50 protein-coding genes and 2 tRNA genes (2 of these 52 only partly in view) are annotated in these 55,852 nt (G+C 67.1%); 21 read left to right on the forward strand and 31 right to left on the reverse strand.

Going from position 1 to position 55,852, the window contains the following annotated elements; translation table 11 throughout:
* From LZD57_RS06015 to tkt, 11 genes are all read right to left on the reverse strand, one after another.
* Positions 1–132, reverse strand: the 5' end (the start) of a protein-coding gene (locus LZD57_RS06015) for a (2Fe-2S)-binding protein (protein ID WP_233718492.1). The gene continues 381 nt to the left of window position 1, outside the view; the window shows 132 of its 513 coding nt (coding positions 1–132); it begins with the start codon at positions 130–132; its stop codon lies off the left edge, out of view.
* The gene (locus tag LZD57_RS06020; RefSeq protein WP_233718493.1) at positions 120–950 is read right to left on the reverse strand and encodes an FAD binding domain-containing protein; all 831 of its coding nucleotides are present in this window, start codon (positions 948–950) and stop codon (positions 120–122) included. The genes LZD57_RS06015 and LZD57_RS06020 overlap by 13 nt, the downstream gene beginning before the upstream one ends.
* Positions 947–3,928: a xanthine dehydrogenase family protein molybdopterin-binding subunit gene (locus LZD57_RS06025; RefSeq protein WP_233718494.1), complete on the reverse strand. Its 2,982-nt coding sequence runs from the start codon at positions 3,926–3,928 to the stop codon at positions 947–949. The genes LZD57_RS06020 and LZD57_RS06025 overlap by 4 nt, the downstream gene beginning before the upstream one ends.
* A 100-nt stretch (positions 3,929–4,028) precedes the next feature.
* A complete protein-coding gene (locus tag LZD57_RS06030) occupies positions 4,029–4,880 on the reverse strand; it encodes a helix-turn-helix transcriptional regulator (RefSeq protein ID WP_233718496.1) in 852 nt (283 codons plus the stop codon).
* Between the two features lie 215 nt (positions 4,881–5,095).
* Positions 5,096–5,171: transfer RNA gene (locus LZD57_RS06035), tRNA-Glu, on the reverse strand.
* 237 nt (positions 5,172–5,408) lie between these two features.
* On the reverse strand, positions 5,409–8,672 hold the full coding sequence (locus LZD57_RS06040) for an efflux RND transporter permease subunit (RefSeq protein WP_233718498.1): 3,264 nt from the start codon (positions 8,670–8,672) through the stop codon (positions 5,409–5,411).
* The gene (locus tag LZD57_RS06045) at positions 8,669–10,426 is read right to left on the reverse strand and encodes an efflux RND transporter periplasmic adaptor subunit (RefSeq protein ID WP_233718499.1); all 1,758 of its coding nucleotides are present in this window, start codon (positions 10,424–10,426) and stop codon (positions 8,669–8,671) included. The genes LZD57_RS06040 and LZD57_RS06045 overlap by 4 nt, the downstream gene beginning before the upstream one ends.
* A 310-nt stretch (positions 10,427–10,736) precedes the next feature.
* A complete protein-coding gene (locus tag LZD57_RS06050; RefSeq protein ID WP_233718501.1) occupies positions 10,737–11,138 on the reverse strand; it encodes an Rrf2 family transcriptional regulator in 402 nt (133 codons plus the stop codon).
* A 170-nt stretch (positions 11,139–11,308) separates the two neighbouring features.
* The gene (locus LZD57_RS06055; protein WP_233718503.1) at positions 11,309–13,162 is read right to left on the reverse strand and encodes an autotransporter domain-containing protein; all 1,854 of its coding nucleotides are present in this window, start codon (positions 13,160–13,162) and stop codon (positions 11,309–11,311) included.
* 277 nt (positions 13,163–13,439) lie between these two features.
* Positions 13,440–14,456, reverse strand: coding sequence for a type I glyceraldehyde-3-phosphate dehydrogenase (gene gap / locus LZD57_RS06060; protein ID WP_233718505.1), 1,017 nt, complete (start codon positions 14,454–14,456; stop codon positions 13,440–13,442).
* Between the two features lie 156 nt (positions 14,457–14,612).
* Entirely contained in the window at positions 14,613–16,619 is a 2,007-nt protein-coding gene (gene tkt / locus LZD57_RS06065; protein WP_233718506.1) for a transketolase, read from the reverse strand.
* Between the two features lie 277 nt (positions 16,620–16,896).
* On the opposite strand from tkt, the gene LZD57_RS06070 reads away from it, so the two are divergent.
* From LZD57_RS06070 to LZD57_RS06080, 3 genes are all read left to right on the forward strand, one after another.
* The gene (locus LZD57_RS06070; protein ID WP_233718508.1) at positions 16,897–17,175 is read left to right on the forward strand and encodes a DUF4164 domain-containing protein; all 279 of its coding nucleotides are present in this window, start codon (positions 16,897–16,899) and stop codon (positions 17,173–17,175) included.
* A 101-nt stretch (positions 17,176–17,276) separates the two neighbouring features.
* Positions 17,277–17,639, forward strand: a complete 363-nt coding sequence (locus tag LZD57_RS06075; RefSeq protein WP_233718510.1) for a cell division protein ZapA — start codon at positions 17,277–17,279, stop codon at positions 17,637–17,639.
* Positions 17,640–17,701: 62 nt separating this feature from the next.
* Positions 17,702–18,595, forward strand: a complete 894-nt coding sequence (locus LZD57_RS06080) for an alpha/beta hydrolase (protein ID WP_233718512.1) — start codon at positions 17,702–17,704, stop codon at positions 18,593–18,595.
* 50 nt (positions 18,596–18,645) lie between these two features.
* Here the strand turns inward: LZD57_RS06080 and LZD57_RS06085 are convergent, their stop codons facing one another.
* On the reverse strand, positions 18,646–19,692 hold the full coding sequence (locus tag LZD57_RS06085; protein WP_233718514.1) for an alcohol dehydrogenase catalytic domain-containing protein: 1,047 nt from the start codon (positions 19,690–19,692) through the stop codon (positions 18,646–18,648).
* A 411-nt stretch (positions 19,693–20,103) separates the two neighbouring features.
* Here LZD57_RS06085 and LZD57_RS06090 point away from each other — a divergent pair, with 411 nt between their 5' ends.
* The gene (locus tag LZD57_RS06090; RefSeq protein ID WP_233718515.1) at positions 20,104–20,445 is read left to right on the forward strand and encodes a hypothetical protein; all 342 of its coding nucleotides are present in this window, start codon (positions 20,104–20,106) and stop codon (positions 20,443–20,445) included.
* A gap of 354 nt (positions 20,446–20,799) precedes the next feature.
* On the opposite strand, the gene LZD57_RS06095 is transcribed toward LZD57_RS06090, so the two are convergent.
* From LZD57_RS06095 to LZD57_RS06110, 4 genes are all read right to left on the reverse strand, one after another.
* Complete coding sequence (locus LZD57_RS06095) at positions 20,800–21,144, reverse strand: DUF6481 family protein (protein ID WP_233718517.1); 345 nt, start codon at positions 21,142–21,144, stop codon at positions 20,800–20,802.
* Between the two features lie 177 nt (positions 21,145–21,321).
* Entirely contained in the window at positions 21,322–22,752 is a 1,431-nt protein-coding gene (locus LZD57_RS06100; protein WP_233718519.1) for an SNF2-related protein, read from the reverse strand.
* A 117-nt stretch (positions 22,753–22,869) separates the two neighbouring features.
* Positions 22,870–23,283: a type II toxin-antitoxin system VapC family toxin gene (locus tag LZD57_RS06105; protein ID WP_233718520.1), complete on the reverse strand. Its 414-nt coding sequence runs from the start codon at positions 23,281–23,283 to the stop codon at positions 22,870–22,872.
* 8 nt (positions 23,284–23,291) lie between these two features.
* Complete coding sequence (locus tag LZD57_RS06110) at positions 23,292–23,555, reverse strand: type II toxin-antitoxin system Phd/YefM family antitoxin (protein ID WP_233718521.1); 264 nt, start codon at positions 23,553–23,555, stop codon at positions 23,292–23,294.
* An 89-nt stretch (positions 23,556–23,644) separates the two neighbouring features.
* Between LZD57_RS06110 and LZD57_RS06115 the strand changes: the two genes are divergently transcribed.
* The gene (locus LZD57_RS06115) at positions 23,645–25,120 is read left to right on the forward strand and encodes a UdgX family uracil-DNA binding protein (RefSeq protein ID WP_233718523.1); all 1,476 of its coding nucleotides are present in this window, start codon (positions 23,645–23,647) and stop codon (positions 25,118–25,120) included.
* A gap of 25 nt (positions 25,121–25,145) precedes the next feature.
* Here LZD57_RS06115 and LZD57_RS06120 read toward each other — a convergent pair whose 3' ends face one another.
* Both LZD57_RS06120 and LZD57_RS06125 read right to left on the reverse strand, forming a co-directional pair.
* Entirely contained in the window at positions 25,146–25,565 is a 420-nt protein-coding gene (locus LZD57_RS06120; RefSeq protein ID WP_233718524.1) for a type II toxin-antitoxin system VapC family toxin, read from the reverse strand.
* Positions 25,566–25,916: a FitA-like ribbon-helix-helix domain-containing protein gene (locus tag LZD57_RS06125; protein ID WP_233718526.1), complete on the reverse strand. Its 351-nt coding sequence runs from the start codon at positions 25,914–25,916 to the stop codon at positions 25,566–25,568. It lies immediately after the preceding gene.
* Positions 25,917–26,130: 214 nt separating this feature from the next.
* Between LZD57_RS06125 and hisS the strand changes: the two genes are divergently transcribed.
* From hisS to LZD57_RS06145, 4 genes are all read left to right on the forward strand, one after another.
* The gene (gene hisS, locus LZD57_RS06130; protein ID WP_233718528.1) at positions 26,131–27,753 is read left to right on the forward strand and encodes a histidine--tRNA ligase; all 1,623 of its coding nucleotides are present in this window, start codon (positions 26,131–26,133) and stop codon (positions 27,751–27,753) included.
* A 6-nt stretch (positions 27,754–27,759) separates the two neighbouring features.
* Entirely contained in the window at positions 27,760–28,875 is a 1,116-nt protein-coding gene (locus LZD57_RS06135) for an ATP phosphoribosyltransferase regulatory subunit (protein ID WP_233718530.1), read from the forward strand.
* Positions 28,876–29,287: 412 nt separating this feature from the next.
* Positions 29,288–29,980, forward strand: coding sequence for an ATP phosphoribosyltransferase (hisG, locus tag LZD57_RS06140; RefSeq protein WP_233718531.1), 693 nt, complete (start codon positions 29,288–29,290; stop codon positions 29,978–29,980).
* Between the two features lie 143 nt (positions 29,981–30,123).
* Positions 30,124–30,591 carry a hypothetical protein gene (locus tag LZD57_RS06145; RefSeq protein ID WP_233718533.1) on the forward strand — a complete coding sequence of 156 codons (468 nt, stop codon included), beginning with the start codon at positions 30,124–30,126 and terminating at the stop codon, positions 30,589–30,591.
* A 247-nt stretch (positions 30,592–30,838) separates the two neighbouring features.
* Here LZD57_RS06145 and fumC read toward each other — a convergent pair whose 3' ends face one another.
* Complete coding sequence (fumC, locus tag LZD57_RS06150) at positions 30,839–32,227, reverse strand: class II fumarate hydratase (RefSeq protein WP_233718535.1); 1,389 nt, start codon at positions 32,225–32,227, stop codon at positions 30,839–30,841.
* A 210-nt stretch (positions 32,228–32,437) separates the two neighbouring features.
* Here fumC and LZD57_RS06155 point away from each other — a divergent pair, with 210 nt between their 5' ends.
* On the forward strand, positions 32,438–32,653 hold the full coding sequence (locus LZD57_RS06155) for a hypothetical protein (RefSeq protein WP_233718537.1): 216 nt from the start codon (positions 32,438–32,440) through the stop codon (positions 32,651–32,653).
* A gap of 68 nt (positions 32,654–32,721) precedes the next feature.
* Here the strand turns inward: LZD57_RS06155 and LZD57_RS06160 are convergent, their stop codons facing one another.
* The 5 genes from LZD57_RS06160 to LZD57_RS06180 all read right to left on the reverse strand — a co-directional run bounded on the left by LZD57_RS06160 (position 32,722) and on the right by LZD57_RS06180 (position 38,105).
* Entirely contained in the window at positions 32,722–33,555 is an 834-nt protein-coding gene (locus LZD57_RS06160) for a TorF family putative porin (RefSeq protein WP_233718538.1), read from the reverse strand.
* Between the two features lie 238 nt (positions 33,556–33,793).
* Entirely contained in the window at positions 33,794–34,456 is a 663-nt protein-coding gene (locus LZD57_RS06165; protein WP_233718540.1) for a YiaD family glycine zipper/OmpA-like lipoprotein, read from the reverse strand.
* A 241-nt stretch (positions 34,457–34,697) separates the two neighbouring features.
* The gene (locus LZD57_RS06170; RefSeq protein WP_233718542.1) at positions 34,698–35,915 is read right to left on the reverse strand and encodes a glycosyltransferase family 39 protein; all 1,218 of its coding nucleotides are present in this window, start codon (positions 35,913–35,915) and stop codon (positions 34,698–34,700) included.
* A gap of 145 nt (positions 35,916–36,060) precedes the next feature.
* Positions 36,061–36,963, reverse strand: coding sequence for an HNH endonuclease (locus LZD57_RS06175; protein ID WP_233718543.1), 903 nt, complete (start codon positions 36,961–36,963; stop codon positions 36,061–36,063).
* A gap of 110 nt (positions 36,964–37,073) precedes the next feature.
* Entirely contained in the window at positions 37,074–38,105 is a 1,032-nt protein-coding gene (locus tag LZD57_RS06180) for an aspartate-semialdehyde dehydrogenase (protein ID WP_233718545.1), read from the reverse strand.
* A gap of 327 nt (positions 38,106–38,432) precedes the next feature.
* Here LZD57_RS06180 and LZD57_RS06185 point away from each other — a divergent pair, with 327 nt between their 5' ends.
* Both LZD57_RS06185 and LZD57_RS06190 read left to right on the forward strand, forming a co-directional pair.
* The gene (locus LZD57_RS06185) at positions 38,433–39,074 is read left to right on the forward strand and encodes a thiamine diphosphokinase (RefSeq protein ID WP_233718546.1); all 642 of its coding nucleotides are present in this window, start codon (positions 38,433–38,435) and stop codon (positions 39,072–39,074) included.
* Positions 39,075–39,318: 244 nt separating this feature from the next.
* Positions 39,319–39,395 (forward strand) — tRNA-Arg (locus LZD57_RS06190).
* A gap of 55 nt (positions 39,396–39,450) precedes the next feature.
* Here the strand turns inward: LZD57_RS06190 and LZD57_RS06195 are convergent.
* Positions 39,451–40,578, reverse strand: a complete 1,128-nt coding sequence (locus tag LZD57_RS06195; RefSeq protein ID WP_420844749.1) for a PLP-dependent cysteine synthase family protein — start codon at positions 40,576–40,578, stop codon at positions 39,451–39,453.
* Between the two features lie 140 nt (positions 40,579–40,718).
* On the opposite strand from LZD57_RS06195, the gene LZD57_RS06200 reads away from it, so the two are divergent.
* Both LZD57_RS06200 and LZD57_RS06205 read left to right on the forward strand, forming a co-directional pair.
* A complete protein-coding gene (locus LZD57_RS06200; RefSeq protein ID WP_233718548.1) occupies positions 40,719–41,039 on the forward strand; it encodes a LysR family transcriptional regulator in 321 nt (106 codons plus the stop codon).
* Positions 41,040–41,288: 249 nt separating this feature from the next.
* The gene (locus LZD57_RS06205) at positions 41,289–42,536 is read left to right on the forward strand and encodes an adenylate/guanylate cyclase domain-containing protein (protein WP_233718550.1); all 1,248 of its coding nucleotides are present in this window, start codon (positions 41,289–41,291) and stop codon (positions 42,534–42,536) included.
* 73 nt (positions 42,537–42,609) lie between these two features.
* Here the strand turns inward: LZD57_RS06205 and LZD57_RS06210 are convergent, their stop codons facing one another.
* Positions 42,610–43,332, reverse strand: a complete 723-nt coding sequence (locus LZD57_RS06210) for a GntR family transcriptional regulator (RefSeq protein ID WP_233718552.1) — start codon at positions 43,330–43,332, stop codon at positions 42,610–42,612.
* 125 nt (positions 43,333–43,457) lie between these two features.
* Here LZD57_RS06210 and dctP point away from each other — a divergent pair, with 125 nt between their 5' ends.
* The 7 genes from dctP to LZD57_RS06245 all read left to right on the forward strand — a co-directional run bounded on the left by dctP (position 43,458) and on the right by LZD57_RS06245 (position 52,060).
* A complete protein-coding gene (dctP, locus tag LZD57_RS06215) occupies positions 43,458–44,480 on the forward strand; it encodes a TRAP transporter substrate-binding protein DctP (protein WP_233718553.1) in 1,023 nt (340 codons plus the stop codon).
* 115 nt (positions 44,481–44,595) lie between these two features.
* Positions 44,596–45,117: a TRAP transporter small permease subunit gene (locus tag LZD57_RS06220; RefSeq protein WP_233718555.1), complete on the forward strand. Its 522-nt coding sequence runs from the start codon at positions 44,596–44,598 to the stop codon at positions 45,115–45,117.
* The gene (locus LZD57_RS06225; protein ID WP_233718557.1) at positions 45,107–46,423 is read left to right on the forward strand and encodes a TRAP transporter large permease; all 1,317 of its coding nucleotides are present in this window, start codon (positions 45,107–45,109) and stop codon (positions 46,421–46,423) included. Before LZD57_RS06220 ends, LZD57_RS06225 begins: the two co-directional genes overlap by 11 nt.
* 71 nt (positions 46,424–46,494) lie before the next feature.
* Positions 46,495–46,656 (forward strand): hypothetical protein, encoded by a 162-nt coding sequence (locus LZD57_RS06230; RefSeq protein ID WP_233718559.1) that lies wholly within the window; start codon positions 46,495–46,497, stop codon positions 46,654–46,656.
* Positions 46,657–46,659: 3 nt separating this feature from the next.
* Complete coding sequence (araD, locus tag LZD57_RS06235; protein WP_233718561.1) at positions 46,660–48,393, forward strand: L-arabinonate dehydratase; 1,734 nt, start codon at positions 46,660–46,662, stop codon at positions 48,391–48,393.
* A gap of 54 nt (positions 48,394–48,447) precedes the next feature.
* Positions 48,448–49,158, forward strand: coding sequence for a ribonuclease activity regulator RraA (locus tag LZD57_RS06240; protein ID WP_233718563.1), 711 nt, complete (start codon positions 48,448–48,450; stop codon positions 49,156–49,158).
* A 295-nt stretch (positions 49,159–49,453) separates the two neighbouring features.
* The gene (locus tag LZD57_RS06245) at positions 49,454–52,060 is read left to right on the forward strand and encodes a tetratricopeptide repeat protein (protein WP_233718565.1); all 2,607 of its coding nucleotides are present in this window, start codon (positions 49,454–49,456) and stop codon (positions 52,058–52,060) included.
* Between the two features lie 33 nt (positions 52,061–52,093).
* On the opposite strand, the gene LZD57_RS06250 is transcribed toward LZD57_RS06245, so the two are convergent.
* From LZD57_RS06250 to LZD57_RS06270, 5 genes are all read right to left on the reverse strand, one after another.
* Positions 52,094–52,897 (reverse strand): UTRA domain-containing protein, encoded by an 804-nt coding sequence (locus LZD57_RS06250; RefSeq protein ID WP_233718566.1) that lies wholly within the window; start codon positions 52,895–52,897, stop codon positions 52,094–52,096.
* A gap of 6 nt (positions 52,898–52,903) precedes the next feature.
* Positions 52,904–53,695, reverse strand: coding sequence for an amino acid ABC transporter ATP-binding protein (locus LZD57_RS06255; protein WP_233718568.1), 792 nt, complete (start codon positions 53,693–53,695; stop codon positions 52,904–52,906).
* The gene (locus LZD57_RS06260; protein WP_233718570.1) at positions 53,695–54,360 is read right to left on the reverse strand and encodes an amino acid ABC transporter permease; all 666 of its coding nucleotides are present in this window, start codon (positions 54,358–54,360) and stop codon (positions 53,695–53,697) included. The genes LZD57_RS06255 and LZD57_RS06260 overlap by 1 nt, the downstream gene beginning before the upstream one ends.
* Positions 54,357–55,001, reverse strand: a complete 645-nt coding sequence (locus LZD57_RS06265) for an amino acid ABC transporter permease (RefSeq protein WP_233718572.1) — start codon at positions 54,999–55,001, stop codon at positions 54,357–54,359. The genes LZD57_RS06260 and LZD57_RS06265 overlap by 4 nt, the downstream gene beginning before the upstream one ends.
* A 115-nt stretch (positions 55,002–55,116) precedes the next feature.
* Positions 55,117–55,852 carry the 3' portion of a transporter substrate-binding domain-containing protein gene (locus LZD57_RS06270; protein WP_420844750.1) on the reverse strand. 107 nt of this gene lie beyond the right edge of the window, so 736 of the gene's 843 nt are visible here — the last part of the coding sequence; the start codon falls outside the window, past its right edge — the gene reads right to left on this strand; its stop codon occupies positions 55,117–55,119.

Here is a 55,852-nt window from a genome sequence, read left to right on the forward strand (position 1 = left end):
GGTGCCGGTCGCGCCGACGACATGGCGCAGGACGTCGGTCAGGAGCATCCGCCCCTCGGCCTCGGCCGTGACCTCGCGCCCGTTCAGGCGGAAGGTGATCGCATGCCGCCTCTCGCGGTTCAGCTTCGGCATTGTATGGCCTCCTCGACGGTCCGGCGCCCGAGCTTGCGGACGAGGTCGCGGCGATAGCGGGCGCTGGCGTGCAGGTCGTCGCGGGCGTTCAGCGCCCAGGCGAATTCGTTGAGTGCGTCGTCGAAACCGTCATCGGACGGGGAGGGGAGTTCGGTCACCTGGGGCGTATCGGCGACGCCGCCGATGGCGAGGCGGTTCCTGCCGTCCGGCCTAGCGATCGCGGCGCAGGCGACGATGGCGAAATCCCCATGCCGCCGCGCGACCTCGTGAAAGGCGGTGCCGGTTCCCATGGCGTGAACGGGAAAGGAGACGGCTTCGATCATCTCGCCGGGCGCGACCGCCGTTGCCATCATGCCCATGAAGAAATCGCTCGCCGGAAGAACCCGCGCCTTTCGGCGGCTCCTGAGATGCACTCGGCCTTGCAGCGCCAAAAGCGCCAGCGGCAGTTCGGCGCTCGGATCGGCATGGGCGAGCGAGCCGCAGATCGTGCCCCGCGCCCGGGTCTGGGCATGACCGACCCAGGGCATCATCGCATTCACAAGAGGCAGAAGCTTTGCCAGCGGCGCCCAGCGTTCGAGCTCGACCTGACGCACGCCGGCGCCGATGACGATCGATCCCTTGCGCTCCTCGATCCGCTTCAGCTCGGCGAGCCGGGTGATGTCGACCAGCACAGAAGGCCGCGCGAGGCGCATGTTGAGCATCGGCACGAGCGACTGGCCGCCGGCGATCACCCGGGCCTCGTCGCCCGCTTGAGAGAGCGCGTCGAGCGCCTCGTCCAGGGTTTCGGCGCGCACATAGTCGAACGGAGCCGGCTTCATCGGCCACCCCCGATCAGGTCCTTGATCCGTCCGAACCACCCAACTCCCGGCACTTTGCCCCCTCCGGCATGGTTGGCGAGCGCCTTGAAGAACTGGCCGATCACCACGCGTGCCGCCCCATCGAGCAGCCGCCCGCCGACCGAGGCGACCTTGCCGCCGATCGCGGCCTCGTAGGAATAGGCGATCCGGGTCCTGCCGCTTCCCAGATCCTCGAGCGTGATCCGCCCCGAGCCTTCGCCGAAGCCGAGCGCCCCGACCGTCCTGCCGGTGAGCGTGACGGCGTTCGGCTCGTCGAGATCGGAAAGCGCGATGTCTGCCTTGTAACGGCCCTTCACCGGGCCGACGCCCAGCGTCACGTCCGCCTTGAACTGGGTTTCCGACACCTTCTCGACGCCGTGGGAGCCCGGAATGATCGCATCGAGCGTCGCCGGGTCGAGCAGCATGCGCCACACGTCTTCCCGCGACGCCGCGACATCCGCCGCGCCTTCACCGGTCAGCTTGCGCTGGCCGCCGGGTGACAATTCCTCCGCAGGCTTCGGCGTCATCTTCGGCTGCGGTTCCTCGCTCTCATCGAGACGAGCGAGCAGGCCGGCGATGCTGCTCGGCGACAGCGGCAGGGTCAGATCGTCGGCGCCGATGGCGTCGGCGACGGCATTGGCGATGCAGACGGGCGTCGACATGCAATTGCCCTCGCCCACGCCCTTGGCGCCGAGCGGTGTGAAGGGCGACGGGCTCTCATGATGGAGGATCACCGGCTCCGGCACCTCCATCACGGTCGGGATCAGATAGTCGGCAAGCGTGCCCGACTGGAAGCTGCCATCGGCACCGTAGGCGTATTCCTCCAGCAGTGCGGCCCCCAGCGCATGGGCGAACCCGCCGCGCACCTGGCCCTCGACCATCGCCGGATGCAGGATCGTGCCGCAGTCGTGCATCGTCACGTAGCGGTCGATCCGGGTCTCGCCGGTCGCGGGGTCGATCTCCACCCCGCAGAAATCGAAGATGAAGCCGTGGCAGAGCGAAGAGTTCACCTCATCCTCGCGGGTCGGCGCCTGGAGTTCGTCCGGCGTCCAGAACACCGTCTCGCGGATCGTCTGGTCGACCGAGCCGGGCAGCGTGCCGGGCGCCCAATGGGCCGCCGCCGCCACGCGGGCAAAGGAGACGGAGTTGTCCGGATTGGTGCGCGACAAGGCACGGCCCTTGGCGAAGTCGACGTCGTCGGTCTTGACGTTCAACTGAGCGGCGGCGATCTCGGCGAGCTTCACGCGCAGCCGGTCGGCTGCAAGCTTCGCTGCTCCCGCAACGGCCGGTGCGAAGCGGCTCGAATAATTGCCCGACGCGATCGACCAGGCGTCGCGGGACGTATCTACATCGGCGAGGACGGAGATCGTCTTCGGATCGAGGCCGAGAGCGTCGGCGACGACCTGCGACAGCACCGTGCGATGGCCCTGGCCCTGGGGCACCGAGGCGACCTTGACCGAGACCGCGCCGAGCGGATCGATGGCGACGGTCGCGGTCGCCTGCGCGCCGTTCTTCGGACCGGCCTTTTCGCGCTGCTCGGGCGACAGGACCGTGGTGATGTAGCCCATATTGGAGACGGAGGGCTCGACCACGGCGGCCATGCCGATACCGTAGAGCCGGCCTTCGGCGCGCGCCGCATCCCGCCTCTGCTTCAACTCGTCGAGCCCGCCCTCTTCGACCGCCCGGTCGAGCGCCGTTTGGTAGTCCCCGGAGTCGAGCAGCGCGCCGCTTATGGTGCGATAGGGAAAGGCGTCGGCGGGGACGAGATTGCGCCGGATGACGGCGAGCGGATCGAGGCCGAGATCCCTGGCGACCCGCTGCATCAGCCGTTCGAGCGCGAAATAGATTTGCGGGCCGCCGAAGCCGCGATTGAGCCCGGTCGGCGTCTTGTTGGTGAGGACCACGCGGTTGCGGATCGACAGATTCTCGATCGCGTAGGCGCCGGTCATGTTGCCATGCATGCGATAGAGCGTCGCCGGCTCGGGCGCGCGCAGATGCGCGCCGCAATCCTCGATCTGGTCCCAGGCAAGCGCGGTGATCCGCCCATCCGGTTCGACGGCCGCTTCCAGCGTCGTCACCCGGTTCGTTGCCGAGACGGAGGCGGCGAGATGTTCGAGCCGATCCTCGATCCACTTGACCGGGCGACCGGCGATCCGCGCTGCCACCCCCATCAGGATCATGTAGGGAAAGACGCCCTGCTTGATGCCGTAGCTGCCGCCGGAAGACGGCGGCGTCTTCAGCCGCATCCGGTTGCCGGGCACGTTCAGTGCGCGGGCGACCACCGCATGGATCGAGAACGGACCCTGGAAATTGGCGAGGATGTCATAGGCGTCCTCGCCCGGATCATAGCTCGCGACGACGCCGTAGGTTTCGATCGGCGTGCAGGAATTGCGCGGATAGGTGACCTCGACTTTCACCCGCCGCGGGGCCGAGGCGAAGGCCGCATCCGGATCGCCGTAGGAGAAGGAGCGCTCGTTGATCAGGTTCGAGCCGAGCGACGGATGCAGAACCAGCGCGTCGCTCTTCAGCGCCGCAACCGGTTCCACAGCCGCCGGGAGAACTTCATAATCGACCGCGACCTTTTCGGCCGCGTCCTCGGCGAGATAGCGGTTCGCCGCGACGACGATCGCCACCGGCTCGCCGACATAGCGCACCCGGTCCGTCGCGACCGGCCAGCATTCGACGTCGGCCTTGACGCCGACGGTCATCGAGCGCGTCAGGCGCATGACGTCCTCGCCGGTGACGACGGCGGCAACGCCCTTGGCGTTCAGGGCCTCGGTCACGTCGATCGATCGGATCACCGCATGGCCATGGGGCGAGCGCACGATCGCGGCTTCGAGGGTGCCGGTCCGCGTCGCGAGATCGTCGATGAATTGTCCCCGGCCGGTCACCAGCGCGGCATCCTCGACACGCGCGAGCGAACGTCCGACCCAGCGGTCGGCGGTCGGATTGATCGTCATTGAGCCTCCCTGACGCCGCATTGGGCGCCGTTTGCGGGAGATTAGACGCGCACGCTCATGGCCGGCGATCCCGAGGAGTCGCGCGGCTTACCGAGGAGTCTCAAAATCGGTCGCGGGTGAGGGCGGAGACCGTCCGGAACGTGGTCGGCGACGAGCCGACGTGATCGTGGAAGAATCGCGAGAAATGCGCCGGCGCCGAGAATCCGAGGCCGTCGGAAACGGTGGCGAAGGATGCGGTCCCTTCCGCCACCGCCGCGACGGCCCGCTCCATACGCACGACGTTCAGATAGATGCGGGGGCTGACGTTCAGCGAGGCCTCGAACAGGCGAAAGAAATGCGCCCGCGACAGGCCGACGTCGCTGGCGAGCCTGTCGATGTCGGTGACTGCGCCGGGGTCGGCCCGCATCGTCTTCGTTGCCTTGCGGATACGATGATCGACGGCCGAAGCGGCTGCAAGCCGGAGCGAGGCCGGCGTATCGCGCCAGGCGGCGAAGCGTTCGATCACCGCGATCATCAACCCGGCCAGGAGCCGCTCGTGCTCAGCCTCGTTGCCCGGATCGCGGACCATCGCCTCGGCGAGTATCCGCGAAAGCGATCGAATCCGCGGGTTCGTCGCGCCGACGGGATCGGGAAAGAAATCCGGCGCGCCGCTCGCCTTCCAGTTCGGTCGGAACTCGCCGAGCCAGCTCGGCTCGATGTAAAGCGCCAGGATGACGGTCGCCGGCTGCCCTTCGAAATGGGCATAGGCGTGGGGCTCCCAGGCATTGATCAGAACGGCGCTCTCATCGGTCAGCGGCACGACGCGCTCGGCGACGGAAAACTGCGTGTCGGCCCCCTCGACCTTCAGGAGCACATGGCAATGGGGATGGGCGTGGCGCACGAGCGGGCGATCCATGTCGAGCAGCGCGACACGGCCGAAGCTTCCTCTCGCAAGTCGCAGCGCATTCGACATTCGCCATCGATATCACAGCCTTGGTGCGAAAGCATTATGGATGGTGGGCCGACGGAACACCGGAGCTTGGGAACGAGCCGAGACGAATCGTCCCGTCACGCCGCTTTCCGCCGCAGGGCCCGTCCCCACCATGGGCATCGCGCCTCGCGCGAAGCCTACCCCGCCAGCGGCAAGTGATCGATCGTCCGGGAAATCGGGAAGCATTGCCAGAAGAATGGTACGCCCAACGGGACTCGAACCCGTGTTTCCGCCGTGAAAGGGCGGCGTCCTAGACCGCTAGACGATGGGCGCGGCGAGGGGCTGTATACGGATGATTTCGGCGCTTCGCAAGCGACCCCGGCGGATTTTCCCCGGCCGGGGTCCGACCGCCCAACCGAGGCTCGGCTCGATCGCCATCCGGCCGGCGCGAGCGTCGGTTCCGGCCGAGGATTTGCCGGCGCTGCAGCGGGACGGCGAGATCGATCGGCGTCCGGGCGCGCCACCCTCGGGGCTGCCCGTCACCGGACGTTCTCCGCCCCGGCGCGCCGGCTATTTTGCCGGCGAGGGTGCGTCGTCCGTGGCATCGGGGGCTTCGTCGACGCCGGAGCCGTCCGCCGGGCCGCGACGCCGCTCGCGGTTCTGCCACGGGAAGGCGATGCCCGGCCTGTCGGCACGCGCGATCGGGCCCTCCTGCGAGCGTTCGGTCTCCCGGCCCCAGAGCTTGCCCCTGCGGCCCTCGGCGATGCGCTCGAAGAAGGCGAAGAGCGACGGGACGATGAGGATGCCGACGAAGGTCGCGGCCACCATTCCGCCGATCGCGGCCCAACCGATGGCATTGCGCGAGGCGGCGCCCGCCCCCGATGCGGTGACCAGCGGGATGAGGCCGAGGACGAAGGCCAGCGCCGTCATCATCACCGCCCGGTAGCGCTGTCGGCCGCCGAGGACCGCCGCCTCGGTGATCTCCATGCCGTCCCGTTCCCGCCGCTCCTTGGAGAACTCGACGATCAGGATGGCGTTCTTCGCGGCCAGCCCGATCAGCATCACCATGCCGATCTGCGAATAGACGTTGGACGACTGGCCGAAGACGAGAAGGGCGGTTGTCGCGCCGGCCGCCGCGACGCCGATCGACAGCATCACCGCAAGCGGCTGCAGCCAGCTCTCATATTGGGCGACGAGGAAGAGATAGGCGAAGACGAAGGCGAGGGCGAAGACGAGATAGGTCACCGATCCGGCCTGCCGCTCCTGATAGGACGTTCCGGAGAAGGCATAGGTGTAACCCTCCGGCAGCGTCTCGTCGGCGACCTCCTGCAGCGCCGTCAGCGCCGCGCCGGAGGAATAGCCCGCCGCCGCGTTGCCGGTGATCTCCGGCGCGGTGAAGAGATTGTAGCGCGGCAGCGTATAGGGTCCGAAGGTCGTCGAGACGTTCACCACGGTGCTCAGCGGCACCATCTCCCCGCGAGCGTTCTTGGCATGAAGATCGGCGATGTCGCCCGGCGCGGCCCTTGCCGGAGCGTCCGCCTGGATGCGCACCTGATAGACCCGGCCCTGATAGAGGAACTGGTTGACGTAGTTCTCGCCCATCGCCGAGCCGATGGTGTCGTAGATGTCGGAGACCGACAGGCCGAGCGTCTCGGCGCGGTCGCGGTCGATGGAGACGTAGAGCCGCGGCACGTCGGTGGAGAAGGTGGTTCGCGCGCCGGAGATTTCCGGCCGCTGGTTGGCGGCACTGACGAAGGAGCGCGCCACGGCGGCGACTTCGGCCGGATCCTGGCCTTTCTGCGCGAGGAGCTCGAAGGTGAAGCCGCCGACCGAGCCGAGACCGGGGATCGGCGGCGGCGGAAAGGCGGCGACCGTGACGCCGGGGATCTGCGAGAACTCGGCGTTCAACTGCCCGAGCGTCTCGAAAACGCTCTTGCGCTCGCCCCAGGGCTTCAACGTGATGATGCCGAGGCCGCCGGACGAGATCCGCGCCGAGTTGAGGATCGAGAAGCCGGGGACCAGCACATACGCATTGACGCCCTCGGTCCGCTTGATGATCTCGCCGACTTCCAGCATCGCTTCGGTGGTCCGCTGCAGCGATGCTCCCGAGGGCAGCGAGACGTCGAACAGGATCGCGCCCTGGTCCTCGTCGGGCAACAGCGTCGAGGACAGGCTGGTGAAGCTCAGGGCCGCGATGCCGATCGCGACCATCAGTCCGAGGAGCGCCAGCGCCACGCGACGGACGAGGAAGCCGACGACGCCGGCATAGCCGTTGCGCGCTTTGGTGAGGCCCCAGTTGAAGGCGCGCAGCGGCCCCCAGGCGCGCGTCGGCGGGCGCATCAGGATGGCGCAGAGCGCCGGCGTCAGGGTCAGCGCGACGAGGGAGGACAGGAGGATCGAGGCCGACAGGGCGATGCCGAACTGGCGGTAGAGCTGGCCGGTGAGGCCAGGCAGGAAGGTCGTCGGCACGAACACCGCGAGCAGCACCAGCGTCGTCGAGATGATCGGTCCGGTGATCTCCCCCATGGCGACATGCGTCGCCTCGACCCGGTCGATGCCGCGCTCGGTCATGTTGCGCTGGACGTTCTCGACCACCAGGATCGCGTCGTCGACGACGAGGCCGATCGCCAGGATCAACGCCAGCAGCGTGATGACGTTGATGGTGAAGCCGATGACGAGGAGGATCGCGAAGGTCCCGATCAGCGACACCGGGATCGCCAGAGCCGGGATCAGCGTCGATCGCCAGTCCTGCAGGAAGACGAAGACCACGACGACGATGATCAGCGCGGTGACTGCGAGGGTGAAGATGATCTCCTCGATCGTCGCCGAGACGAAGGTCGTGGAGTCGTAGATGACCTGGTACTGCAGGCCCTCCGGAAAGCCGGGCTTCAGCTGCTCCAGTTCGGCCTTCACCGCCGAGACGGTCTCGATGGCATTGGCGCCGGGCGACTGGTTCACCTGGATCGTCTGGCCGGGCTTGTCGCCGACGAAGGTATTGACCGCATAGCTCTGGGCCCCGAGCTCGACCCGCGCGACGTCGCGCACCCGCACGATGGCGCCGTTGTCGCCGGTCTTGACGACGATGTTGGCGAACTGCTCGGGCGAGGAGAGCTGGCCCTGGGACGTGATGGTGTAGACGGTCGCCTGGCCGTCCGGCGCGGGCGAAGCGCCGACCTGGCCGGTCGAGGCCGGCAGGTTCTCGGCCTGGATCGCAGCGGAGATGTCGCTCGCCGACACGTCGAGCGCCGCCATCTTCCGCGGGTCGGTCCAGATCCGCATCGCGTAGTCCGACGGGCCGAGGACCTGCGCGTCGCCGACCCCCCGAATGCGCTGGATCGCCGGCACCACGTTGGTCGACAGGTAGGCGCCGGATTGAATCGGATCGAGATCGGGATTGGTCGAATAGAAGGCGACCGCGAGGAGGAAGTTCGGCGAGCGGGTGCGCACGGTCACGCCCTGGCGGGTCACCGCTTCCGGAAGCTGCGAGGTCGCCAGCTGTACCCGGTTGGAAACGTTCACCTGGGCGATGTCGGGATCGGTGCCGATGTCGAAGGTGATCGACAGCGAATAGTTGCCGGAATCCGTCGAGGTCGAGGACATGTAGGTCATGTTCTCGACGCCGTTGATGGCGCGCTCGAGCGGCGCGCCGACGGCTTCGGCGAGGACGGTGGAGTCGGCGCCCGGATAGCTCGCCGAGACGCTGACGGTGGGCGGCGTGATGTTCGGATATTGCTGGATCGGCAGCGTGAAGATCGCCAGCAGTCCGGCAAGGACGATGACGACCGAGACCACGCCGGCAAGGCGCGGGCGGCGGATGAAGATGTCGGAGATCACTCTGTCGCACCTCCGCCGCCGCTGCCGCCTTCGGCCGCGCCACCCGAGTCCGCCGCCTCGCCCCCTGCCGCTTCACCGCTTCGTGGCGTGCCGCCGCCAGCCGGTGCCGCCTCCGGTTGGGCATTGCCGTTTCCGGCCTGCGCACTCGCCGGCCGCGGCGAAACCTTCTGGCCCTCCTTCAGCGTCGCCGCGCCCCGCACCACGACGTTCTCGCCGCCGCTCAGCCCCTCCGTCACCGCGACTTCGCCGGGATCGAGCGTGCCGTCCGAGCCATCGGCGGCGACGGTGATCATCCGACGTTCGATCGTGTCGTCGTCCTTGACGATCAGGACGGAGCGGCCCTCGCGGGAGAGTTGCACCGCCGTCTGCGGGATCACCGGCAGCCGCGGCGGGGCCTTCTGCGTCGTCACCAGCGTGACGTTCTCGTTCGGCAGGAGATAGCCTTCCGGATTGGGAAAGCGGATCCGCGTCTCGATCGTGCCCGTGGTGGCGCTGACCGTGTTGTCGACGAAGTCGAAGGCGCCGGTCGGCCGATAGTTCGAGCCGTTCGGCAGGACCAGCGACAGGACGAAGTCTTCCGCCTCCTGTGCGGAAGAGGCAACCTCCTCGCCTTCGCCGCCGACTTCCTCGGCCCCGGCCGGCGGGCCCGACGAACCGGCCGCGGCGGAGCCGTCGGCGGAGGGGGCCTCGGCGGTTTGCGGGTCGTCGGAGCCGGCATCGGCCGGCTCGGCCGTGTCGGCTGCGGTGGCTGCCGCCTGCCGGCCTTCCGGCCCGTTCTGCTCGGGATCGTCGCCGGTGGCATTGCCGCCGGAGTTCCCGCCGGCATTCGTCCGATCGCCCGACGCTTCGGCGTCGGCCCCTCCTGCGGGCTGCGCTTCGACCGGCGGCGGCTCGGAACTGCCGATGCCGAGTTTCTTCCAATTGATCAACTGGCCTTCGCCGATCGGGAAGACGCCCCAGATCGGATCCATCTGGATGAGATTGGCGAGGGCGCCGCTGCCGTTCGACACGTAATTGCCGGCGGTGATCAGCGGTGCGGAAATCGTCCCGTCGATCGGCGCGACGATCCGGGTGTAGCCGAGGTTCAGCTCGGCCTGCTGCACCGCCGCCTCGGCCTGGAGCTGGGTTGCCTGGGCGGATTCGAAGGCCGCCTGCGCGTCGTCGAGGGTCGACTGGCTGACGGTGCCGCTCTGGGCCAGTTCCTTGCTGCGCGCCAGGCTGCGCCCGGCCTGGTTCAGCTGCGCCTGGGCGCCCGAGAGCTGCGCTCTCGCCGAGGCGAGCGCGGCATCGTACTGGGCCGTCTCGATCTGGAAGAGAAGGTCGCCCTTCCGGACGGTCTCGCCCCCCTTGAAGGCGACGGTGTCGAGATAGCCCTCGACGCGGGCCTGGATCGAGACCTGCTGGATCGCCGCGATCCGGCCGATGAATTCGAACCGGTCGCCGACCGGCTTCACCGTCGCCGTCTGGGTGATCACCGCCGGCGGCGGCTGGTTGCCGGCCTGCTGGGTGCCGCCCGGCCCGGAGCCGCCGGACCCGTCGTCGTCGCTGGAGCCGAGAAAGGAGAGGAAGTCCGGCAGTTCGATCTTTCCGATCAGCGGCAGGTCGAGCGTCGATCCGGCGCTCTGCTCCTGGCCGCCCTGGCCGCCTTCTTCGGATTGCGCCAGCGCCGGGCTGCCCGTCAGGCAGAAGACGCCCAGCGTCGCAGCCAGAAGGGCGGCTGACGACAACCAACCGGGCGCGATGTTTCGTGTCATCCGGAATTCCAAGTCTCTGCCGATCGACATCCCGACCGGTTGCGGTTTTCGGCTTGCCTGGCGGATATATGGCGACGGCCCGAGAACCCAACCCGTCGACGGTTCACGGGAGCGTGGGCCGATCGGTCGGCGGCGACGGATCGATCCGGAAAAGACGTGGAGGCACCTGCCGCATCGCCGGCCGCAAGGCGGAGGAAAGCTCGCGCCGCCGCCCTTGGCGCCGGGTGACCCGGCGCGATTTCGCCGCGAGATCGACGCTTGGCCGTCGATGTCGGGCCTCTGCTCGCCGGCGTCCCGCCCCCCCCCCGACTCAGGCGGCGACGGCAGCGAGCGTGACGGTGGCGAAGCGCTCGAGCAGCAGCGCTTCCGCCGCCTCGAAAGCATCGTCGAGGGCCGCGTTCACCGCCTGCTCGACCAGGCGGGCCGTATTTTCCCGGCGGTTGCCGACGGCAAAGAGCGCCGGCTCACCGAGCGCCGCGTTGACGTCCCGCAGCGTCACCCGGTCGAAGTCGCAGGCGATGGACCAGCCGCCGTTCGGCCCGCGCTCGGAGCGGACGAAGCCGGCGTCCCGGAGGCCCGCCATGGTCCGGCGGACGACGACGGGATCGGTCGACATGCAGGTGGCGAGGTCTTCCGACGTCATCGGCCTGCCTCGGGTCTCCATGTGCAGGAGCGCATGGAGGACGGAAGAGAGGCGGCTGTCGCGTTTCATGGAACTTCGATTATTACGATTTATACCGTCTTGCAGGACGGCCGCGCGTCGCCGGGCCGAGTGATGCTCGGAAGTGGTGCCGAAAACGGAAAAAGGGCTACCCCGCCGGGCAGCCCTTCTCTGCAAGCTCGGATCGCCGGACCTGTTCAGCCCGCTCCGACGTGTCGGGTTCAGAACTTGACGGTCAGCATCGCCTTCGCCGCGTGGCTGACGTCGATCGTGTCGGAAAAGCCCACCGAATAGGAGAGCGACCCGGCGACGTCGTCGGTGAAGGACGCTTCGGCGCCGGCGCCGAGCACGAAGCCCCGGCCGGAAAGGTCGTCGAAGGCGGCGAAGGAATTCTGCGACGGGCTGCCCGAAATCCGCGACACGATGCCCGCGTCGTCGCTGGTCAGATTGTCCTCGTAGCCGATCCGCCCGGTCAGCCTGGCCGGGCGGCCGAAGGCCTCGGTGGCATAGGCGAGATCGAGGTTGGCGGCGCCGAACAGCGCGTCGCGATCGTAGCCGTCGTACTGGATGCGGGCGGCAAGCCCCGACTCGGTGAAGTCGTCGACGTCGAAATGCAGATAGGTGAGGGACAGGCTCGGCGTCGCGGTGAGGTCGCCGAAGGCCATCGGATAGGCGATCTCCGCCCCGACGTCGTAGACCACCGCATTGGTGTCGGCGCCGCCATTGGCGACGCCGGGCAACAGCGTGACGCGCTCGATGTCGTTGAAGTCGGCATGGGCTACGCCGGCCGTCGCGCCGAGCTGGAAGCCGTGCATCATGGTCGCGGCGTAGAGATCGGCGGCGAAGGCCTGCGTGTCGTAGGTGATCGGCGAGTCGTCGACCGAGCCGTTGGAATAGCTGACGGAGCCGCCGACGAGGGCGTCGCCGAGGAAGGCGTCGTAGCCGAGGCGGACGGTGCCGACGCCGTAGTCGTAGCCATGCATGCCGTCGCCGTCGCCGCGGTCGTACCAGTTGCCGCCGAAGCTGGTGTGGAAACCGGCGGCCCCGGCGCCGCCGGCGAGCACCTTGCGCCCGCGCTCGAAGGCCGAGGAGGCGCCCTCGTAGCGATCGAGGATCGCGGTCTCGGACATCGAGCCGACATTCACCGCCTGCTCGCCTGCGGTCAGATAGTCGAGGACCAGCGCGGCGAGGAGTTGATGGCCGGCCGTGGTGGGGTGGACGTTGTCGAAGAAGAGGTACTGGTTCTGCTCGGCCTGGGTGCCGTTCAGGCAGCTCGCGACGAAGCGGCATCCGTCGGTGGCGTTGTCGAAGCCGAAGCGCTGCGGGTCGGCGATGACCGCGGAAAAGACGCGCTCGACGTCGACGAGATGGGTGTCGGTGCCGGGATTGGCCGCTGCCGAGGCGAAGACCGCCTGGCTCAGCGCCGCGTTGAAGGTGTCCGAAGCGAACGATCCGACGAACTGCGTGGTCGGCGAGCCGTTGAACTGCGGCGTCAGGCCGAGATCGGGCAGGTTGAGAACGACCACCGTCGGGGCGCCGATCTGAGAAAGGGTTCCGGCGGCCGTGCCGACGTTCTGGGCGGCAAGTGTCGCAGCCCCGGCGATGCTGGCCGGCGTTGCCGTCGGAAGCGCCGCAGCCTGGAAGATGTCGTTCGCCCCACCGAGAAGCGTCACGACGTCGTTGGCCGCGAAGGCGCCGTCCTGAGCCTGGAAGAAGCCGATCTGGTCAGGAATGCCCGGCGGCGACGCGCTCAGGTTGTCCGTCCGGGCGCCGCCGAAGGCATAGTTCTGGTTCGCGGTCGGATCGATGGGCACGCCGCCGAGAAAGGCTGCGCCGGCCGTCTGCATCGGTCCGTTCAGATATTCGGTGAAAACCTGGCCGTTCGAATAGTGGCCGTTGAAGTATGGCGGAGAAGCGGGGGTGGTCCCGGCCGTCGCAGCATAGAGATTGCCGTTGTCGCTCAGGCTGTCGCCGAACGAAACGACGGCGCCGATGTCCCGTGCCATGGCCGGCTGTGCCGCCAACGCGACGATGGTCGATGCGAAGAGGCCCTTCGCCAGACGAGTTTTCAGCATCGTTGATCCCCCCATACGATGCTGAAAACAAAAGCCTATCGAGTGCCGTTGACGCAAGCGTCAGATCGGCACTTCGACGCGGGGAGGAACGTCTTGGCCCCCGTCTGTCACCGAAAAGCCGCAAAGCCGGAGCGTGGCGCCGAGACGGACCCTGCGGATACGGGCGAGCCCGGCTCGTCTGTGGACGATCGGCGGAACCGGCGAATGCTCGCCCCTCGACGGAAAAAGGCCGCCCCGGAGGACGGCCTTTCGCAAGCGTCGTTCGATCCAGGGCGCCTCAGGCGTCGTGCATCGCGACGGCGGTGTCGTTCATGCGGTTCGAGAAGCCCCACTCGTTGTCGTACCAGGACATCACGCGCACCAGCGAGCCTTCCATGACCTTGGTCTGGTCCATGTGGAAGATCGAGGAATGCGCATCGTGGTTGAAGTCCGAAGAGACGTTCTTGTCGTCGGTGAAGCCGAGGATCCCCTTGAGCGGACCGGACGTGGCGGCGGCGCGGATCGCCTCCTGGATTTCCTTGACGCTGGTGTCGCGCTTGGGAACGAACTTGAAGTCCACCACCGAGACGTTGGGCGTCGGCACGCGGATCGCCACGCCGTCGAGGCGGCCGTTGAGTTCCGGCAGGACGAGGCCCACGGCTTTCGCCGCACCGGTCGAGGTCGGGATCATCGACAGAGCCGCGGCGCGGGCCCGGTAGAGATCCTTGTGCATGGTGTCGAGCGTCGGCTGGTCGCCGGTATAGGAGTGGATGGTCGTCATGAAGCCCTTGTCGATGCCGATGGCGTCGTTGAGGACCTTGGCGACCGGGGCGAGGCAGTTGGTCGTGCAGGAGGCGTTGGAGGCGATCCTGTCGTCGGCCGTCAGCGTCTGATGGTTGACGCCGAAGACGATGGTCTTCTCGGCTCCGGAGGCGTTCGACAGCGGACCGGAGATCAGCACCTTCTTGGCGCCGGCTTCCAGATGCGCTGCGGCCTTGGCCGGATCGGTGAAGATGCCGGTGCATTCCATCGCCACGTCGATGCCCATGTCGCCCCATGGCAGGGCCTTCGGATCGCGCTCGGCCGTCACCTTGATCTTGCCGCGGCCGACGTCGATCGTGTCGCCCTCGACGGTGACGGTGCCCGGGAAGCGGCCGTGGACGCTATCGTAGCGGATGAGATGGGCGTTGGTCTCCACCGGCCCGAGATCGTTGATCGCGACGACCTCGACGTCGGTGCGGCCGGACTCGACGATGGCGCGCAGGACGTTTCGTCCGATACGGCCGAAGCCGTTGATTGCAACGCGAACTGCCATGTTTGTTTCTCCCTGAAGGGTGCTCGGAGCCGGATTCGAAGCCGGGCTGTAGCCCCGCCGGACGGACGAATCAAGTTTGCGGCGCCGTCAGCTTTTCTCAAGGCCGGCATGAATTTTCCAACGGGGGCAGCGCGCCGCCCGCCGGTCGTCGGCGCTTCACGCGTCCTCGGGCGTGTCCTCTCCACCCAGCCGTTCCATCACGGCGTCGACCACCGCTTCGGCGGTGATGCCGAAATGCCGGTAGAGTTCCGGCGCCGGGCCGGAGGCGCCGAAGCCGTTCATGCCGACGAAATGCCCGTCGCGACCGATGAGCTCGTCCCAGCCCTGGCGGATCCCCGCCTCGATGGCGACCTTGAAGCTCGGGTCGTCGGTCAGCGCGCGGCGGTATTCGGCGGTCTGGCGGCGGAACAACTCGAAGGAGGGAACCGAGACGACGCGGGTGGGGATGCCGGCCCGCTCGAGTTCGGCCCTCGCCTCGACCGCGATCTCGACCTCCGAGCCGGTCGCGTAGATCGTCACCTTGGCCTCTCCCGACGCGGGATCGATCTCGTAGGCGCCGCGGGCGCTGCGGTTCTCGTCGTGCTCGTCGAGGCGAAGCGTCGGCAGGGCCTGACGCGACAGAGCGAGAATCGAGGGCGCCGCACGGTTCTGCAAGGCAAGCTGCCAGCATTCGGCGGTCTCGACCGGGTCGGCCGGCCGGAACACCAGGAGATTGGGAATGGCCCTGAGGGCGGCGAGCTGCTCGACCGGCTGGTGGGTCGGCCCGTCTTCGCCGAGACCGATCGAATCGTGGGTCATCACGTAGATCGCGCGAATGCCCATCAGGGCGGCGAGGCGAAGCGACGGCCGGCAATAGTCGGAGAAGGCGAGGAACGTCCCGGAATAGGGGATGATCCCGCCATGCAGCGCCATGCCGTTCATCGCCGCGGCCATGCCGTGCTCGCGGATGCCGTAATGGACGAAGCGGCCGGAGTAGTCGCCGGCGGTGATCGCCGCCATCTGGCTGGTGCGGGTGTTGTTCGATCCGGCGAGATCGGCCGAGCCGCCGATCGTTTCCAGGACGATGGCGTTGATCTCCTCGAGCGCCATTTCTGACGCCTTGCGACTGGCGACCGCCGGGCGCTCTTCGTTCATCCGGCGCTTGAACCGGTGCAGCGCCTGGACGAAGCCGCTCGGCAGGTCGCCGCGCATGCGCCGCTCGAACTCGCCGCGGGTTTCCGCGTCGACGGCGGCGAAGCGGGTTTCCCAGGCCTTGCGTCTGGCGCTCGATCTGAGGCCGGCGAGCCGCCACTGGTCGAGGATATCGGACGGGACCTCGAAGGGCGGATGGGGCCAGTCGAGCGCCTTGCGCGCGGCGGCGATCTCCTCGGCTCCCAGCGGCGAGCCATGGGCCTTTTCGGTGCCGCCCTTGTTCGGGGCACCGAAGCCGATCGTCGTCCTCGCCGCGATCAAGGTCGGCCGCTCGCTCGCCTTGGCCGTCTCGATGGCGCCGGCGATGGCGTCGTGGTCCTGGCCGTCGCAGGACAGCGCCTGCCAGCCGCAGGCTTCGAACCGTTGCAACTGGTCGGTGGAATCGGCGAGCGAGACCTTGCCGTCGATGGTGATGCCGTTGTCGTCCCACAGGAAGATCAGCTTGGAGAGCTTCAGGTGACCGGCGAGCGAAATCGCCTCCTGGCTGATCCCCTCCATCAGACAGCCGTCGCCGACGAGGGCGTAGGTGGTGTGATCGACGACGTCGTCGCCGAAGCGCGCATTGAGGATCCGCTCGGCGAGCGCCATGCCGACGGCGTTGCCTGCGCCCTGGCCGAGCGGCCCGGTGGTCGTCTCGATGCCGGCGGCGTGGCCGTATTCCGGATGACCGGCGGTCTTCGATCCGAGCTGGCGAAAGCGTTTGATCTCGTCGATGCCGATGTCGCGGTAGCCGAGCAGGTAGAGCAGGCTGTAGAGCAGCATCGAGCCGTGGCCGGCCGAAAAGACGAAGCGGTCGCGGTCCGGCCAGTCGGGTTTGGTGGGGTCGAAGGTGAGGAAGCGGGTGAACAGGACGGTGGCGATGTCGGCCGCCCCCATCGGCAGGCCGGGGTGCCCGGACCCGGCCGCTTCCACCGCGTCGGCCGAGAGGAACCTGATCGCGTTCGCCATCAGCTGGCGCATTGGCGTCGTCATCGCGAAGGACTCCCCGTCATGCCCCTTGGCAGGATCTGGCCGCCGGATGAGGGGCCGCCGAGACGCGCGGCTTCCATCATAAGCTCTCGGCCCTGTCAACGAAACCCTGGTCGCCGGAGGCCTCGGCGAAGGAGCCGCGCTTTCCTTGCCGGCCCCGAGCGGTTAAGAGCAGTAAGGCCCTTTCCGGCCCAACCGCACCGAAACTCCAAGGGAGCGCCGCCGTCCGGCGGGCGGGCCGCGATCCTTGGACAGCTCGTGATCTGTGGAGAGACCGTGGATGCCGCATGACGATCCGTTCGACGCAGCCAGGATGCGACTTCGCACGGCGCTCGAACGGTTGGAAGGAGCCGTCGACGCCCGCCTCGAACGCGAAGGCGCCTTGCGGAGCGTCGACGCCGAGGTGCAGCGCCAGACCGCCGACCGCGGCCGTCTCGCCCGTGAGCTCGACGCCGCGCTGGCGCGGGGCGAGCGTCTGGAACAGGCCAATCGCGAAGTCTCCAAACGCCTCGTCGACGCGATGGAGCGAGTCCGGAAGGTGCTCGACCAGCACAAGTAATTCAGCCGAGGTTGGACGACGGGCGGCCGTGACCTATCCGTTTCGTGGCAGGTGCGGAGTATGAGGGACGCTCGTCAGCCGCGATTCGAACGGGAACGAAGATGCCGCAGATTGTCGTCACCATCGACGGAAAGACCTATCGCATGGCCTGCGCCGAGGGCGAGGAGCAGCACCTCGAAACCCTCGCGGCCGACGTCGACGGCAAGATCGCCGAGCTGCGCGGTTCTTTCGGCCAGATCGGCGATCTGAGGCTGACCGTGATGGCGGCGATCATGGCGACCGATCAACTCCACGAGGCCCGCCGCCGGCTCGCCGAGCTTCAGGCGAGGCTCGATGCGGACGTGACCGCCCGTGCGGCCGGCGAAGCCGGTGAAGCGACGACCCGCGAGGAATTCGCCCGGACCCTCGATGAAACCGCCGCCAGCATCGAGCGTATCTCCGCAAAGCTTGCAGGCGGCCAATGAACGAACACGACATCGAATGCCCACCCCCGCCGGCGGAGCGCCGTGCGGATGGGCCAGTCAGCGTGGACAGGGCCGCGCATCGTCCCGGCCTTTTGATGCGGGTGGCCTTGTTCCTGTTCTGCGGTTTCTGCGGCCTCGCCCTTTCCGGCTGCGCCGCCGCGCTCAATGCCGTCACGCCCTCCGGCGACTACCGGCTTGTCTCCGATCTCGCCTATGCGCCCGGCGAGCGCCGCGTCCTCGATCTCTATCTGCCCAGGCACGTGACGGCGACCGCGCCGGTCGTCGTCTTCATCCATGGCGGAAGCTGGGATTCCGGCTCCAAGGACATCTATCCCTTCGTCGGCCAGTCGCTGGCGAGCGCCGGCATCGTCGTCGCGATCCCCAACTATCGGCTCTATCCGCAGACGAGGTTTCCAGGCTTCGTCGAGGACGCGGCGAAGGCCGTGGCTCACGTCGAGCGGCTGGTCGCGGACAGCCGCGAGGGCATCCCGAAAGGCCGGCACCCGCTGTTTCTAATGGGCCATTCGGCCGGCGCCGAGATCGCCGGCCTCCTGGCGACGGACGGGCGCTATCTCGCCGCGGCCGGTTCGTCGATCCGCCGGCTGTCAGGCTTCGTCGGCCTGTCCGGGCCCTACGACTTTCTGCCGCTGACCGAAGAGCGCTACAAGCGCATCTTCCCCAAGGCCGTGCGCCAGGCCAGCCAGCCGGTGAATTTCGTCTCCGGCGACGAGCCGCCGGCGCTGCTGATCACCGGTGATGCCGACACCACCGTCGATCCGAAGAACACCCGATCGCTGGCCGCCAGGCTGAAGGCGGCCGGCGTTGCGGTGACCGCCAAGATCTACCCCGGCATCGGCCATGTCGGCACGATTTCGTCCTTTTCGACGGTTCTGCCCCTCGGCGACCGGCGCATCCGCGACGAGGTGATCGGCTTCGTCGGGAGGCAGGCGAGGTAGGCCGAAGGGCGGGAAGAAGGCGCGGTCCGGCCGGCCGCGAGCCTTTCGCCTCACGGCCGGATCAGCACCTTCCCGCGGTTGAGACCCGACAGCGCCTCGCCGAGCTTCTCCCCGGCCTCGGCGAGGGAGAGCGTTTCGGCGACGTCGGTCTTCCAGGCGCCGGAGACGAAGCGCTCCTGAACCGCCTCGAAGGCTTCGCGGCGGGCGTCGGGGGTGGCGCTCGCCATCCATTCGCTCAGCCAGAAGCCCTCGATCCGCTTCTTCATGAAGACCATCTGGCCGAGGCTCGGCAGTGCCGGAGACTGCGGCGACAGCTTGCCGTAGATCACCCAGCGCGCGCCGGCCGGCATCGCCGCGAAGATGTCGGCGGAGCGTTGATCGGCGACGGCGTCGAGCAGAACGGTCGGTTGCACCTGGCGCATCGCCATCACCAGCATGTCCTCGAAGTCTTCCCGCTCGGTGTTGAGGACGGTGCCGACGCCGAGACCTTCCAGCACCCCGCGATGCGCCTCTCGGCGGACGGTGGCGACGGCGGCGAGATCCAGTTCCTTCGACAGGCGGGCCATCAACTTGCCGAGCTGGCTGGCCCCGGCGGTCATGACGAAGGCCTTCGCGCCGGCCTTCTTCACCAGGTCGAGCATCGCCCAGGCGGTCATCGGATTGACGATCAGGGCCGCCGCGTCCTCGTCGCGGAGCTTCGGGTGAAGCGGCACGACGGCGCGCGCGTCGGTCAAGGCGTATTCGGCCCAGACGCCGCTGCCGCCGCGGCTCACGGAGACGGCGACGCGCTGGCCGATCAGCTTGCGGGCCGCCTCGTCCTCGCCGCTCGCCACGATCTCCCCCATGCCTTCGAAGCCGGCGGGCGCCCCCTTCTTCCGCGGCTGGCCGTATTCGCCCTTGATGTAGTGGAGGTCGGACGGATTGACGTTGGCGAGCCCCACCTTGACCAGCACCTGGCTGCCCGAAGGTTTCGGCACCGCGATCTGCGAAAGCTCGCACCAGTCCGACAGCCGCTCGACGGTAGGGCCTTCGGAGGTTCCGGAATAGCCGTCGTATCGGACGGTCAACGCTTTCATGGTTGCGGGAATCTCGGGCATGGTCGCCGCCTTTTCCAAATGTCGTTTTGGCCGCTGCCATCACCGGTTGATCGGCCGGCTGCCGATCCGGCGCGGCTTCGTCGGCGATATCGGGCGCATCGCGATTGGTGCCAAGGGGGTGAGGCGCCCCGGTTGCGGCGCCGCTCGCTCGAGGCTGCCTCCGGCCGGAATCTGCAGCGCGGATGCCATGTGGCTACGAGGCGGCGCCTCGCCTCGGCGACCCCCGGCTGTGACACGCTCGGTCCACCAGCGGGTGTGAACGGTCATCAAAAATCGATTCTCTGAATTGACAGATGAAGTGAGTAAAAATGTCTGAAAATTTCGCTCTCTTTCCTGACTGAAAAATATCCGTAATCTATTTCGGTAGAATGAGGACTTGGAGCGGATCGTGCAGCCATGGATTATGGCCCGATGAAAGATGGCGCAACATTCGGCGAGCCGTCGCTCGAACGGTCTCGCGCGGCGAAGGGCAAGTCCTGGTTCCAGGCGCTCGGCATCGTCGAAGAACTGCGGTCCATCGATTATCCGATACCCCGCATCTTCGTCGACGTTTCGGGGACGACGCTGGGTCTCGTCGGTCTCTACGGTCTGGTTCACGTCGCCCGGAACGGTTGCGTCGATGTGGCCTTCAGGGCGAGCGGTTCGAGCTGCATGACGGCGAGCGAGAACCCGTTTCTCTACCTCCTGGCGATCTGCGGCATGGGGGTTGCCATGGGTGCCCTGCTGTTCGTTTTCTTTCGCGCCGATCCCTGACGTTCGACGCGCCGATCCAAGGAACCCGGCGAAGCTCGCAGGCGGTCGCCGAAGCCGTCGTCGGACGGCAGGCGGAACTCGAAGCGGCGGGCGCCGCCATGCGCGAACGTCTCGGGGAGCGCTTCACCACGACCGAGATCTACGAGGCCTTCGACCGCCTCGATCGCGAGACGTCGCCGGAAGTCGCGGCACAGTGAGGCGAGGCGCCGGCGGTTCGCGGCACCCACCGTCGCCACCGATCGCCGACAAGGCGCCACCCATGTCGGTCGAGGCGGAGCAACGCGCGTCATCGCAGCGTCGGAAGCATCGCAGAGGAGGAGAAAGGGCGGGCCGGACGCAACGCGCCGGCGTCGATCAGCGCTGCGCCTTGCGGGCCTTGCGAGCGGCATAGCGCTCGTCCCTGGCGGCCTTGCGGGCAGCTTCGTCCTCGACCATCCGGCTGATCAGCTTGTTTTCCTCGGCCTGTTTCGCGGCCTTTTCGGCTTCCTCGCGCTCGGCGTTTTCGCGCGCGACCTTCTCGGCCTCGGCGCGCTTGGCGGCCTCGCGCTCTTCGCGCGCTGCGACGATGGCGGCGCGTTCGGCGCGGCGGGCTTCTGCGGCCGGGTCGTTCTGCTTGGCTTTCACCTTTTCGAGGAGCGCAGCCTTGGCATCCCTTGCCGCCGCGCGCCGCTCGACGAAATCCGCATCCTTGCTCTTCAAGCTTGTCTTGCCCATCGTGTCTGGAGGAGGCCGGAATCTTGCCGGCAATCGTCTCTCGCCTACGCGCTCGAAGCCGCCGCATCAAGCCGGCAGAGGGGTCGTATCAAGAAGAATTGCGCCGAAGCTGGCGTGAAATCGCCAGGCGCGGGCGGTCGACCTTTCCGACGACCGAAGGGCTCAGGCCGCGAGGTTCAGCTCTCTGGCGATCGCCTCGATGAGGGCCGTGTCGTCCCCCGCCATGCCGTCCATCGAAGCCATGCGCGCCATGACGATGGCCGCGATCCTCTCTTCCACCGTGCCTTCCGCATAAGTGTAGTAGATGACGGCCCGCTGCCCGTCGCGGTGGCAGCGCCCTTCGATCTGCTGGAGCTGGATCGCGCTGTGGCGCATGTCGTGGACGACCAGCGACCGTTCCCGGTCGCCGCCCGGCATTTCGCCCCGATGCAGCGAGATCGACTCCGTCACCGTGAAGACCACCGCGTCGAGACGGCCGGTCTGGAAGGCGGCGCGCGTTGCCTCGTTGGCCTCGCCCGACTGGTCGCCGTTGATCTCGCCGACGCTCCAGCCCTGGCCTCTGAGGCCGTCGGCCAGCATCGCGCCGGTCTCGAGAAAGGCGACGGAGACCGCCACCTGCTGGCCGTTGCCGAGGAGATCGCCGGCGAAGTCGGCCGTGCCCTTCACCCGGATCAGACTGGCCTTCTGGCGAAAGCGCAGGTCGGCCGCCCACCCCGTCGGCCGCCGGGTCGATCCGCCGGCGAGGCCGATCTCCCGGCGGAACTCCCGCCAGGTCGCCTCGTAGAGCCGTTCGGACGCGGCATCGAGTGCCGTCGGTGCCAGGTCGCGCTGCACTTCGGGCCAGCCGGATATCTGTTCCGGCCGCCGGCGCATGCCGATCGCATCGGCGCCTTTGTAGAGAAGCTGAGACATCACCCGCCGGTCGGCTTCGTTCGGCTCCCAATTCCAGTTCTTCCAGCGCCCCTTGGCGCGGCCGATCTTGAGGCGCTTCATCAGCGCGCGGAACTCGTCCATGTCGCCGGTCGAGCCGCCCGTCGCAACGGCGAGGAGCCGGCCGAGATAGGACAATTCGTGCGGCGACTGGCCGGCGGTGGCGCTCATGTAAATCGTGAAGTCGGCGGCCGCCGCGAGATGGCGACAGACCTGGCCCTGCTGTGAGGCGGGGTTGCGGATGCGATGGCTTTCGTCGACGACGACCAGCGGCCAGCGCCGCTTCAGCGTCCCGAGCTTGGCGAGTTCGTTGTTCTTCGCCCGCGTCGAGCGCCGGTTGCTGGCAGGAGGCGGCGCCATCAGCGACTTGGTGCGCTCGAAATTGACGATGGCGACCTTCTTGCCGGTGGCCGGAGAGCCGGCGATGGTGCGCCGCCACTGCGGGATCGCGCCCTTCGGGCAGACGATCAGCACTTCGTCGTCCGCCATCTCACTGATGGCGCTCCAGGCCGACAGCGTCTTTCCGAGGCCCGTGAGGTCGCCCAGCAGGAAGCCCGGCCGCCCGCGCCGCCGCGCCGCGAGGATCGCCTCGCGCGCCTCGACTTGGTGGGGGCGGGGGTGGAAGACGGGTGCTGCGGCGTGGGCAAGTTCTGTGGGGGACAAGGCTTTCCTCAGCGAATGGCGATTCGACAGTCGACACATACCGAGTGTCTGGCGGCAGAGTGGAATGCGGTCCCGGTTTCCCGTCTCTCACCACGCGCCGTGACCGGGTATCGCCGTCTAGGCCCAGGGGTTCAGGATCGGCAAGCCGTCGATCGTCTCGAAGTCGGCGACGTTGCGGGTTACCAGTGTGAGCCCATGGACGAGGGCCGTTGCCGCGATGAGGGCATCATTGGTCGGACGGCGATCTGGCACATGGAGGGCCGCGCAACGGAGGACCACCCGTTCCGTCACCGGCAGGATCTGAGCCTCGTCGAGCTCCACGCGTCGAGATCGTAGCCATTGCCGAAGTTCGGCACCCTGGCGAGGATCGCGGCGCTCCATGGATCGCACACCGATCTCCAGCTCCATGAGCGTGATGACGGAAACATATGTGGTGCGAAGTGGTAACGACCTCATGATACCGGTGACGCGATCAGTGAGAGTCCACGGCTTGCGCGCTGCCGAAATCACGTTGGTGTCGAGGAGATACATCGCCGCGCTCAATCGAAGTCGACTTCGCGCGGCAGGCTCTTGTCTCTCGGCGGATCGAAGTCGAAGTCCGCTTCCGGCCGCCTGTCGGCGAAAAAATCGAGCGCCGAAAGGCGATTTCCCCTCAGCCGCTCATACTCCGCATAGCTCATCAGCACATGGGTTGGGCGGCCGCGGTCGGTGACGACGACCGGGCCCTCCTCGGCGGCCCGCTTGGCGGCCGAGAGCTTCTGGTTGAACATCCGCGCGTTCATCTTATGTTCGTGAAACGTCATCGATCCGCTCCGATGTAGTCTCGATCTGCAATTTGTTACTACATTCGACGGCTCGCTGCAATCGCGCTGGCGATGAGGTTCTCGTTCCGATGTTCGACGCCCGCCTAGCCTTTCCCGCCGATTTCGAAGGCTGGCGGACCGCCGCGCGGACAGCGCTGACGCTCCGACTGCCGCCGGAAGAGCTGAGCTTCACGATCGGCGATGAGGCGGCCGGCCTCTTCGCCGAGCCTTTGCCGGCGCCGCCGGCGAACGCCCCGCAGCCGACGGTGCCGAAAGCCTTTCCGGACCTTGCCCGCAAGCTCGTCTGCCACGCCGACGAGGACCGCTTCGTCTTCGCCTATCGCCTTCTGTGGCGGCTCCAGAGCGAGAGGAAGCTTCTGGAGATCGCCGCCGACAAGGACGTCCTCCGCGCCACCGAGATGGAAAAGGCGGTGCGCCGCGACAGTCACAAGATGAAGGCCTTCGTCCGGTTCCGCGAGATCGAGGACGGCGAACTCGGGCGCCATTCCGTGGCATGGTTCGAGCCTTTCCACCACACGGTCGAGCTCACCGCGCCGTTCTTCGCCCGGCGCTTCGCCGGCATGATCTGGACGATCCTGACGCCGGAGCGGACCGCGCACTGGAACGGCGAGGAGCTTTCCTTCCTTCCCGGCGCGACCCGCGACATGGCGCCGTCCGACGACGACATGGAAGTGCTGTGGCTCACCTACTACGCCTCGATCTTCAATCCGGCGCGGCTGAAGGTGAAGGCGATGACGGCGGAGATGCCGAAGAAATACTGGGCGAACATGCCAGAGACCGCCCTCGTCAAGCCGCTGATCGCCGGGGCCGAGGCGGCGACGCGTCGCATGCTGGAAACCCGGCCGACGCTGCCGAGTTTGCACTCGGAAAAGCTCAAGGAGCGCCGCGCCGTGACTTTGCCCCGCATGGAGAAGACGCCGGAGGTCGGCCTCGGCCAATCGCCGGACTCGATCGCGGAAGCACGCGACCAGGCCGCCGACTGCCGGGCCTGTCCGCTCTGGGAGCCGGCGACGCAGACGGTGTTCGGCAAGGGGCCGGAAGATGCGCCGGTCATCTTCGTCGGCGAGCAGCCGGGCGACCAGGAGGACATCGCCGGCGAGCCCTTCGTCGGCCCGGCCGGCAAGGTGTTCGACCAGGCGCTGGCGGCGGCGGGCATCGACCGTTCGCAGGCCTACGTCACCAATGCGGTGAAGCACTTCAAGTTCGAGCCGCGCGGCAAGCGGCGCATCCACGCCAAGCCGAACATGAGCGAGATCAAGGTCTGCCGCTGGTGGCTCGACCAGGAGCGCCGACTGATCGCGCCGAAGCTCATCGTCGCGCTCGGCGCGACCGCGGCGCAGGCGGTGCTCGGCAAGACCGTGACCATCAAGGCGACGCGCTCCAAGCTGATCGATCTCGACGAGACGACGCGGCTGCTGGTGACCGTGCACCCGTCCTACATCTTGCGTCTGCCCGACGAAGCGGCGAAAGAACGGGAGACGAAGGCGTTCCGGGCCGACATGGCGCTGGTTCTGGAGACGGTGCCCGAGCTGGCGGTGGGGTGAGGCGCGTCCAGGCGGGCTCGCCGAATCACGGGTGCCATGGGTTGACGACGGTGACGCCGCAGTCATCGAAGTCCTTGACGTTGCGCGTTGCGATCCCTGCGCCATGGGCAGCGGCAATGGCCGCAATCTGAGCATCCAACTCTTTGACGGGGCGCCCGATCGCTCGTCGGTTCGCCCGGATGAGGGCATAGGCCTCGGCGGCTGCCCGATCGAAGGGCAGAATGCGGCCTCCAAAATCCTCCGCGAGGGTCGCGTCCAGACTGTTAGCCAGAAGAGTCTTGCGCCGTCCGTCCGGCAGGATGGCGATGCCGTATCGCAGTTCCGCTTCACTGATCGCCGTGAGGAAAACAGCGTCGATGTCCTGCTGGTTCAACCAGTCGGTCACTCGCTGCTCCGGAAGTGGGCTCATCATCTCCGAGACGACATTCGTATCGAGAATGATCATTCAATCGAAGGTCGGAGGTTCGCGGCTTGGCCCACGTGCTGGCAGGTCGAGTTCGACTCCTCCGATCGGCTCGAACCTTGCCCGAATTCTCGAAGCGAGGTTCCCATGCGGTACGATCTTCGGTTCGATTTCGCCGAACGGGTCGGAATGCTCGCTCGCGGCATCGAACCGACTTTCTCCGCGCTCTCCCTTGGCCGGTGAGTCCGGCGACGGCTGGTCTCCGACGACTTCGAGCGCTTGTTGCAACAGAACCCGCGCTTCGTCTTCCATCGAGCGGCCGTGTCTGCTTGCTCTGCGGCTGATCTGGTTGGTCGTCTTGTCGTCGAGATCGGTGATGGTCAGGCTCGTCATTCCCGCACCTCGGAGTATGTTCGCGAACATATAGGTCGATCTGAACGCGAGATGCCAGATTATTACGTCAGGCGGTCCGTTCAATTGACCGGTCGCCTGATGCGCTTGAGCCCGTCCGGTCGATGGGCTAAGCCGCAGCCAGATGGTGACAAGGACTGGCACCGGGCGCTTTCGCGCGCCGGATGGCCGGCCGCGACGCATTGGTGAAACGGACATGGTCGGGAAAAAGCCGAAACGGGTGACGGCGCGGGTGCCGCGCGGCTTCGTCGATCGGAGCGCCTCCGATCTGCGCGCGCAGGACGCGATGCTGGCGAAGATCCGGCGGGTCTACGAGACCTACGGCTTCGAGCCGGTGGAGACGCCGGTGTTCGAATATACCGATGCGCTCGGCAAGTTCCTGCCCGACTCGGACCGGCCGAACGAGGGCGTCTTCTCGATCGAGGACGACGACGAGCAGTGGATGTCGCTCCGCTACGACCTCACCGCGCCGCTCGCCCGCTATGTGGCGGAGAACTTCGAGGCCCTGCCGAAGCCTTATCGCTCGTACCGCGCGGGCTACGTCTTCCGCAACGAGAAGCCCGGGCCGGGGCGCTTTCGCCAGTTCATGCAGTTCGACGCCGACATCGTCGGCGCGCCGAACGTCTCGGCCGATGCCGAGATGGCGATGATGATGGCCGACACGATGGAGGCGCTGGGCATCCCGCGCGGGCAGTATGTGATCCGGGTGAACAACCGGAAGGTTCTCGATGGCGTTCTGGAGGCGATCGGCCTCGGCGAGGAGGACGCTGAACGGCGGCTTACGGTGCTCAGGGCCATCGACAAGCTGGACAAGTTCGGCGTCGAAGGCGTGCGGCTGCTACTGGGTAAAGGTCGCAAGGACGAGAGCGGCGATTTCACGCCGGGAGCGGGGCTCGGGACTGCCGGAATAGATGTTCTAATCGAGTTCCTTGATGCGAGTTCAGTAGGGGTAGTCCACTCCGCTGCGTTCGAGCCAAAGGAAAACCCCAAATTGGCTGATATGAAGGGCGGCGTCTTGAGGAAGATGCCAGCTACGCTGGTTCACAATAAGATTGATCTACACGCTAATCAAAAGTTCAGCGACGGCGAAGCGGAGCTTGATCAGATCAGGCTCCTTTCGGAAATGGCTGGCTACGGCCCCGATCGCATCCGCATCGACCCCTCCGTGGTCCGCGGCCTCGAATACTACACCGGCCCGGTGTTCGAGGCCGAACTCCTCTTTCCCGTCACCAACGAAAAGGGCGAGGTCGTGCGCTTCGGTTCGGTCGGCGGCGGCGGGCGCTATGACGGGCTGGTCTCGCGCTTCATGAGCCAGCCGGTGCCGGCGACGGGCTTTTCCATCGGCGTCTCGCGGCTGATGACGGCGCTGAAGAATCTCGGCCGGCTGGAGACCTCGCGGCGCACCGGCCCGGTGGTGGTCACCGTCATGGATCGCGACCGCATGGCGGATTATCAGGCCATGGCGACGCAGCTGCGCAACGCGCTGAATACCGACGAGGCCGGTAACCCGACCGAGGTGCCCGTGCCGGTCGAGGTGTTCCAGGGCAATCCCAAGCAGTTCGGCAAGCAGCTGCAATATGCCGATCGGCGCGACGCCCCCTGCGTGATCATTCAGGGCGGCGACGAGAAGGCCGCCGGGAAGGTGCAGGTCAAGGATCTGGCGCTCGGCAAGGAGTTGTCGGCGCAGATCACCGACAATGCCGAATGGCGCGAGGCGCGGGCCGGGCAGGAGATGGTCGACTATGCGCCCGAAAGCCCGGACGCGATGATCGCCGCCGTGCGCGCCATCCTGTCCCGCCAGTCCGGCGGCAAGGGCTGAGCCGCCATGTCCGGCGAGACCATCGGCCCGGCGCTGGATGAGCTGTTTGCGCGGCGCGGCGCGGCGCCGGCGACGACGCCGATCATCCTGCCGGCCGAGCCCTATCTCGACACCGCGGGCGAGGCGCTGCGCCGGCGGATCTTCCTTACCCGGGGCGAGGGCGGGGAGAATCTCTGCCTCAGGCCGGATTTCACCGTTCCCGTCTGCATGCGCCACATCGCCGAGGGCGCCGACCTGCCGCGGCGCTACTCCTATCGCGGCCTCGTCTTCCGCCAGCGGGCGGACGGGCCGGCGGAATTCGTTCAGGCCGGCATCGAGGATCTCGGCGAGGAGCACCGGGCCGAAGCGGATGCCCGCGCGGTCGCCGATGCCTTGGCCGGGCTGGAAGCCTGCAGCGTGCCTGCCGAAAGCCTCGACGTCATTCTCGGCGATCAGGGGCTGTTCGAGGCGGTGCTGAGGGCGCTCGGCCTGCCCGAGGGCTGGCAGCGCCGGCTGATCCGCACTTTCGGCCATGACGGGCAGCTCAGGGCCGCCCTCGAAGGCCTGTCTCGCGGGCCGGACCATGCGCTGGACGGCATCGAGCCGCAGTTGGTCGAGCTTGCCCGCGACCGCGAGGAAGGCGCGCTGACGCGGCTGATCCGCAGCCGGATGGAGGATGCCGGCCTGCCGCCCCATTCCGGCCGCTCGCCCGGCGAGATCGCCGCCCGGCTGATCGAAAAGGTGGCGGTCGCCGAAGCCCGGCTCGGCGAGGGGCCGCTCGAGCTGCTGCAGGATTTTCTCGCCGTCTCCTGCCCACTCGACGAGGCGGGCGAGCGGCTCGCCGTCGTGATGGGCACGGCCGGGCTCGACCTCGGCCGGGCGATGACCGCCTTCGAGACGCGCAACCTGGCGCTCCGGGCGGCGAATGTGGATCTGTCGCGGATCACCTATCGCGCCGCCTTCGGCCGGCCGATCGACTATTACACCGGCCTCGTCTTCGAAGCGCGTGAGAAAGGTGCCGACGAACCGCTCGCCGGCGGCGGGCGCTACGATCGTCTGATGACCATCCTCGGCGCCGACACGCCGATCCCCGCGGTCGGGTTTTCGCTGTGGCTCGACCGGATCGAAGGGGTGGCGCGATGACGACCGGGGCGTTGAGTTCGATTGCGCCCGTGTGCGTCAGGGTAGCGGCTGGGAAGCTCGCTCGGCTGAGCTTGGCGGCTGGGAACCCCCCTCTGTCCTGCCGGACATCTTCCCCTCAAGGGGGGAGATCGATCTCGCGCGGGACTCGCCGCGAGGACTGCGTCGTACTGCCTCGCATCAAAGCCGGGTCTGAACGTGCAAACGCGGAGGCGTGGTGGTCCGCCGCTGCTGAAACGTGTGAAATTTCATCGCGAAGAACAAAGCTGCTGATCTCCCCCCTTGAGGGGGAGATGCCCGGCAGGGCAGAGGGGGGTACGCTGCCGCAGCGCTTAACGAATGCTCGTTCTTCTTCTGCGGCTCGTCGTCGACGAAACGACCGACAGGCCGTGCAAGTCGCAGGAGGGAGCAGCCAATGACCATCACCCTCGCCATTCCCTCCAAGGGCCGGCTGATGGAGAAGTCGCTCGCGGCCCTGAACGAGGCCGGGATCGTCGTGACCGCCGGCGAGACGCGCTCCTATCGCACCCAGGTCGAGGGCTTCGACGGGCTGGAAGTGCTTCTTCTGTCGGCCTCGGAGATCGCGCGGGAGCTGCGCGACGGGGCGATCGATTTCGGCATCACCGGGGAGGATCTCGTCCGCGAGACGATTCCCGAACCCGATCGCGCCGTCGGCGTCGTCGCCCGCCTCGGCTTCGGCCATGCCGACGTCGTCGTCGCGGTGCCCGAGGCCTGGGTCGACGTTCAGGCGATGGACGATCTCGGCGACGTCGCCGGCTCGTTCCGGGCGCGGCATGGGCGCCGCCTCAGGATCGCGACGAAATACTGGCGGCTGACCCAGGGCTTCTTCAGCCGCACCCACGGCATCCAGAGCTACCGCATCGTCGAGAGCCTCGGCGCCACCGAGGGCGCGCCGGCGGCGGGCTCGGCCGACATCATCGTCGACATCACCTCGACCGGGTCGACCCTCGTCGCCAACCAGCTGAAGATCCTGTCGGACGGGGTGATCCTGAAGTCGGAGGCCTGTCTGGTGCGCTCCCATGCGCGGCGGCACGAGCCGGGTGAGGGCGCCCTGTGTGATGAACTCGCCGGCCGCTTCACGCGCTGACGGCCGAGCGTCGTCTGGCGTTGGAAGATGTTTCGTAACAAAATGAAACCGTTCGGAATGCTGATGGCAAGGTCTCGTTGACGGTCCTCCCGTTAGCTGATGGTCGTGTTTTCAACGACCAGTCGCGAGCGGAGCGCAGCGCCATGTCCCTGACCATTGGATCCAGCACCACGACGACGAGCGTCCTTTCCAGCGACGACACGAACTCCGGCGTGGACGACGTCGCGGCGATCAAGGACAAACTCGCTTCCGCCCAGACCGCGCTGAGTGAAGCCGAAGAGGCGGGCGACACCGAAGAAGCGACGACCCAGCAGGCGCTTGTCACCAAATACACCGCCGAACTCGCCAAGGCCCAGAAGGCCGCCGAAAGCGGCGGCGCTGGCGTCGTGCAGGCTTCCGGCCCGGCGATCGCCGAGAGCGGCGAGGCCAATCCCTACAGGGCGACGGCCCGGATCGACGTCACGACGCTCGCGGCGAGCGCGGAGACGGACCGGGCGGACGGGACGTCGGACGCGGCAGCCTCCGCCACGGCGGAAGCCGAGCGGGCCGAGGCCGAATACAAGGCCAACATGCCCCTGGCCGCCGACAAGGCCGAAACGGCGGAGGCATGACGCCGCCCGCTGCGCCGTCAGGCGTAGCGGCGCTCGCGGACGGTCTCGTCGACGGCGGTCGAGCCGGCACCCGGGCCGGCGAGGACGAGGAAGCCGCCGGCGAGCGCGATGTTCTTCAACAGCGCCGTCTGGTCGCCGCCATGGACCAGGAAGCCGGTGGCGACGCAGAACAGCCACGAGTGCGATGGCGAAGATCCGCGTCTGGCATTGTCTGAAGACGGTCTGATTGCGGATCCGTCGTCGAGCCTCAGGCCGGCGCGATCATCGTCTTCGGGTCGACGATGCGGTCGTAGTCCTCGCCCGAGACGAGGCCGGAGGCGACCGCCTCCTCGCGCAGCGTCGTGCCGTTCTTGTGCGCGGTCTTCGCGATGTTGGCGGCGTTGTCGTAGCCGATGGTCGGCGCCAGCGCCGTCACCAGCATCAGCGACTGCTGCATCAGGCTGGCGATCCGCTCCTCGTTGGCTTCGATGCCGTCGACGCAGTGCTCGGCGAAGCTCTCCATGCCGTCGGCGAGGAGACGGATCGAGGAGAGGACGGCGTTGGCGATGACCGGCTTGAAGACGTTGAGTTCGAAGTGCCCTTGGGAGGCGGCGACGGTCACCGTCGTCTCGTGGCCGAAGACCTCCGTCGCCACCATGGTCAGCGCCTCGCACTGGGTCGGGTTGACCTTGCCGGGCATGATCGAGGAGCCCGGCTCGTTGGCCGGCAGGTTGAGTTCGCCGAGGCCGGAGCGCGGGCCGGAGCCGAGGAAGCGGATGTCGTTGGCGATCTTCATCAGATCGGCGGCGAGCGTGTTGAGCGAGCCGTGGAAGAAGGTCAGCGCGCCGTGGGAGGCCAGCGCCTCGAACTTGTTCTCGGCGGTCCGGAAGGGATGGCCGGTGAGCTTCGCGATCTCGGCGGCGATGTCGGTGTCGAAGCCGATCGGGGCGTTCAGCCCGGTGCCGACGGCGGTGCCGCCCTGGGCCAGCGCCAGGACGCCGTCGAGCGAATCGGCAATGCGCTTCTTCGCCAGTTCGAGCGCCATGGCGTAGCCGGAGAATTCCTGGCCGAGGGTGACCGGGGTCGCGTCCTGGGTATGGGTGCGGCCGATCTTGATGATGTCCGCGAATTCCTTCGCCTTGCGGTCCAGCGAGGCGTGCAGCGTCTCCAGCGCCGGCAGGAGCCGGGCCTTCGCCTCGACGACGGTCGCGACATGCATCGCCGTCGGGAAGACGTCGTTGGACGACTGGCTCATATTGACGTGGTCGTTCGGATGGACGGGCTTCTTCGAGCCCATTTCGCCACCCATCATCTCGATCGCCCGGTTCGAGATCACCTCGTTGACGTTCATGTTCGTCTGGGTGCCCGAGCCGGTCTGGTAGACGACCAGCGGGAAATGGTCGTCGAGCTTGCCGGCGATGATCTCGTCGGCCGCCTTCTCGATGGCGTCGGCGATCTCCTGCGGCAGCCGGCCCTTGGCGGCGGAGACGCGCGCGGCGGCCTTCTTGACGGTGGCCAGCGCATGGATCACCGGCAGCGGCTGGCGCTCGAGGCCGATCTTGAAATTGTTGCGCGAGCGCTCGGTCTGGGCGCCCCAGTAGCGGTCGTTCGCGACCTCGATGGCGCCGATGGAATCGGTCTCGGTGCGTGTCGTCATGGGGGTGCCCCTCCTTCAAGACTGCGTGTCCGGATTGCCAATAGCGGCGGCGGACCGGGATCGAAAGAGCGGCGGCAGGGTAAAATCGTTTGAAATTTGCCGGGCTGCGACGACTGCGTCAGGAAGGCGCGTTGAAAAACCTTGCCGTTTTGTCATCGCGACCGATTTTCTCGTCACCGACCATTCCCCAATCCCGGAAAGGATGAAGACATGAAAACCATGGTGAGGAGCGCCGTCGTCCTGAGCCTCGTGGCAGGCCTCGCGATCAGCGCCGGCTGCAGCCGGACGCAGAAGACGCTGGCGGGCGCCGGCATCGGCGGCGCGACAGGCGCGGTGGCCGGCAATGCGATCGCCGGCAGCGGCGGCGCCATCGTCGGCGGCGTCGGCGGTGCGGTCGTCGGCGGGGCGGTCGGCCGGAACTACTGAACGAGAAGGCTCCCGGCCCGCCCGGTCCGGGAGCCTTGCCGAAAAGGTGCGATCGGCCGATCCCCAGATCACCGGCCGGCGAACTTGCCGACGATCTCGCTGAGGCTGGTGGACACGGCGACGGAGGCGACCACGGTCGACCCGCACTGGAAGGCGCCGGTGCAGAAGGCGTCCGCATCGATGTCGGTGTCGTGATAGCGCACGTCGAAGGAGACGTTGTCGTTGAACTCGTAGGTCAGCCCGGCATCCCAGACGAAATGCTCGCGGTAGCGGTCCTTTTCGAAGGCCTGATAGCCGAGCGAGCCGGAAAAGCTCAGATCGTGCGGCAGCGGCACCTCGATCGCGCCCTTGGTGAAATAGCCCGTATCGTCCTGGCCGAAATAGTTCGGCGCGTAGGCGAAGGTTCCGGTGACCGTCGCGACGTCCTCGAAGGTATAGGACAGCGAGTTGAAAAACTCCGGATAATCCTGATCCGGCACGTCGTGATAGGTGTAGTAGTAATAGGTCAAGTCGACCGACCAGTTGCCGAAGCTCGGACGCCAGGCGACGAAGGGATCGAACTCCAGATGCGGCTCCGGCGTACCGAAATCGACGTTCGAGGCGAAGAAGCCGACGTGGAAGTCGTGGAACTTCATGTCAACCGTGCCCTGCAGCGCGGGGGCGCGATCGGTCTGGGAGTAGCCGCGCAGCGAGACGTAGTCGGTCAGGCCCTCGACCGTGAAGGTCACGTCGAAGACGTCAGGGTCGAGCGAGGATACGGCCTCTTGCCCCCGCGACGAGGGGCCGGCCTCCTGCGCCGATGCGGCTGATGCGCCCAGAAGCGCGAATGCCGCGGCAAGGATGCCGGCGGCTGCCGGCGAATACGCGGTCTTTCGACGCGAGACGTTTTTCCGGATGTCCACGCCACTCCCCTCCATGTTCGAACATTTGGGCAGGGTAGCGATCGTGGCCGCCGGATAAACCTTCAAATTGCATCGCGACGGCATGCCGACGGCCGATGTCACGACCATGTCACAGTCCTGGTCGCGGCTAAGGATGACCGGGAGCAGAATCTTCGAGAGCTGCAGGATGAAAAAAGCCGGGCGCTGGGCCCGGCTCTCCGCATCTGGTCGAGGTTGCAAAGCGACGCCGGATCGTTCGTCAGCCGGAGGTCAGCGGCGAGATCGAGATCTCCACCCGGCGGTTCTGGGCGCGGCCGGATTCCGTCGCGTTGGAGGCGACCGGGCGGCTCTCGCCGAAGCCCTGGGTGTTCAAGCGGCGCGGATCGACGCCTTGGCTCGCCAGATACTGGCTGACCGACGAGGCCCGCTGCTGCGAAAGCTGGAGGTTGTAGGCGTCCGATCCCTGGCTGTCGGTGTGGCCGTAGACGTCGACGATCGACCGGTCGAATTCCTCGAGCACAAGGGCGACGGAATTCAGCGTCGGATAGAAGCCCGGCAGGATCGAAGCCTGATCGGTCGGGAAGGTGATGTTCGACGGCATGTTGAGGATGATCCGGTCGCCGACGCGGGTGACGGAGACGCCCGTGCCCTGAAGCTGGGCGCGCAGCTTGGCTTCCTGGTTGTCCATGTAGAGGCCGATGCCACCGCCGGTCAGCGCGCCGACGCCGGCGCCGATCAGCGCCGCCTTGCCGCCGTCGTGGCCCGTCGCCCGGCCGATCACATAGCCGCCGAGCGCGCCGACGCCGGCGCCGATGCCGGCGCCGCCGAGCGTGTTGGAGATCTTCTGTTCACCCGTATAGGGATCGGTCGTGCAGCCGGCGAAGGCGGCAGTGAGGGCGAGGGCGAGGGCGAGTTTCTTCATCGGGACGTGACCAGCCTTTGGCGACGGGCTTTCCGCCCGTTCGCATTGTTCCTTCGATGCGCCGATAGTGACCAGAATTGTCGGGATTAGGGCTCGCGGGGCGGCGCGGCGATTTGTCGTGCGTTGTTGCATCGCGACCACGCTCGGCAAGGAGTTCGTCCATCCCGCCTGCTCGAAGGAGGGGCAGCCCCGGCCGTGGCGCTTCCGCCGCGCGAGGTCTGCGAGGGCCGGTCCGTGTCGCTCAGATCCCGGCGGTGCGGACGACGAAGGCGGCGATGCTCGCCAGGGCCAGCAGCGCGCCGCAGAAGACGATCAGGCGGTTCGCCCAGCCGGTCCGGTCGTAGACCTCGAGGATGGCGGCGACGGCGGCCGGCAGGGTGATCAGGATCGGGTGAAACCAGTATCCCTTCAAGACGGTCGTGCCGCTCGCCAACACTAGAAGAAGAGCCAGCGCGAAGGACGCGCCGATCGCCGTCACGAGATAGCGGGTTCCGGCCCCGAGCCGGCCGAAAGCCCCACGCACCGCCCGGCCATCGAGGCGCGCCAGGACCACGGCGGCGAGCGCCACCCCCAAGAGCGGCCCACAATAGGCGAGAGCCTGGAACGCGAAGTCGGCGAGACCGGCCAGGCGATCGAGAAGCATCGAACCGGAGCCGTGAAAGCCGAACTTGTCGGCGCTGTCGTCCAGCGTCTCGATCCGCCCGGCCGCCAGCCAGGCGAGCGGTGCGGCGAGAATGGCGAGGAAGGCCACCGCGGCGACGGCGATCCTTGATGTCCGAAGGGCGGGGCGAACGGCGCTAAGGGCGAGACCGGCGGCGGCCGAGCCGGCAATCGCGACGAGGCTGTTGTATTTTCCCAGCACGGCGAGGGCCGCGCTGGCACCCATCAGGGCGTACGAACCCGTCGTCCGGCGGCGCAACGTCACGAGAAACGCCAGCTGGAAGAGGGCTGTGAACAGCATGCCGCTGAGCGAGTGGCTGAAGGTGCGCTGCGCTTCCCATCCGACCGTCGGCATCAGGAACAGGCCGAGCGCCGCCGAGGAGGCTCCCTGGCGCGAAAGCTGCAATTCGCGGCCGATCCCGTAGAGCGTGGTCGCCAGGAGAATAAGGACGGTGAAGCGGGTGACGTAGATCGCCGCGATGTCGCTTCCCACCACCAGATCGACGAGCTTGATCAGCCAGGTGTGGAGCGGCGGCTGGACGCCGCTGTAGCCGAACGCCCACCGGCCCATTTCGGCGAGCTGCTGGCGGTCGTCGAAGCCCGGAGGGGGACTGGCGACGACGTTGATGGCGAGATTGGCGAGATAGACCAGCGCGACGAAGACCAGCGGCAGGGGCAGGGGGCCGAGCCGCGCCGAAGCGAAGCGCGCGACGGCGGCATCGAGCATGGCGGTTCTGGCGAACAGGCGGCGGAGACGGCCGGGCGAGCCGGCGTCCATGGGATCGTCCGTGACGGTCAAGAAATCATCCGAAGAAAATGGTCGGCTGTCAGCAGCAGTCCGCGCATTCAAAAATGTCGCCGGTCCCTGCCGCTGCCGGCCTTCGTCGGTCTTCTAAGTGATAGTGTCGGAATCGTCCAATCGAGTTGCCTGCGGAACGCTACCCTCATGACTTGAAGGAGTGTTCGCGATGCCACTCGAGAAACTGAGGCAGCGGGCGGGCCGAGGGATGGTCTGGCGGAGTGGCTCGACCATTGCGATTGAGCAAAGATCTCACTGCATCCAAGTCATTCACATGTCTCGAAATCATGATGTCGAGGTTGTTGGAAAGGCTGACCAGGCCACGATCGAACATCCAATGGATCGTTCCAGAAAGCGCGATGCCGTTTCCAATCACATCCGGTCCTCCGCTTTCGACGGGCTGAATGTGGGCGGCCTCCACTTCTGCGCGACCTCCGCCATTGACGAGCTTGAGCCCGGTCAAGGCGCAGCGGGAGTCGTATGCTTTCAGGACGACGCGCCTGAACATGCGATCTCGATAGTCTCTCGAAACCAATTGCCGTTCTCGGTCCCCGATCGAACCGGCGGCATAAGGTGCTTGCTCTTCGGCGAATTGGAAACCTGCATCGCCGATGTCAACACGCGGCAAAAACGTCTCGTCGTAAGGCAAGCCGCGCGCGATAATCCGTGCGAAATCCGCCGGTCCTAAGGGACGAACTGCGGCTTGGGCACGGCCGGAGATGTTTCCCGCCTCGTTCAAAAGTCCCCTCTCGATCAATCCTCCGCCTGGAAGATTGAAAGCAACGTGCTCGACAAAATCGAGATAGGTTCCAGGTTCGATCAAGGCGTAGAACATGTCGTCACTCCCGGGGTCGGGCACGACTTCTTGGACCCGGGCGACGGCGAAATATCCGCGCGTGCGGAGAACCTTTCGGGGCTCGTAATAGACGATCCAGTCACCGACGCAGGCTTCGACTCGGCGCAGATATTGGCGGGGGAAATGATAGCGCTCGGCCGGCGTATCTCGATAGATCGAATCGAATCGATGGATGAAAACGCCGAATGCCATTGCCTATGGATAGCGCAGCATCGACGGTTCGCAAACGTCGATGTTTTGGCGGTCTGAGGCTCGCCCGGCAGAACCGGGCTAAGCCATTTTCAACGCGAGAAATTCTCGCTTCAGGCCGCCTTCCTCTGCTTCAGGAGCCCGCGATTGACCAGCAACTCGGCGATCTGCACCGTGTTCAGCGCCGCGCCCTTGCGAAGGTTGTCCGAGACGACCCAGATGTTGAGGCCGTTGTCCAGCGTCTGGTCCTCGCGGATGCGCGAGATGTAGGTGGCGTCCTCGCCGGCGCTTTCATAGGGCGTGACGTAGCCGCCGTCCTCGTGCTTGTCGACGACGAGGCATCCCGGCGCCTGGCGCAGGATCTCGCGCGCCTCGTCGGCGCTGATCTCGTTCTCGAACTCGATGTTGACGGCTTCCGAATGGCCGATGAACACCGGTACGCGGACCGCCGTGCAGGTGACCTTGATCTTCGGATCGAGCATCTTCTTGGTTTCGGCCATCACCTTCCACTCTTCCTTGGTGGAGCCGTCTTCCATGAAGACGTCGATGTGGGGGATGACGTTGAAGGCGATGCGCTTGGTGAACTTCTTCTTCTCCACCGGATCGGCGACGAACACGGCGCGGGACTGCTGGAACAGCTCGTCCATGCCGTCCTTGCCGGCGCCGGAGACCGACTGGTAGGTGGAGACGACGACCCGCTTGATCTTCGCGCGGTCGTGCAGCGGCTTCAGCGCGACGACGAGCTGGGCGGTCGAGCAGTTCGGATTGGCGATGATGTTCTTCTTGGTGAAGCCGGAGACGGCGTCGGCATTCACCTCGGGCACGATCAGCGGCACGTCCGGGTCGTAGCGCCAGGCCGAGGAATTGTCGATGACGACGCAGCCCTGCGCGCCGATCTTCGGCGAATACTGCTTGGAGATCTCGCCGCCGGCCGACATCAGGCAGATGTCGATGTCGGAAAAGTCGAAGCCCTCCAGCGCCTTGACCTTCAGCGTCTCCTCGCCGAAGGAAACCTCCGTGCCCTGGCTGCGGCGCGAGGCGAGCGCCACCACCTCGTCGGCCGGAAAGCCGCGCTCGGAAAGGATCGACAGCATCTCGCGACCGACATTGCCGGTGGCCCCGACGACGGCAACCTTGTAGCCCATGGGAATTCGACCTTCTCTCGCTCTCCCCTTGCCAAACGATCGAGCACGCTCGTCATCCGCCCCGGGGGAGACAAGCGGGGCGGGGCGTCAGCTAATCGACGTTTTCTCAGTCAGGGAGCGCACGGTCATGGGCGGTGATATGCGCGGGAAGTCGAATCTTGTCAATCATGGGAAATCGGGCATGGGAAATGGGCAGTCGGAATGCGGCATGGGCGACGGAGCGCGAGCCGTGGCGTGATGTGAACCCCATTTTCCTGATCGCCGCATCGCCCTTCCGGTGAGGACGTTCCCGTGTCAGGGAGAAGCGCACAGCAAGGGATTTCGCCGATGTCGCATTTCGCCGTCCTGCTCGCCGGCCGCATGGTGCCGACGCCGACCCTTCGCGCGGCGATCGGCGGCGCGCGGGTGATCGCCGCCGACGACGGCATCCGCCACGCCCGCGATCTCGGCCTGTCGCCGGAACTCTGGGTGGGAGACTTCGATTCGGCGCCGGAAGCGCCGCCCATCGCGCTCGCCGGCATCAGGCGCGAGCCGTTTCCGCGCGACAAGGACAAGACCGACGGCGAACTCGCCATCGAGGCGGCGATCGCCCTTGGCGCCACGAAGATCACCCTCATTGGCGCGCTGGGCGGGCCGCGCTCCGACCACGCCTTTTCCCACCTCGTCCTGGCGCTGCGCTATTTTCGCCAGGGCCTCGACGTCGCTTTGCGCGACGGGGCGGAATCGGCCTTTCCGTTGTCGGCCGAGCCGCGCACCTTCGATCTCGCGGCCGGCGCGCAATTTTCGATCCTGAAGTTCTCGGCGGTGCGGGGCCTGATGATCGCGGGGGCGAAATGGCCGCTTCGCGCCGTCGACCTGCCGCTCACCTCCATCCTCACCCAGTCGAACGAAGCGGTGGGCAGGGTGACGGTGACGGTCATGGAAGGCGAGGCGATCCTCCTCGCGCAGGACGATCCGGCGGTACGCTGACGACAGCGCCGCGGCGGCCGGTGCCGGCCGGCCCCGTCATCGGGCCGCCGACGCGGCGGCGCCCGAGACGCGGGCAAGTCGGCGAACGGCAGTCACGCTGTCGCAAATCGAAACGCGGTCACGCCGGCGAACGATGAGCACGCCGGCGCAAACCGAAACGCGGGCACGCCGCCGCAAATGTCGCGATCCCGGCCGATCCCTGCTTGGCCTTTCGCGGCGATTTGACTATGGTGCCGGCCGGAACGGTCCCGTAGCTCAGCAGGATAGAGCATCAGATTCCTAATCTGAGGGTCACAGGTTCGAATCCTGTCGGGATCACCAACGATTTCAATCTCCTCGGGCTGCGCGGGCCTCCGGCTCCAGGCAACCGTACCTGCTACGTCGCGTCCGCGAAGCTGCCGGTGTCGAGGAACCGCTCGATCGTCTCGCAATGGGGGCGGATGTCGATGCCCTGGGCCTCGAGCCAGGCGTCGTCGTAATAGGTGGCGGCATAGCGCTCGCCGCTGTCGCAGATCAGCGACACCAGCGATCCTTCCTCGCCGGTCTGCATCAGCTCGGCGGCGATGAGGCAGAGCGCGTAGAAATTCGTGCCGGTCGATCCGCCGACGCGGCGAAACAGCCGTCCCGAAAGAACCCGCATGGCGGCGATCGAGGCCGCGTCCGGGATCTTGATCATGTGGTCGATCACTTCGGGCACGAAGGAGGGTTCGACGCGCGGCCGCCCGACCCCCTCGATGCGCGAGGGCGTTGCGCAGCGTGCGCCGCGCCCGCCGCCCCGATAGGCGTCGAAGAAGGCGGAGTGTTCGACGTCGACGACGCACAGCCGCGTGTCGAGATTGCGGTAGCGGATGTAGCGGCCGATGGTCGCCGCGGTGCCGCCGGTGCCGGCGCTCATCACCACCCAGCGCGGCACGGGATGGGCTTCGGCGCCCATCTGCGCGAAGATGCTCTCGGCGATGTTGTTGTTGCCGCGCCAGTCGGTCGCTCGCTCGGCATAGGTGAACTGGTCGAGATAGTAGCCGCCGGCTTCCGCGGCGAGGCGCGCGGCGGTGTCGTAGACCTCGCCGGGCGAGGCGACGAAATGGCAGCGCCCGCCGAAGCGGCGGATCGCCTCGATCTTCTGGGCGCTGGTCGTTTCGGGCATGACGGCGATGAAGGGCAGATCGAGGAGATTGGCGAAATAGGCCTCGCTGACCGCCGTCGAGCCGGAGGAGGCCTCGACCAGCGTCGTGCCCTCGCGGATGCGGCCGTTGCAGATGCCGTAGAGAAACAGCGAGCGGGCGAGACGGTGCTTGAGGCTGCCGGTCGGATGGGTGGATTCGTCCTTCAGATAGACCGAGATGCCCTTCAGTCCGGGGAAGATCGGCTTGACCAGATGGGTGTCGGCGGAACGGCGGCCGTCGCCTTCGAGCACCGTCATGGCGCGCCGCGCCCACTCCCGGTCGGGGCAGGGCGGCAAGGCCATCGGCTCGTGACCCATCCTCGCCTCGTTCGTCATCGCCATTTCAGCTTCTCCTCGTGCATGCCGGAAAGTCGGTCAACGGGCCGGCACCGGCCGACCCGGGACCCGGCCCTCCGTCGCGGTCGCCACATGCCGACGGTATTGTGGTCGATCGCGATGGTCCGCCGGATGGAATGCGGGCGATGAAACACATCGCGCTCGATTCCCGCCAGCTCGACGCCTTCGCCGCCGTCATCTCGATCGGCAGCGTCACCGGCGCGGTCCGCACTCCCGGGCGCTCACAGCCGGTGGTGCCGCGGCAGAGCCGGGATCTCGAAGCCACCCTCGGCTATTCGCCGTTCGATCGCAACGGCCCGCGCATCGCGCCGAGCGGGCGATGCTCTTTGATCGGGAGGCGGAGCGCTATTTGGCCGGCCCTGATGGCGACGATGGACGAGCGCATCGACGCCGTCAGGGCCGGTTCGCCGCGCGCCATCGATCGTCGCGGCGCTCGCTCGGCGTGAGCCGCTGCACCCGGTGAAGGATTGGTCTCTTCGAAGGAGCCACGGAAAGGCTCTCTTTCGCTGCGACGCGGTGAAGGGCACGCACTTGCCGCAAAACGTGATTTGCCGGCCTCCCGGCTGTTGGTATGTGAGTGACATTTCCCGAAGGCCGTCCGACGGAAGTCGCCCCTCGCGCCGAAGACCCGGCCACCGCGACAGACGGCCCACACCGATGCCGGCCCGATGCTTTCGGCCCCGAAGGAAATTTTCATGGAGCAGATTCGCTCAACCACGCTGCCGAATGCCGTCCGGGACGGTGTCTGGCCCGCGCGCCGCACCGACATCCTCGACTGGCTCGTCCAGAAGACCTCCGGCGAGCGGTTCATCGACGTCATTTTCCAGCAGCTTTGCGATCGGCTCGTCGAAGCCGGGTTGCCCCTGGGACGCGCGAGCCTGCACTTTCGCATCGACAATCCGCAATGGTTCGGCGCGCGCATCGTCTGGCGCAAGGGCACCGGCCAGCCGGAAGTCAACACGTTCGAGCACGGGACGATGGACACGATCGGCTACTCCGGCAGCCCCGTCGCCCTGGTGCATGACGGCCTCGACGAGGTCCGGTGGAACCTGTCGGCCGGCGATGCCGAGGCTTCGGGACTGCGGCTGTTCGCCCAACTCCGGAGCGAAGGGCTGACGGACTACGTCGCCTGGCCGCTGAAACAGACCCTGGGCCGGCGCCATGTCGTGACCTTCGCCAGCGACGCGCCCGAGGGCTTTTCGAACGAGCACCTCGCGCTGCTGTTCGACCTCCTGCCCATTCTCGCCCTGGTCAGCGAGATCCGGCTGAAGAACCGTCTGGCCCGCACGCTCCTCGAGACCTATGTCGGCCCCCATGCCAGCGAGGCGATCCTCGCCGGGGCGATCATCCGCGGCAGCGGCTCGACGGTCGCGGCGGCGATCATGGTCTGCGACCTGAGGGACTTCACCCACATTTCGGATCTCTGGCCGCGCGACGACGTGATCGAACTGTTGAACAGCTATTTCGACGCGATCTGCGAGCCGATCGAGCGCCATGGCGGCGAGATCCTGAAATTCATCGGCGACGGGCTCTTGGCGATCTTTCCGCTCGGTCGGCCGAGTGCCTGCGACGACCTCCTCTTGGCGGTGGCCGAAGCGCGACAGGCGATGGACCGGCTGAACGCCGAGCGGCTGGCCGAAAACCGCGAAGCCTTGCGTTACGGCGTCGGCATCCATGTGGGCGACGTCATGTACGGCAACATCGGGTCGCGGAGGCGGCTGGACTTCACCGTCATCGGCCCGGCGGTCAACGCCGCTTCGCGCCTGGAAAATCTCACCAAGCTGGTCAAGCGGCCGGTCCTGGTGTCGAAGGCCTTCGCCGACATGGCGCGGTGCCAGGCGCGGCTCGAAAGTCTGGGGTCCTATCCGCTGCGGGGCTTCGGCGAGGAGATGCAGGTCTTTGCGTTCCGGGACGACTGGTTCGTCGCGAAGGCCTCCGCCTGACGGCCGGGCTCGCCGTCGCCCCGTGCTCGGCCGCCGACGCCGTGCCGGTAAGCGGCAGTGGCGGCAGCTGCGCTCAGCCCGCCGCCGCGTCGAAATAGTCTGGGTAGCGTTCGCAGATGACGCGGACGGCGCTGAGCGTGCCGGAAAGATGCTGCCGCACCGCGGTTTCGCAGGCGGCCGCGTCGCCGGCCTCGATCGCATCGAGGATCTGGCCGTGCGCGGCGACGATCGCGTTGACCTTGCCGGGATCGGGCAGGTTGAGGGCGCGCAGCCGGTCGATGTGGCCGGAGCGCTCCGAGATCATGTGCCACAGGGCCGGATGACCGGCCGCCTCGCAGAGCGACAGGTGGAAATACCGGTCGAGCGCGGAAAAGCGCTCCAGGCGCTCCTCCTCGAAGGCCCGGATCTGCAGTTGCAGGACATGCCGGGCGCGGGCGGTTCGCGACGGATCGCCCGCCGCCGCGAGGGTCTTTCCCACCTCGATCTCGAGCGCCATGCGCAGGAACTGCGTCTCCCGCGCATGGGCGACGTTGATCTTGGCGACGACGGTCCGCGACTGCGGGAAGATCTCGACCAGCCCCTCGCGCTGCAGCTGGAAGAAGGCGTCGCGCACCGGGGTCTGGCTGACGCCGTATTCGCTGGCGAGCTGGGCCCGTGACACGAGTTCGCCCGGCCGCAGCCTGAGATCGACGATCCGCCGCCGCAGCGAGCCGTAGATGCTCTGCGAGGCGAGGGGGCGCCGTTCGAAATCGAAATCGAGCTCCGCCGTCAGGGCCGGATCGCCGGTCGAGGTCATGGATTCTTGGTCCGCCAGTTCGTGTCGCCGGAGTCTGTAACAGAGCTTGCCGGGCTGAAACAAATATATTAGTGCTTCAGATGGCCGGTCGGAGGCCGGTCGAGCAATTTCCAGGGAGGATTTCGATGTCCATCAGAACGATCGTTCTCGCAGGCCTCGCATCGGCGGCCGTTGCCGCGCCGGCCGCCGCCGACACCTACACGATCCAGACCTCGTTCAACGCCGGCGACTTCTCGACCACCTATCTGACCGAGAACTGGCTGCCGAAGATCAAGGAGATGACCGACGGCCGGGTCGAGATCAATCTGACGCCCTCCGGCTCGGTCGTGCCCTCGAAGGAGACGCCGCAGGCCGTCGCGATGGGCGTTCTCGACGGCGACTGGACGTCGGTGAACTACTTCTCCGGCCAGGAGCCGGCCTTCGCCATCCTCGGCGACCTGATCTCCGGCTACGACACCCCGGCCCAGATGCTCGGCTTCTGCAAGGACGGCCCGGGCGAGAAAGTCTGGCAGAAGGCCCTCGACGCGATCGCCGACGGCGAGGTCCAGCTCGTCGGCTGCGGCCCCTACAGCCGCGAGGCGCTGCCGGCCCGCGTTCCGATCAAGACGTTCGAGGATCTGAAGGGCAAGAAGATCCGTTCGCCCGAGGGTCTCGCCTCGGCGGTCTTCGCGGCGGCCGGCGCGAGCCCGGTGTCGATCCCCTTCTCGGAAGTCTACGGCGCGCTGGAAAAGGGCATCGTCGATGCCGCCGACGCCTCGGCCTACGTCAACAATGCCGCCACCGGCCTCAACGACGTCGCGCCCTATCCGCTCTATCCCGGCATCCACTCCATGCCGTCCATGGAGCTGACGATGAACAAGGCGAAGTTCGACGAGCTCTCACCGGAAGACCAGAAGGCGCTGCGCGACTGGTTCTACATGGCGATGGAGGACCTCACCAACGTCGTCCACGAGCAGGACGAGAAACTCGCGGCGGAAGACACCAGGAAGGAAGGTGTCGAGGTCATCGACTGGCCGCAGGAAAGCCGCGACAAGATGCGCGTCGTCGCCCGCAAGGAGTGGGAGAAGTTCGCCGAAAAGAGCGATCTCGCCAAGGAAGCGCTCGACGCCAATCTGGAATACATGAAGACTATCGGCCTCATGAACTGAGGCAAATTCGGCCGGCACAAGCGGTCTGCCGGTGCTTCAGGTGGCGAGAAGCCGCCCGAGGCGACAGGCGGGCCGCCCGTCCGGCCGGATCGGTCGTCATCCCCCCGGAGTTTCCATGAGCAAGTTCCTGTCGCGCTATGCGGCGGCGATGGATCGCGCCAGCGTCTTCATCGGCCATGCCTGCTCGGCGCTGTTCTTCGCCTGCATCGCCTTTTCGGCGCTCGAAGTGGTCATGCGCTACGGCTTCGATCATCCGACGAGCTGGTCGATCGAATTGACGATGGCGCTCTGTGCCATGGCCTGGGTTCTGTCGGTCGGCTACGTCACCGAGCGCAACCGCCACATCTCGATCACCATGCTGGAGCTGATGGTCGGTCCGCGCGTCTGGCACTGGTTCCGCCTGATGCAGATCCTCGCCGCGATCGTCACCGTCTCGGTCTTCGCGATGGCGGTCTGGGATCCGGCGCTGCGGGTGTTTTCGCGGCCGGAATATTCCGGCACGGCGCTGAACTCGATCCAGCCGAGCCTGCTCAAGGTTCTCATCCTGGTCGGCGCGATTCTCTACGTCCTGCAGCTCCTCGCCAATCTCGTCCGCTGGGTGCAGGGCACCGAGAAGGCCTCGACCCATGGGCATTGAATACATCACGATCCTGATCGTCGCCTCGCTCCTGGCGCTGATGGCGATTGGCATTCCGCTCGGCGTCACCACCCTTCTCGTCTCGCTCGGCACGGCGATCCTCTATTTCGGCGAACGCGCCGGCTTCTTTCTCGTCGCCGCCAACGTCACCGAGGTGCTGCACAAATACGAGCTGATCGCGGTGCCTTTCTTCGTCTTCATGGCGAACGTCCTGGAGCGATCGGGCATCGCCCACACGCTGTTCGAATCCATGGCGATCCTCGGCGGCCGGTTCCGCGGCTCGGTCGCCGTGCAGACGACGATCGTCGCGGTCATCCTGGCGGCGATGAGCGGCATCATGGGCGGCGAGATCGTCATGCTCGGCCTCATCGCCCTGCCGCAGATGCTGCGTCTCGGCTACGACCGAAAGCTCTCGATCGGCATCATCTGCGCCGCCGGCGCGCTGGCGACGCTGATCCCGCCCTCGGTGGTGCTGATCGTCTACGGCCTCGCCGCGCAGGTCTCGATCACCAAGCTGTTCGCCGCCTCGGCCGTGCCCGGCCTGCTGCTCGCCTCGCTGTTCATCACCTACATTCTGGTGCGGGTGCGGCTGAACCCGGCGATGGCGCCGATCTACGACATTCCCGAGACCGGCCTTCCGTTCTTCTCGCGGCTGAAGTTCCTGACGGGTGCGGTGCTGCCGGCAGTGCTGATCACCGTCGTGCTCGGCCTGATCTACGGCGGCATCGCCACGGTGACGGAGTCCGCCGCCGTCGGCGCGGTCGGCGCGCTCGTGGTCTCGGCAATCCAGAAGCGGCTGTCCTGGACGATGATGCGCGACGCGATGCGCCAGACCGTGCTCACCGTCGGCTCGATCATCTGGCTGGTGCTCGGCGCCGTCTCCCTGATCGGCATCTACAACCGCATCGGCGGCGGCGACTTCCTGCGCGATCTCCTCGGCTCGCTCGACATCGCGCCGATCCTGGTCATCGTCGTGATGATGCTGATCGTCATGGTGCTCGGCACCTTCCTCGAATGGATCGCAATCCTCTTCATCACCGTGCCGATCTTCGCCCCGGTGGTGGCCGATCTCGGCTACGATCCCATCTGGTTCGGCGTGCTCTTCGCCATGAACATCCAGATCTACTACCTCTCGCCGCCCTTCGGCCCCGCCTGCTTCTTCCTGAAGTCGGTGACCAAGGACATCGAGTTGCAGGAGATCTTCGCGGCGGTGCTGCCCTTCATCGCGCTGCAGGCGGTGGGCCTGTTCCTGGTGCTGTTCTTCCCGCAGATCGCGCTGTGGCTGCCGTCGATGCTGGGCAATTAACGCATGATCCCGAAAAGTGGGAACCGGTTTCCGGAAAAGATCATGCGCAGACAGGTCTAAGGGAGGTGCCGATGCAGACCAATCTTCACGACGAGAGCGAAGAGGGCATCTCCGCGGCCGAATTCGACCGCGAGGAGGCGAGCGACGAGGCGAATTTCGGCAACTGGCCGGAGATCGTCGGGCTCGTCGTCGTCGCCATCGTCGCCTTCATGATCCTCCAAGTCACGGGATAGACCATGACACGCAAGACCTATGACGAACTGCGCTCGGCTCGCTGGTTCGCGCCCGACGACTTGCGCAGCTTCGGCCACCGCTCGCGGATGATGCAGCTCGGCTATTCCGAGGAGGATTTCCTCGGCAAGCCGGTCATCGGCATCCTGTCGACCTGGTCGGAGCTGAATTCCTGCCACGGACATTTTCCCGAGCGGGTCGAGAACGTTCGCCGCGGCGTCCTTCAGGCCGGCGGCTTTCCCGTCGAGATGCCGGCGCTGTCGGTCGACGAGAGCTTCACCAAGCCGACCTCGATGCTCTATCGCAATCTCCTCGCGATGGAGACGGAGGAGATGATCCGCTCCCATCCGCTGGATGGTGTCGTGCTGATGGGCGGTTGCGACAAGACCACCCCCGGCCTGATCATGGGCGCGATCACCGCGGGCGTGCCGATGATCTATCTGCCCGCCGGCGCAATGCTGCGCGGCAATTATGCCGGCCGCATCCTCGGTTCGGGCTCGGACGCCTGGAAATACTGGGACGAGCGCCGCGCCGGCAACGTCACCGACGAGGAGTGGGTCGGCGTTCAGGGCGGCATCGCACGGTCCCATGGCACCTGCATGACCATGGGCACCGCCGCGACGATGATGTCGATCGCCGACGCCCTCGGCTTCACGCTCCCCGGCGCCTCGTCGATCCCGGCGGTCGATTCCGGTCACCAGCGCATGTCGACGGACTGCGGCCGGCGGATCGTCGACATGGTCTGGGAGGGCATGACGCCGGACAAGGTTGCGACGACGCCCGCCTTTCACAACGCCGCCAAGGTGGCGATGGCGACCGGCTGCTCGACCAATGCCGTCGTCCATCTGATCGCCATGGCGCGGCGCGCCGGCGTCGATCTCACCCTCGACCATCTCGACGCACTCAGCCGCACGACGCCGCTGATCGCCAATGTCCGCCCGTCGGGCAAGGGCTATCTGATGGAGGACTTCTTCTATGCGGGCGGCCTGCGCGCGCTGATGAAGACGATGGCGGAGATGCTCGACACGTCCGTCATGACGGTGAACGGCAAGACGCTGGCCGAGAACATCGAAGAGGCCGAGGTCTACAACGACGACGTCATCCGGCCCCTGTCGAACCCGGTCTACAAGGAAGGCTCGCTCGCCCTTCTGCGCGGCAATCTCTGCCCGGACGGCGCGGTGATCAAGCCGGCCGCCTGCGATCCGAAGTTCCACGTCCATGAAGGGCCGGCGCTGGTCTTCGACAGCTACCCCGAGATGAAGAAGGCGGTGGACGACGAGACTCTCGACGTCACGCCCGACCACGTGATGGTGCTGCGCAACGCCGGCCCGCTGGGCGGCCCCGGCTTTCCCGAGTGGGGCATGCTGCCGATCCCCAAGGCGCTGATCAAGCAGGGCCATCGCGACATGCTGCGGATTTCCGACGCCCGCATGTCCGGCACCTCCTACGGCGCCTGCGTTCTTCACGTCGCGCCGGAGAGTTTCGTCGGCGGGCCGCTGGCACTCCTGAAAAACGGCGACATCGTCCGCCTCGACCTGCCGAACCGCCGGCTCGACATGCTGGTGGACGAGGCGGAACTCGAAAAGCGCAAGGCCGAATGGACGCCGCCCGAGCCGCGGTACCAGCGCGGCTGGGGCTGGATGTTCTCGCGCCACGTCACCCAGGCCGACAAGGGCTGCGATTTCGATTTTCTGGAGCGCGGCTTCGGCGCCGCCGCCGGCGAGCCGGACATTTTCTGACAGGCCGCGCCGCCCGTTCGGCCGCGGCGCCCGATCATCAACAGGAGAGACGACATGAACGAGGCAACCCGCGAGAAGCTGATGGGCGTCTCCGTGGCGACGCTCGCCACCGCATTGTTCAAGCGCGGCCTGCGCAACCAGGTGATCCAGGGCGTCCATCCGCTGGGTCGCAAGGGCAGGAACATGGTCGGCCCGGCCTTCACCCTGCGCTACATGCCGGCGCGCGAGGATCGCAACCAGCTGTCGGAATTTCTGAAGCCCGATCATCCGCAGCGGGTCGCCATCGAGACCTGCCCCGAAGGCCACGTCCTCGTCATGGACAGCCGCAAGGACGCCCGCGCCGCCTCGGCGGGCGACATCCTGATCACCCGGTTGATGGTGCGGGGCGGCGCCGGCGTCGTGACGGACGGCGGCTTCCGCGACGCGGCGACGATCGCCGAACTCGACATTCCGGCCTATCATTCGCGCCCGTCGAGCCCGACGAATCTGACGATCAACGAGGCGATCGCCATCAACGAGCCGATCGGCTGCGGCGACGCGCCGGTGTTCCCGGGCGACGTGATCGTCGGCGACGACGACTGCGTCATCGTCATCCCGGCCGGCATCGCCGACGAGATCGCCGCCGAAGCGGTCGAAATGACCGCCTATGAGGACTTCGTGGTCGAGAAGGTCAAGGCCGGCGAGACGATCATCGGGCTCTATCCGCGCACCAGGGACGAGCATCTCGCCGCCTTCCAGGAATGGCGCAGCCAGCACGGCCGCTAGACAGAGGCGATCGGCACGAGAGTGCGCGCGGGTGTGGCCGGGCCACGCTCGCCGCCCGTCCGGAGGTTCCGGGCTCTCACCGTTCGCCGTGCTCCAAAGACGCTTGCGGCGAACCCGTCTTCGCACCGTCTTTGCTTCGTGATTTTGAACAATCCGCCGCGTCCGGTATAACGACCTTCCCTTAGGGAATGGAGGTCGACCGTTGGACCATCGGTTTCGTCACCCGGGCGGGAGCGGTGCGCCTCGTCCGTTCCGTGCGATCGCCACCACGTCAGTCGCGACTTCGACGGCGATCGTGGCGGTCACTCTCGCCGGCCTCGCGCCGATGGAGGCGATGGCGACGTCGCTGGAGCGAAGGACGGCTCCGATCGCCGCGCCCGATGCAGCTCGGCCGCAGCCGGGTGCGGCAGCCGAAGGGAGCGACGGAAACGCGCCGGCCGGCTCCGCCGCCGAGACGCGGGCGGAGAGACAGGCGATGGAGACCTGCGACGCCCTTGCCTCCGATCCCGACGACGTGACGCGGCCGCAAGGGCTTTCGGGCGAGCGCAGCCCCGACGCGGTCGAATTCGCCAAGGCGATTCCGGCCTGCACGGCGGCGCTTTCCGCCCATCCGGACGACCCGCGATATGCCTTTCAGCTCGCCCGCGCCTACCGCTCCGCGGAGCGTTTTGACGAGGCGGTTCGCCATTACGATCGGGCCGCCAAGGCGGGACACGCCGCGGCCCAATACGACCTCGGGCAGATGTATGACGACGGGAGGGGTGTCGCGGAGGATGACACGAAGGCGCTCGCCCTGTACCGCCAGAGCGCCGAGGCCGGAATGCCTCTGGCCCTCCATGCCCTCGGCCTCGCCTACCGGGACGGCAGCCCCAAACTGGCAGCCGACGAGAAGGAAGCCGCCCGGCTGCTGCTGCAGGCTGCCGAGGCGGGCCTTGCCGCCGCGCAGCTCGAGGTCGGCTACATGCAGCAGGCCGGGATCGGCTTTCCGGCCGACGATGCGGCGGCGCTCGCATGGTTTCGCAAGGCTGCCGACGCCGGCAATGCCGACGCGCTGATGTGGATCGCCAGCTTCCACGAAAACGGCCGCGCTGGGCTCGCAAAGAGCGACGAGGCCGCACTCGACTTCTATCGCCGGGCCGCCGAGGGCGGCAACGCGTTTGCGACCAACATGGTCGGCCTGTTCACGGCCGACGGCCGTGGCGGGCTCGCGGCGAACCGCGAGGAGGCCGTCGCACTTTATCGCAAGGCAGCCGAGGCCGGCGATCCCGACGGTCAGCTCAATCTCGCCTGGGAGTTGGCGAACAACGACGGATCCGCCGGGGCCGAGGCGGAGGCCCTCGAGTGGTTTCGCAAGGCCGCCGACGCCGGCAGTGCCAATGCGTTGATGTGGCTCGGCAACTTCAACGAAAACGGCCGCGGCGGTCTGGCGAAGAGCGACGAGGTCGCCCTCGACTTCTACCGGAAGGCCTCCGAGGCCGGCAACGTTTTCGCCACCAACATGATCGGGGTGTTCACCGCCGACGGACGGGGCGGCCTGACGGCGGACGCCGAAAGCGCCATCCCGCTGTTTCGCAAGGCGGCCGAGGCCGGCGACCGCGACGCCCAGGTCAATTTGGCGAGGCAGTTGGCGAATGGCAACGGCGTTTTGAAGGACGACGCGGAGGCGCTCGCGTGGTTCGCCAGGGCGGCCGAAGCGGGCGACCTCAAGGCCCAGAACAGCTACGGGTTTCGCCTGGTCAACGGCACCGGCGCGAAGGCCGACCCCGTCGAGGGCGTGAGGTGGCTGCGGCGCGCGGCCGAGAGCGGCTTTACGGCCGCGCAGCTCAATCTCGGCAAGATGTACGAGGACGGGGTCGGGGTCGAGCAGGACTATGCCGAGGCCGCGGCCTGGTACGAGAAGGCGGTCGCCCAGGGAGACGGAGGCAGTGCCGTCAATCTCGGCTATCTCTACTCGCAGGGGCGCGGCGTCGAACGGGACGAGGCGCGGGCCGTCGCGCTTTACCGGCAGGGCGCCGAGGCCGGAGAGCCGATCGGCCAGTACAATCTCGCCTTGATGTACGATACCGGCCGGGGCGTGGCCAAGGATCGCGCCGAGGCCCTCGTCTGGTATCGCAAGGCGGCGGACGCCGGCGAGGCCGACGCGCAGACGGAGATCGCGCTCGCCTATCTGGAAGGTGACGGGCTCGAACGAAACGACCGGCAAGCCTTCGAGTGGTTCCTGAAGGCGGCCGAGCAGGGCTCTGCAGATGCCCAGACCCATCTCTCGCTCCTCTATGTCAACGGGCGCGGCACCGAGCGAGACCCGGAGGCGGGGGTCAAATGGCTGCGCGCCGCCGCCGATCAGGGCGACCGCTTCGGCGAATACGGGCTCGGTCTCGCTTATCTCAGCGGCCGCGGCGTCGGGTCCGATGCCGCCGAAGCCCGGCAGTGGCTGGAAAAGGCGGCGGACAAGAATCTTGCCGAGGCCCAGCTCAAGCTCGCCGAGTTGCATGATCAGGGCCGTGGCGGTCCCGAGGATCCGGCGGCGGCGGCCGACTGGTATCGCGCGGCCGCGGCGACCGGTCACGCCGAGGCGATCGCCATCCTCGCCGAGCGGTACCGCACCGGCCGCGGCGTTTCCTCCGACCAGGTGGCGGCCGTCGCCCTCGACCGACTGGCCGCCGAAGCGGACTATGCGCCGGCGCAGTTTCGGCTCGGCAAGGCGCTGATGGAGGGGCACGGCCTGCCGAAAGACGAGACCCGGGCGATCGAATGGTATCGGCGTGCCGCCGCCGGTGGTGACGAGGATGCGCAGGCCGCGTTGCAGGCGCTCGGCGTCACCGGCGAGGACGGGACGCCGGGGCAGGGAGGCGATCCGGCGGTCCGTCCCGAGGCGAACTCGCAGACCACCGCAGCACAATGACGGACGAGACGCCCGCTGCTCCCAAGCGTTCCGTCAGCCCTCCGCCGACGAAAAGGACGCCGAGATCTCGTGGTCGCTGCCCGGATAGGTCAGGCAGACGACGGTGATCGGCTGGCCCTCGCTCGTCGTGCGGCGCCAGATTGAGAGACATGGCGCGCCTTCGGCGATCAGCAGGCGGCCGGCGGTCTCCCGGTCGGCGGCGACCGCCCGGATGCGGTATTCGACGTCCGACCAGGGCACCCGCGAGACCAGCCAAGCGCCGGGCGACGTCGCCTCGAAGTCGGCGGTTTCGGCCTCCGGAACGCTGTCGAGGCTGATCAGCCGTTCCTCGAAGCAGAAGGGCTGACGGGCGGCGAAATGCCGGCATTGGATGGACAGGACCCGCGCCGCCGCGCCGAGCCGTTCGGCTTCGGCAGCGGTTGCCCCGCGGATCTCGCGGCTGACGATCTCGAAGTGATGGGGCAGGCCGAGCGCCGCGACCTCGCGGCCGATGTCGACGATCTCGACGATCACCGAATGGGACTGCGGGCGACGGACGAAGGTGCCGGCCTTGCGCCGCCGCTCGATCAGCCCGGCGCCGGCGAGCTGCGTCATCGCCTTGTTCACGGTCATGCGCGAGCAGCCGTAGCTCCTGGCGATGTCCTGTTCGAAGGGAAGCTGGGTACCCGGCGGCCATTCGCCCGAGAGGATGCGCGATCTCAGATCGTCGAGGATCTGCTGATGCAGGCTCTTCTTGGCCGAAGCGCCGGCATTCGCGCCCGCCGCCGACCGGGGCCGGACAGCGGCGCCGCCCTTGCGGCCGGTCTTTTCGATTCTCGACTTTTCCGGATGCTGCATGGTCCGTCAAACGAGGGTCGCCGCGCCGCGGTCGAGATAGGTTTCGAGGAACTGTTCGAGCCGCGGATGGCGGGGCGTGCCGAAGATTTCGGCCGGCGGCCCGTCGAGCAGCAGCTTGCCGTGGTCGAGGAAGGCGATCTTCTGGCCGACGCTGGCGGCAAAGCCGATCTCGTGGGTGACGATGACGAGGGTCATGCCGGTCTCCGCCAGCTCGCGCATGACGTTCAGCACCTCGCCGGTCAGTTCCGGATCGAGCGAGGCGGTCGGCTCGTCGAAGAGCAGGATGTCCGGCGAAAGCGCCAGCGCCCGGGCGATCGCGACCCGCTGCTGCTGGCCGCCGGAGAGTTCGGACGGGTAGTGATGGCCGCGATCGGACAGGCCGACGCGGGCCAATTGCCGGTTGCCGATCTCGTTGGCGGCGCTGCGCTTCATGCCCTGGACGGTCACCAGCGCCTCGGTGACGTTGCCGAGCGCCGTCATGTGCGGCCAGAGATTGAACTGCTGGAACACCATGCCGATCTTGGCCCGCACCCGGCGGATGTCGGAGGCCGAAAGCCGCGTCCTGCGGCCCTCGCCGGCCTCGGCGAAGCCGAGCGGATCGCCGTCGATCTCGATGATCCCGGAGGACGTCTCCTCCAGGAAGGCGATGCAGCGCAGAAGCGTCGACTTGCCCGAGCCGGAGGGGCCGAGCAGGCAGGTGGTCGAGCCCTTCGGCACCGAAAGCTCGATGCCCTTCAGCACCTCGGTGCTGCCGAAGGACTTGTGGACGTCGCGGATACGGACGGCGGGGCGGGTCATCAATGGGCGAACCTGAACTTCGACAGCTTCTTTTCGGCGAGGCCGCCGAGCCAGCCTGAGAGCTCGACCAGAGCCCAGTAGAACAGCGCCAGCATGGTCATCGCCTCGACGAAGGCATATTGCTGGGAGCCGATGGCGCCGACGACGAGGGTCAGTTCCGGCACGGTGATGATCGAAAGGATCGCCGTCTCCTTCATCAGGATGATCGCCATGTTCACGATCTGCGGCAGGACGAGCATGGTCATTTCCGGCACGAGGATGCGCCGGACGATCTGGCCGCGCGACAGGCCGACGCATTCGGCCGCCTCGATGTGGCCGGGCGGGATCGCCGCGAATCCGGCGCGGAAGATCTCGCTGAAATAGGCCGAGCCGTAGACCGTCATGCCGAGAAGACCGGCCGGGATCGGCTCGAGCGAAAGGCCGATGAAGGGTCCGCCGAAATACAGGAGGAAGAGCTGGATCAGGAACGGCGTGCCGCGGATCACCTCGACGTAGAGGCGCAGGAGAAGGTTCAGCCAGAGCGGCCCGTAGCGGCGCAGCGCCGCGACGACGAAACCGAGGAGAATGGCGAGGATCGTCGCGACGATCCAGATCCAGATCGTGTTCCAGAAGGCCGAAAGAATCTGCGGGAACTGCTGCCAGACGATGGAGAAGTCGAGGCTCATCGGCTGCTCCCGGTCCGCATCAGCCGCTCGGCGAGCGAGCCGCCGCCGGCGACGAGCCAGCAGATGGCGAGATAGATCCCGCCGGCGACCGAGTAGAAAAGCAGCGGCCTGAAGGTCGAGGCCGACAGGTTCTGCGCCATTCGGGTGAGTTCGATGACGCCGACGACGGAGATCAGCGAGGACGCCTTGAGGATCAGGATCATCTCGTTGACGAGCGCCGGCAGGGTCAGGCGGAAGGCGATCGGCGCGCGGATGCGGCGCAATTGCTGCCAGGGCGACATGCCGACCATGTCGGCGGCCTCGATCAGCCCCCGGGGCACCGAGTTGAAGCCGCCGCGCAGATTCTCCGCCTGATAGGCCGCGGTGCACAGCGCCAGCCCGGCGATCGCCGCGACCTCGCTCGGCACCAGAATGCCGAGGGCCGGCAGGAGGTTGTAGATGAGGAGAAGCTGGACCAGCAGCGGCACGCCGCGAAACAGGCTGACATAGACCGTCGCCGGGATCGACAGGAGCTTTTTGGGCGAAAGCTTCGCCGCACAGACGAGAAGGCCGATGGCGAGCCCGATGGCGATCGAGATCGCGCTGAGGAGGACGGTCTTGCCCGCCGCCCAGAGCATCAGTTCGAAGAGGCGTGTCGACATGTCGGGACGGCCGGTCCTCTTCGGTTGCGTCGGATGCGGAACCGCCTCGGCGGAGCGAAGTCGCGCCGGATGGCGGGCGCGGCCTCTGTCGTCGGTCCGATGGTGTGCGCGGCGATCAGACCTTCGGGGTCGGCGCTTCGTCCGGCGTGTCGAAGCTCTGGCCGAACCACTTCTTCTGCATTTCGCCCATCCGGCCATCGGCCTTGATCTTCAGGAGCGCCTCGTTGACCGCGTCGAGCAGGGACTGATCCTCGGGGCGCTTGGAGCCGATGAAGCCGAAATAGGACTTCTCGCCGAAGGGCGGCAGGACGACGGCGAAGGTGTCGGGCTGCTGCTCGGCGACATAGGCGATGTTCGGCAGGGAATTGGCGACGGCGACGATGCGGCCCGCCGCGAGATCCGCATAGGCCTCGTTGAAGCCGACATATTCGCGGGTCTCGATCGGCTCGGGAAGCGTCTTGCCGTAGGCCTGGAGTTGGGCGAGCTGGGCCGTCGCCTTGCCGGCGCCGGTCAGCTTGCCGGCGATGTCCTCGGGCTTCTCGATCGTGTCGTCGCCGGCCTGCTTCAAAAGCGCGACGGTCGCCTCGGCCACCGGCGTCAGGAAGCGGTAGCGCTCGACGCGCGCCTTGGTGATGGTGGCGGGGCCGGCGACCATGTCGAACTGGCCGGCTTCGAGACCCGGCAACACGCCGTCCCAGGGGAGCGTCACCCACTTGATCTCCACCCCCATCTCCTTGCCGATCTCCTCGAAGAGATCGACGTTGAGGCCGACATGGGCGCCGGTCTCGTCGATGAAGTCGAAGGGCGCGAAGGCGGTTTCCGTGCCGACCGACAGGGTGCCGGCGGACTTG

The sequence above is a fragment of the Jiella avicenniae genome (genome assembly GCF_021390325.1).
GTDB lineage: Bacteria > Pseudomonadota > Alphaproteobacteria > Rhizobiales > Rhizobiaceae > Jiella > Jiella avicenniae.

What these genes read in the sequence shown, in the direction of transcription:
- LZD57_RS06045 (WP_233718499.1), bottom strand. Translation starts at nt 10,426, where the DNA reads ATGACACGAAACATCGCGCCCGGTTGGTTGTCGTCAGCCGCCCTTCTG.
- LZD57_RS06055 (WP_233718503.1), bottom strand. Translation starts at nt 13,162, where the DNA reads ATGCTGAAAACTCGTCTGGCGAAGGGCCTCTTCGCATCGACCATCGTC.
- LZD57_RS06230 (WP_233718559.1), top strand. Translation starts at nt 46,495, where the DNA reads ATGCAGACCAATCTTCACGACGAGAGCGAAGAGGGCATCTCCGCGGCC.
- LZD57_RS06145 (WP_233718533.1), top strand. Translation starts at nt 30,124, where the DNA reads ATGTCCCTGACCATTGGATCCAGCACCACGACGACGAGCGTCCTTTCC.
- LZD57_RS06195 (WP_420844749.1), bottom strand. Translation starts at nt 40,578, where the DNA reads ATGGCGATGACGAACGAGGCGAGGATGGGTCACGAGCCGATGGCCTTG.
- LZD57_RS06090 (WP_233718515.1), top strand. Translation starts at nt 20,104, where the DNA reads ATGAAAGATGGCGCAACATTCGGCGAGCCGTCGCTCGAACGGTCTCGC.
- LZD57_RS06220 (WP_233718555.1), top strand. Translation starts at nt 44,596, where the DNA reads ATGAGCAAGTTCCTGTCGCGCTATGCGGCGGCGATGGATCGCGCCAGC.
- LZD57_RS06075 (WP_233718510.1), top strand. Translation starts at nt 17,277, where the DNA reads ATGCCGCAGATTGTCGTCACCATCGACGGAAAGACCTATCGCATGGCC.
- LZD57_RS06175 (WP_233718543.1), bottom strand. Translation starts at nt 36,963, where the DNA reads ATGGCATTCGGCGTTTTCATCCATCGATTCGATTCGATCTATCGAGAT.
- LZD57_RS06120 (WP_233718524.1), bottom strand. Translation starts at nt 25,565, where the DNA reads ATGATCATTCTCGATACGAATGTCGTCTCGGAGATGATGAGCCCACTT.
- LZD57_RS06200 (WP_233718548.1), top strand. Translation starts at nt 40,719, where the DNA reads ATGAAACACATCGCGCTCGATTCCCGCCAGCTCGACGCCTTCGCCGCC.
- LZD57_RS06255 (WP_233718568.1), bottom strand. Translation starts at nt 53,695, where the DNA reads ATGACCCGCCCCGCCGTCCGTATCCGCGACGTCCACAAGTCCTTCGGC.
- LZD57_RS06070 (WP_233718508.1), top strand. Translation starts at nt 16,897, where the DNA reads ATGCCGCATGACGATCCGTTCGACGCAGCCAGGATGCGACTTCGCACG.
- LZD57_RS06155 (WP_233718537.1), top strand. Translation starts at nt 32,438, where the DNA reads ATGAAAACCATGGTGAGGAGCGCCGTCGTCCTGAGCCTCGTGGCAGGC.
- LZD57_RS06240 (WP_233718563.1), top strand. Translation starts at nt 48,448, where the DNA reads ATGAACGAGGCAACCCGCGAGAAGCTGATGGGCGTCTCCGTGGCGACG.
- hisG (WP_233718531.1), top strand. Translation starts at nt 29,288, where the DNA reads ATGACCATCACCCTCGCCATTCCCTCCAAGGGCCGGCTGATGGAGAAG.
- LZD57_RS06260 (WP_233718570.1), bottom strand. Translation starts at nt 54,360, where the DNA reads ATGAGCCTCGACTTCTCCATCGTCTGGCAGCAGTTCCCGCAGATTCTT.
- LZD57_RS06135 (WP_233718530.1), top strand. Translation starts at nt 27,760, where the DNA reads ATGTCCGGCGAGACCATCGGCCCGGCGCTGGATGAGCTGTTTGCGCGG.
- LZD57_RS06030 (WP_233718496.1), bottom strand. Translation starts at nt 4,880, where the DNA reads ATGTCGAATGCGCTGCGACTTGCGAGAGGAAGCTTCGGCCGTGTCGCG.
- LZD57_RS06225 (WP_233718557.1), top strand. Translation starts at nt 45,107, where the DNA reads ATGGGCATTGAATACATCACGATCCTGATCGTCGCCTCGCTCCTGGCG.
- hisS (WP_233718528.1), top strand. Translation starts at nt 26,131, where the DNA reads ATGGTCGGGAAAAAGCCGAAACGGGTGACGGCGCGGGTGCCGCGCGGC.
- dctP (WP_233718553.1), top strand. Translation starts at nt 43,458, where the DNA reads ATGTCCATCAGAACGATCGTTCTCGCAGGCCTCGCATCGGCGGCCGTT.
- LZD57_RS06085 (WP_233718514.1), bottom strand. Translation starts at nt 19,692, where the DNA reads ATGCCCGAGATTCCCGCAACCATGAAAGCGTTGACCGTCCGATACGAC.
- LZD57_RS06115 (WP_233718523.1), top strand. Translation starts at nt 23,645, where the DNA reads ATGTTCGACGCCCGCCTAGCCTTTCCCGCCGATTTCGAAGGCTGGCGG.
- LZD57_RS06110 (WP_233718521.1), bottom strand. Translation starts at nt 23,555, where the DNA reads ATGACGTTTCACGAACATAAGATGAACGCGCGGATGTTCAACCAGAAG.
- LZD57_RS06185 (WP_233718546.1), top strand. Translation starts at nt 38,433, where the DNA reads ATGTCGCATTTCGCCGTCCTGCTCGCCGGCCGCATGGTGCCGACGCCG.
- LZD57_RS06250 (WP_233718566.1), bottom strand. Translation starts at nt 52,897, where the DNA reads ATGCAGCATCCGGAAAAGTCGAGAATCGAAAAGACCGGCCGCAAGGGC.
- LZD57_RS06025 (WP_233718494.1), bottom strand. Translation starts at nt 3,928, where the DNA reads ATGACGATCAATCCGACCGCCGACCGCTGGGTCGGACGTTCGCTCGCG.
- LZD57_RS06205 (WP_233718550.1), top strand. Translation starts at nt 41,289, where the DNA reads ATGGAGCAGATTCGCTCAACCACGCTGCCGAATGCCGTCCGGGACGGT.
- araD (WP_233718561.1), top strand. Translation starts at nt 46,660, where the DNA reads ATGACACGCAAGACCTATGACGAACTGCGCTCGGCTCGCTGGTTCGCG.
- LZD57_RS06180 (WP_233718545.1), bottom strand. Translation starts at nt 38,105, where the DNA reads ATGGGCTACAAGGTTGCCGTCGTCGGGGCCACCGGCAATGTCGGTCGC.
- LZD57_RS06265 (WP_233718572.1), bottom strand. Translation starts at nt 55,001, where the DNA reads ATGTCGACACGCCTCTTCGAACTGATGCTCTGGGCGGCGGGCAAGACC.
- LZD57_RS06020 (WP_233718493.1), bottom strand. Translation starts at nt 950, where the DNA reads ATGAAGCCGGCTCCGTTCGACTATGTGCGCGCCGAAACCCTGGACGAG.
- LZD57_RS06105 (WP_233718520.1), bottom strand. Translation starts at nt 23,283, where the DNA reads ATGTATCTCCTCGACACCAACGTGATTTCGGCAGCGCGCAAGCCGTGG.
- tkt (WP_233718506.1), bottom strand. Translation starts at nt 16,619, where the DNA reads ATGACGACGCCAATGCGCCAGCTGATGGCGAACGCGATCAGGTTCCTC.
- fumC (WP_233718535.1), bottom strand. Translation starts at nt 32,227, where the DNA reads ATGACGACACGCACCGAGACCGATTCCATCGGCGCCATCGAGGTCGCG.
- LZD57_RS06050 (WP_233718501.1), bottom strand. Translation starts at nt 11,138, where the DNA reads ATGAAACGCGACAGCCGCCTCTCTTCCGTCCTCCATGCGCTCCTGCAC.
- LZD57_RS06210 (WP_233718552.1), bottom strand. Translation starts at nt 43,332, where the DNA reads ATGACCTCGACCGGCGATCCGGCCCTGACGGCGGAGCTCGATTTCGAT.
- LZD57_RS06125 (WP_233718526.1), bottom strand. Translation starts at nt 25,916, where the DNA reads ATGACGAGCCTGACCATCACCGATCTCGACGACAAGACGACCAACCAG.
- LZD57_RS06165 (WP_233718540.1), bottom strand. Translation starts at nt 34,456, where the DNA reads ATGAAGAAACTCGCCCTCGCCCTCGCCCTCACTGCCGCCTTCGCCGGC.
- gap (WP_233718505.1), bottom strand. Translation starts at nt 14,456, where the DNA reads ATGGCAGTTCGCGTTGCAATCAACGGCTTCGGCCGTATCGGACGAAAC.